The organism is Bacillus sp. AY18-3 (genome assembly GCF_008042305.1).
Lineage (GTDB): Bacteria > Bacillota > Bacilli > Bacillales > Bacillaceae_G > Bacillus_A > Bacillus_A wiedmannii.
In genome coordinates this window covers 288,113-345,783 of record NZ_QKQR01000030.1, presented here as the reverse complement: position 1 = coordinate 345,783, position 57,671 = coordinate 288,113, and the positions used below count along the sequence as shown (strand labels likewise).

The 57,671-nt window shown below is 34.9% G+C and carries 62 protein-coding genes, 5 pseudogenes and 1 riboswitch (1 of these 68 cut by a window edge); of the genes and pseudogenes, 50 read left to right on the top strand and 17 right to left on the bottom strand.

Annotated elements, in window-relative coordinates:
* Positions 1-22: 22 nt before the first annotated feature.
* Together DM800_RS30080 and ppsA are read left to right on the top strand one after the other, a co-directional pair.
* Positions 23-157: pseudogene (locus tag DM800_RS30080) on the top strand (YolD-like family protein); the annotation flags it as partial.
* 122 nt (positions 158-279) lie between these two features.
* Entirely contained in the window at positions 280-2,886 is a 2,607-nt protein-coding gene (gene ppsA / locus DM800_RS24435) for a phosphoenolpyruvate synthase (RefSeq protein WP_147787795.1), read from the top strand.
* 55 nt (positions 2,887-2,941) lie between these two features.
* On the opposite strand, the gene DM800_RS24430 is transcribed toward ppsA, so the two are convergent.
* Positions 2,942-3,559, bottom strand: a complete 618-nt coding sequence (locus DM800_RS24430) for a TetR/AcrR family transcriptional regulator (protein WP_147787794.1) — start codon at positions 3,557-3,559, stop codon at positions 2,942-2,944.
* A 131-nt stretch (positions 3,560-3,690) separates the two neighbouring features.
* On the opposite strand from DM800_RS24430, the gene DM800_RS24425 reads away from it, so the two are divergent.
* The 8 genes from DM800_RS24425 to DM800_RS24390 all read left to right on the top strand — a co-directional run bounded on the left by DM800_RS24425 (position 3,691) and on the right by DM800_RS24390 (position 11,855).
* Positions 3,691-4,911, top strand: a complete 1,221-nt coding sequence (locus tag DM800_RS24425) for a YhgE/Pip domain-containing protein (protein WP_147787803.1) — start codon at positions 3,691-3,693, stop codon at positions 4,909-4,911.
* A gap of 190 nt (positions 4,912-5,101) precedes the next feature.
* The gene (locus DM800_RS24420) at positions 5,102-5,536 is read left to right on the top strand and encodes a ferritin-like domain-containing protein (RefSeq protein WP_088063892.1); all 435 of its coding nucleotides are present in this window, start codon (positions 5,102-5,104) and stop codon (positions 5,534-5,536) included.
* A gap of 164 nt (positions 5,537-5,700) precedes the next feature.
* The gene (locus tag DM800_RS24415; protein WP_147787793.1) at positions 5,701-6,213 is read left to right on the top strand and encodes a GNAT family N-acetyltransferase; all 513 of its coding nucleotides are present in this window, start codon (positions 5,701-5,703) and stop codon (positions 6,211-6,213) included.
* Between the two features lie 4 nt (positions 6,214-6,217).
* Entirely contained in the window at positions 6,218-7,096 is an 879-nt protein-coding gene (locus tag DM800_RS24410) for an aminoglycoside phosphotransferase family protein (RefSeq protein ID WP_147787792.1), read from the top strand.
* Positions 7,097-7,209: 113 nt separating this feature from the next.
* The gene (locus DM800_RS24405; protein WP_147787791.1) at positions 7,210-8,538 is read left to right on the top strand and encodes a YjiH family protein; all 1,329 of its coding nucleotides are present in this window, start codon (positions 7,210-7,212) and stop codon (positions 8,536-8,538) included.
* Between the two features lie 465 nt (positions 8,539-9,003).
* On the top strand, positions 9,004-9,591 hold the full coding sequence (locus tag DM800_RS24400) for a GNAT family N-acetyltransferase (protein WP_147787790.1): 588 nt from the start codon (positions 9,004-9,006) through the stop codon (positions 9,589-9,591).
* Between the two features lie 329 nt (positions 9,592-9,920).
* A complete protein-coding gene (locus DM800_RS24395) occupies positions 9,921-10,553 on the top strand; it encodes a YdcF family protein (RefSeq protein ID WP_060487279.1) in 633 nt (210 codons plus the stop codon).
* A gap of 153 nt (positions 10,554-10,706) precedes the next feature.
* Complete coding sequence (locus tag DM800_RS24390) at positions 10,707-11,855, top strand: acyl-CoA dehydrogenase family protein (protein ID WP_147787789.1); 1,149 nt, start codon at positions 10,707-10,709, stop codon at positions 11,853-11,855.
* A gap of 136 nt (positions 11,856-11,991) precedes the next feature.
* On the opposite strand, the gene DM800_RS24385 is transcribed toward DM800_RS24390, so the two are convergent.
* Together DM800_RS24385 and DM800_RS24380 are read right to left on the bottom strand one after the other, a co-directional pair.
* Positions 11,992-12,351, bottom strand: coding sequence for a nuclear transport factor 2 family protein (locus DM800_RS24385; protein ID WP_000716630.1), 360 nt, complete (start codon positions 12,349-12,351; stop codon positions 11,992-11,994).
* 139 nt (positions 12,352-12,490) lie between these two features.
* A complete protein-coding gene (locus DM800_RS24380) occupies positions 12,491-12,961 on the bottom strand; it encodes a DinB family protein (RefSeq protein WP_147787788.1) in 471 nt (156 codons plus the stop codon).
* 69 nt (positions 12,962-13,030) lie between these two features.
* Here DM800_RS24380 and DM800_RS24375 point away from each other — a divergent pair, with 69 nt between their 5' ends.
* From DM800_RS24375 to DM800_RS24355, 5 genes are all read left to right on the top strand, one after another.
* The gene (locus DM800_RS24375; protein ID WP_088063884.1) at positions 13,031-13,759 is read left to right on the top strand and encodes an ArsR/SmtB family transcription factor; all 729 of its coding nucleotides are present in this window, start codon (positions 13,031-13,033) and stop codon (positions 13,757-13,759) included.
* Between the two features lie 219 nt (positions 13,760-13,978).
* Positions 13,979-15,124 (top strand): stage II sporulation protein P, encoded by a 1,146-nt coding sequence (locus DM800_RS24370; protein ID WP_088609233.1) that lies wholly within the window; start codon positions 13,979-13,981, stop codon positions 15,122-15,124.
* Between the two features lie 224 nt (positions 15,125-15,348).
* Positions 15,349-16,026: a copper homeostasis protein CutC gene (locus tag DM800_RS24365; RefSeq protein WP_147787787.1), complete on the top strand. Its 678-nt coding sequence runs from the start codon at positions 15,349-15,351 to the stop codon at positions 16,024-16,026.
* Positions 16,027-16,049: 23 nt separating this feature from the next.
* On the top strand, positions 16,050-16,601 hold the full coding sequence (gene lepB, locus DM800_RS24360; protein WP_088063882.1) for a signal peptidase I: 552 nt from the start codon (positions 16,050-16,052) through the stop codon (positions 16,599-16,601).
* 161 nt (positions 16,602-16,762) lie between these two features.
* Positions 16,763-17,488 (top strand): alpha/beta fold hydrolase, encoded by a 726-nt coding sequence (locus tag DM800_RS24355; protein ID WP_147787786.1) that lies wholly within the window; start codon positions 16,763-16,765, stop codon positions 17,486-17,488.
* A 222-nt stretch (positions 17,489-17,710) separates the two neighbouring features.
* Here DM800_RS24355 and DM800_RS24350 read toward each other — a convergent pair whose 3' ends face one another.
* Entirely contained in the window at positions 17,711-18,124 is a 414-nt protein-coding gene (locus DM800_RS24350) for a hypothetical protein (protein WP_147787785.1), read from the bottom strand.
* Between the two features lie 252 nt (positions 18,125-18,376).
* On the opposite strand from DM800_RS24350, the gene DM800_RS24345 reads away from it, so the two are divergent.
* The 8 genes from DM800_RS24345 to DM800_RS24310 all read left to right on the top strand — a co-directional run bounded on the left by DM800_RS24345 (position 18,377) and on the right by DM800_RS24310 (position 24,767).
* Complete coding sequence (locus DM800_RS24345) at positions 18,377-19,129, top strand: IclR family transcriptional regulator (protein ID WP_098133146.1); 753 nt, start codon at positions 18,377-18,379, stop codon at positions 19,127-19,129.
* A 14-nt stretch (positions 19,130-19,143) separates the two neighbouring features.
* Positions 19,144-19,857, top strand: a complete 714-nt coding sequence (gene pxpB / locus DM800_RS24340; protein WP_088063878.1) for a 5-oxoprolinase subunit PxpB — start codon at positions 19,144-19,146, stop codon at positions 19,855-19,857.
* Entirely contained in the window at positions 19,848-20,837 is a 990-nt protein-coding gene (locus tag DM800_RS24335; protein ID WP_147787784.1) for a 5-oxoprolinase subunit C family protein, read from the top strand. Before pxpB ends, DM800_RS24335 begins: the two co-directional genes overlap by 10 nt.
* A gap of 19 nt (positions 20,838-20,856) precedes the next feature.
* On the top strand, positions 20,857-21,618 hold the full coding sequence (pxpA, locus tag DM800_RS24330) for a 5-oxoprolinase subunit PxpA (RefSeq protein ID WP_088063876.1): 762 nt from the start codon (positions 20,857-20,859) through the stop codon (positions 21,616-21,618).
* Between the two features lie 22 nt (positions 21,619-21,640).
* Positions 21,641-22,336, top strand: a complete 696-nt coding sequence (locus DM800_RS24325) for a DUF969 domain-containing protein (protein ID WP_061671924.1) — start codon at positions 21,641-21,643, stop codon at positions 22,334-22,336.
* 1 nt (position 22,337) lies between these two features.
* On the top strand, positions 22,338-23,300 hold the full coding sequence (locus DM800_RS24320) for a DUF979 domain-containing protein (RefSeq protein ID WP_088063875.1): 963 nt from the start codon (positions 22,338-22,340) through the stop codon (positions 23,298-23,300).
* A gap of 15 nt (positions 23,301-23,315) precedes the next feature.
* Entirely contained in the window at positions 23,316-23,963 is a 648-nt protein-coding gene (gene pcp / locus DM800_RS24315; protein ID WP_098815326.1) for a pyroglutamyl-peptidase I, read from the top strand.
* A gap of 75 nt (positions 23,964-24,038) precedes the next feature.
* Positions 24,039-24,767, top strand: coding sequence for an NAD-dependent protein deacylase (locus DM800_RS24310; RefSeq protein ID WP_147787783.1), 729 nt, complete (start codon positions 24,039-24,041; stop codon positions 24,765-24,767).
* Positions 24,768-24,822: 55 nt separating this feature from the next.
* Here DM800_RS24310 and DM800_RS24305 read toward each other — a convergent pair.
* Positions 24,823-25,404 (bottom strand): annotated as a pseudogene (locus DM800_RS24305) (hypothetical protein).
* A 279-nt stretch (positions 25,405-25,683) separates the two neighbouring features.
* On the opposite strand from DM800_RS24305, the gene DM800_RS24300 reads away from it, so the two are divergent.
* Both DM800_RS24300 and lepB (DM800_RS24295) read left to right on the top strand, forming a co-directional pair.
* Positions 25,684-27,837, top strand: a complete 2,154-nt coding sequence (locus DM800_RS24300) for a peptidoglycan D,D-transpeptidase FtsI family protein (protein ID WP_147787782.1) — start codon at positions 25,684-25,686, stop codon at positions 27,835-27,837.
* An 82-nt stretch (positions 27,838-27,919) separates the two neighbouring features.
* A complete protein-coding gene (gene lepB / locus DM800_RS24295; protein ID WP_147787781.1) occupies positions 27,920-28,441 on the top strand; it encodes a signal peptidase I in 522 nt (173 codons plus the stop codon).
* 33 nt (positions 28,442-28,474) lie between these two features.
* Here the strand turns inward: lepB (DM800_RS24295) and DM800_RS24290 are convergent, their stop codons facing one another.
* A complete protein-coding gene (locus DM800_RS24290; protein ID WP_142293498.1) occupies positions 28,475-29,098 on the bottom strand; it encodes a cephalosporin hydroxylase family protein in 624 nt (207 codons plus the stop codon).
* A 225-nt stretch (positions 29,099-29,323) separates the two neighbouring features.
* On the opposite strand from DM800_RS24290, the gene DM800_RS24285 reads away from it, so the two are divergent.
* Both DM800_RS24285 and DM800_RS24280 read left to right on the top strand, forming a co-directional pair.
* Positions 29,324-29,509: an antitoxin VbhA family protein gene (locus DM800_RS24285; RefSeq protein WP_088609219.1), complete on the top strand. Its 186-nt coding sequence runs from the start codon at positions 29,324-29,326 to the stop codon at positions 29,507-29,509.
* A 208-nt stretch (positions 29,510-29,717) separates the two neighbouring features.
* Entirely contained in the window at positions 29,718-30,575 is an 858-nt protein-coding gene (locus tag DM800_RS24280) for a PhzF family phenazine biosynthesis protein (RefSeq protein WP_147787780.1), read from the top strand.
* Positions 30,576-30,624: 49 nt separating this feature from the next.
* Here DM800_RS24280 and DM800_RS24275 read toward each other — a convergent pair whose 3' ends face one another.
* The 4 genes from DM800_RS24275 to DM800_RS24260 all read right to left on the bottom strand — a co-directional run bounded on the left by DM800_RS24275 (position 30,625) and on the right by DM800_RS24260 (position 34,383).
* Positions 30,625-31,386: a class I SAM-dependent methyltransferase gene (locus DM800_RS24275; protein ID WP_147787779.1), complete on the bottom strand. Its 762-nt coding sequence runs from the start codon at positions 31,384-31,386 to the stop codon at positions 30,625-30,627.
* A 307-nt stretch (positions 31,387-31,693) separates the two neighbouring features.
* The gene (locus tag DM800_RS24270) at positions 31,694-32,464 is read right to left on the bottom strand and encodes a DNA alkylation repair protein (RefSeq protein WP_147787778.1); all 771 of its coding nucleotides are present in this window, start codon (positions 32,462-32,464) and stop codon (positions 31,694-31,696) included.
* Between the two features lie 33 nt (positions 32,465-32,497).
* Positions 32,498-32,803: an iron-sulfur cluster biosynthesis family protein gene (locus DM800_RS24265; protein WP_060487256.1), complete on the bottom strand. Its 306-nt coding sequence runs from the start codon at positions 32,801-32,803 to the stop codon at positions 32,498-32,500.
* Positions 32,804-32,916: 113 nt separating this feature from the next.
* Positions 32,917-34,383: an amino acid permease gene (locus DM800_RS24260; protein WP_001083377.1), complete on the bottom strand. Its 1,467-nt coding sequence runs from the start codon at positions 34,381-34,383 to the stop codon at positions 32,917-32,919.
* A 112-nt stretch (positions 34,384-34,495) separates the two neighbouring features.
* A riboswitch (Lysine riboswitch) is annotated at positions 34,496-34,688 on the bottom strand.
* A gap of 386 nt (positions 34,689-35,074) precedes the next feature.
* Between DM800_RS24260 and DM800_RS24255 the strand changes: the two genes are divergently transcribed.
* The gene (locus tag DM800_RS24255; RefSeq protein WP_147787777.1) at positions 35,075-35,524 is read left to right on the top strand and encodes a GNAT family N-acetyltransferase; all 450 of its coding nucleotides are present in this window, start codon (positions 35,075-35,077) and stop codon (positions 35,522-35,524) included.
* Between the two features lie 39 nt (positions 35,525-35,563).
* Here DM800_RS24255 and DM800_RS24250 read toward each other — a convergent pair whose 3' ends face one another.
* Complete coding sequence (locus DM800_RS24250; RefSeq protein WP_142293497.1) at positions 35,564-36,574, bottom strand: sulfite exporter TauE/SafE family protein; 1,011 nt, start codon at positions 36,572-36,574, stop codon at positions 35,564-35,566.
* A gap of 98 nt (positions 36,575-36,672) precedes the next feature.
* On the opposite strand from DM800_RS24250, the gene DM800_RS24245 reads away from it, so the two are divergent.
* The 9 genes from DM800_RS24245 (at position 36,673) to DM800_RS24205 (ending at position 44,033) form a co-directional block, all read left to right on the top strand.
* The gene (locus DM800_RS24245) at positions 36,673-37,470 is read left to right on the top strand and encodes a VOC family protein (protein ID WP_097907967.1); all 798 of its coding nucleotides are present in this window, start codon (positions 36,673-36,675) and stop codon (positions 37,468-37,470) included.
* Between the two features lie 16 nt (positions 37,471-37,486).
* On the top strand, positions 37,487-38,425 hold the full coding sequence (locus DM800_RS24240; RefSeq protein ID WP_088609212.1) for an aminoglycoside phosphotransferase family protein: 939 nt from the start codon (positions 37,487-37,489) through the stop codon (positions 38,423-38,425).
* Between the two features lie 13 nt (positions 38,426-38,438).
* Positions 38,439-39,182 carry a metallophosphoesterase family protein gene (locus tag DM800_RS24235; protein ID WP_088609211.1) on the top strand — a complete coding sequence of 248 codons (744 nt, stop codon included), beginning with the start codon at positions 38,439-38,441 and terminating at the stop codon, positions 39,180-39,182.
* A 59-nt stretch (positions 39,183-39,241) separates the two neighbouring features.
* Positions 39,242-39,913 carry a nucleoside/nucleotide kinase family protein gene (locus DM800_RS24230; RefSeq protein ID WP_147787776.1) on the top strand — a complete coding sequence of 224 codons (672 nt, stop codon included), beginning with the start codon at positions 39,242-39,244 and terminating at the stop codon, positions 39,911-39,913.
* 127 nt (positions 39,914-40,040) lie between these two features.
* Entirely contained in the window at positions 40,041-40,865 is an 825-nt protein-coding gene (locus DM800_RS24225; RefSeq protein WP_147787775.1) for a DUF2785 domain-containing protein, read from the top strand.
* Between the two features lie 105 nt (positions 40,866-40,970).
* Entirely contained in the window at positions 40,971-41,957 is a 987-nt protein-coding gene (locus tag DM800_RS24220) for an alpha/beta fold hydrolase (protein ID WP_147787774.1), read from the top strand.
* Positions 41,958-41,991: 34 nt separating this feature from the next.
* Positions 41,992-42,663 (top strand): response regulator transcription factor, encoded by a 672-nt coding sequence (locus DM800_RS24215; RefSeq protein WP_147787773.1) that lies wholly within the window; start codon positions 41,992-41,994, stop codon positions 42,661-42,663.
* Complete coding sequence (locus DM800_RS24210; protein ID WP_147787772.1) at positions 42,660-43,655, top strand: sensor histidine kinase; 996 nt, start codon at positions 42,660-42,662, stop codon at positions 43,653-43,655. The genes DM800_RS24215 and DM800_RS24210 overlap by 4 nt, the downstream gene beginning before the upstream one ends.
* A 63-nt stretch (positions 43,656-43,718) precedes the next feature.
* Positions 43,719-44,033: a DUF3892 domain-containing protein gene (locus DM800_RS24205; RefSeq protein WP_147787771.1), complete on the top strand. Its 315-nt coding sequence runs from the start codon at positions 43,719-43,721 to the stop codon at positions 44,031-44,033.
* Between the two features lie 86 nt (positions 44,034-44,119).
* Here the strand turns inward: DM800_RS24205 and DM800_RS24200 are convergent, their stop codons facing one another.
* Both DM800_RS24200 and pdxR read right to left on the bottom strand, forming a co-directional pair.
* Entirely contained in the window at positions 44,120-44,560 is a 441-nt protein-coding gene (locus tag DM800_RS24200; protein WP_088609204.1) for a YaiI/YqxD family protein, read from the bottom strand.
* Between the two features lie 81 nt (positions 44,561-44,641).
* Positions 44,642-46,084 carry a MocR-like pyridoxine biosynthesis transcription factor PdxR gene (gene pdxR, locus DM800_RS24195; protein WP_147787770.1) on the bottom strand — a complete coding sequence of 481 codons (1,443 nt, stop codon included), beginning with the start codon at positions 46,082-46,084 and terminating at the stop codon, positions 44,642-44,644.
* Positions 46,085-46,208: 124 nt separating this feature from the next.
* Here pdxR and DM800_RS24190 point away from each other — a divergent pair, with 124 nt between their 5' ends.
* The gene (locus DM800_RS24190; protein WP_088063852.1) at positions 46,209-47,120 is read left to right on the top strand and encodes a DMT family transporter; all 912 of its coding nucleotides are present in this window, start codon (positions 46,209-46,211) and stop codon (positions 47,118-47,120) included.
* 18 nt (positions 47,121-47,138) lie between these two features.
* On the opposite strand, the gene DM800_RS24185 is transcribed toward DM800_RS24190, so the two are convergent.
* Positions 47,139-47,606 carry an NUDIX hydrolase gene (locus tag DM800_RS24185; protein WP_088609202.1) on the bottom strand — a complete coding sequence of 156 codons (468 nt, stop codon included), beginning with the start codon at positions 47,604-47,606 and terminating at the stop codon, positions 47,139-47,141.
* Between the two features lie 96 nt (positions 47,607-47,702).
* On the opposite strand from DM800_RS24185, the gene DM800_RS24180 reads away from it, so the two are divergent.
* The 4 genes and pseudogenes from DM800_RS24180 (at position 47,703) to DM800_RS24165 (ending at position 50,497) form a co-directional block, all read left to right on the top strand.
* Positions 47,703-48,104 carry a DUF3980 domain-containing protein gene (locus DM800_RS24180; protein WP_147787769.1) on the top strand — a complete coding sequence of 134 codons (402 nt, stop codon included), beginning with the start codon at positions 47,703-47,705 and terminating at the stop codon, positions 48,102-48,104.
* A 17-nt stretch (positions 48,105-48,121) separates the two neighbouring features.
* The gene (locus DM800_RS24175; RefSeq protein WP_147787768.1) at positions 48,122-48,592 is read left to right on the top strand and encodes a GNAT family N-acetyltransferase; all 471 of its coding nucleotides are present in this window, start codon (positions 48,122-48,124) and stop codon (positions 48,590-48,592) included.
* 48 nt (positions 48,593-48,640) lie between these two features.
* Positions 48,641-49,531: an AraC family transcriptional regulator gene (locus DM800_RS24170; RefSeq protein WP_147787767.1), complete on the top strand. Its 891-nt coding sequence runs from the start codon at positions 48,641-48,643 to the stop codon at positions 49,529-49,531.
* A gap of 24 nt (positions 49,532-49,555) precedes the next feature.
* Positions 49,556-50,497, top strand: a pseudogene (locus DM800_RS24165) (serine hydrolase domain-containing protein).
* Between the two features lie 162 nt (positions 50,498-50,659).
* Here DM800_RS24165 and DM800_RS24160 read toward each other — a convergent pair.
* On the bottom strand, positions 50,660-51,418 hold the full coding sequence (locus DM800_RS24160) for a CPBP family intramembrane glutamic endopeptidase (RefSeq protein ID WP_147787766.1): 759 nt from the start codon (positions 51,416-51,418) through the stop codon (positions 50,660-50,662).
* 169 nt (positions 51,419-51,587) lie between these two features.
* Here DM800_RS24160 and DM800_RS24155 point away from each other — a divergent pair, with 169 nt between their 5' ends.
* Entirely contained in the window at positions 51,588-52,619 is a 1,032-nt protein-coding gene (locus tag DM800_RS24155) for an SDR family oxidoreductase (RefSeq protein WP_147787765.1), read from the top strand.
* Between the two features lie 55 nt (positions 52,620-52,674).
* A pseudogene (locus tag DM800_RS24150) lies at positions 52,675-53,108 on the top strand (SMI1/KNR4 family protein).
* 63 nt (positions 53,109-53,171) lie between these two features.
* Here the strand turns inward: DM800_RS24150 and DM800_RS24145 are convergent.
* A complete protein-coding gene (locus DM800_RS24145; RefSeq protein WP_147787764.1) occupies positions 53,172-53,369 on the bottom strand; it encodes a hypothetical protein in 198 nt (65 codons plus the stop codon).
* Between the two features lie 195 nt (positions 53,370-53,564).
* Between DM800_RS24145 and DM800_RS24140 the strand changes: the two genes are divergently transcribed.
* From DM800_RS24140 to DM800_RS24115, 6 genes and pseudogenes are all read left to right on the top strand, one after another.
* Positions 53,565-53,954 carry a GntR family transcriptional regulator gene (locus DM800_RS24140; protein WP_001167593.1) on the top strand — a complete coding sequence of 130 codons (390 nt, stop codon included), beginning with the start codon at positions 53,565-53,567 and terminating at the stop codon, positions 53,952-53,954.
* The gene (locus DM800_RS24135) at positions 53,942-54,814 is read left to right on the top strand and encodes an ABC transporter ATP-binding protein (protein ID WP_000432454.1); all 873 of its coding nucleotides are present in this window, start codon (positions 53,942-53,944) and stop codon (positions 54,812-54,814) included. The genes DM800_RS24140 and DM800_RS24135 overlap by 13 nt, the downstream gene beginning before the upstream one ends.
* Positions 54,802-55,419 carry an ABC-2 transporter permease gene (locus tag DM800_RS24130; protein ID WP_000933342.1) on the top strand — a complete coding sequence of 206 codons (618 nt, stop codon included), beginning with the start codon at positions 54,802-54,804 and terminating at the stop codon, positions 55,417-55,419. Before DM800_RS24135 ends, DM800_RS24130 begins: the two co-directional genes overlap by 13 nt.
* Positions 55,420-55,448: 29 nt before the next feature.
* Positions 55,449-55,742 (top strand): YfzA family protein, encoded by a 294-nt coding sequence (locus DM800_RS24125; protein ID WP_147787763.1) that lies wholly within the window; start codon positions 55,449-55,451, stop codon positions 55,740-55,742.
* Between the two features lie 283 nt (positions 55,743-56,025).
* Positions 56,026-56,493, top strand: a pseudogene (locus DM800_RS24120) (NUDIX hydrolase).
* Positions 56,494-56,514: 21 nt separating this feature from the next.
* Positions 56,515-57,159, top strand: a complete 645-nt coding sequence (locus tag DM800_RS24115) for an alpha/beta hydrolase (protein WP_137052692.1) — start codon at positions 56,515-56,517, stop codon at positions 57,157-57,159.
* Between the two features lie 47 nt (positions 57,160-57,206).
* Here DM800_RS24115 and DM800_RS24110 read toward each other — a convergent pair whose 3' ends face one another.
* Positions 57,207-57,671: the end of an elongation factor G gene (locus DM800_RS24110; protein ID WP_147787762.1), read on the bottom strand. It continues 1,479 nt past the right edge of the window; 465 of the gene's 1,944 nt are visible here — the last part of the coding sequence; the start codon falls outside the window, past its right edge — the gene reads right to left on this strand; it ends in the stop codon at positions 57,207-57,209.

Here is a 57,671-nt window from a genome sequence, read left to right as displayed (position 1 = left end):
GTTAATAAAATATTTATCTTAATATTTTAATGTGTATTTATATAAAAATTACATAACAGTAGCTGATATAAATCCATTAAATAAGACGATTACTTGTACCGATGCTTTTCGTAATCAAAGAATGTTTAAGTTTGGTGATGTAGTTGAAGTGAATTAGAGGGGGGGGAATATCTCTTCCTAACTTAATTATATCATGTAAATCAAGTTCGAAATAGACTGTTTATTCGTATTTACTACTGCTACAATCAAGAACACATGCATAGTAAGGAGAGATGGTAAATGAGTTCTTTCGTTCTCGATTTTCAGGAAATAGAAAACACGCAGCTTGCACTCGTTGGTGGAAAAGGATTGAATTTAGGGGAGTTATCAAGCGTTCAAGGGATACAAGTGCCAGAAGGATTTTGTGTTACAACGGTAGGATATGAAAAGGCCATCGAGCAAAATGAGGAGTTTCAAACTTTGTTGCAGCAACTAACAAAGTTGAAAAAGGAAGAGCGAGCCCAAATTGGTGAAATGAGTAAGAAGATTAGAGAAGTCATTATGGCAGTAAAAATCCCTTCTGAAGTAGTGGAAGCGGTAGCTCATTATCTCTCACGTTTTGGAAATGAACATGCGTATGCCGTGCGCTCTAGTGCGACGGCTGAAGATTTACCGTATGCCTCGTTTGCTGGTCAACAAGATACGTATTTAAATATTATCGGTAAAGAAGCGATTTTGCAGCATGTAAGAAAGTGCTGGGCTTCTTTATTTACAGAGCGAGCAGTAATGTACCGCATGCAAAATGATTTTGAACATAATCAAGTTTCTATATGTGTTGTCGTTCAAAAAATGGTTTTCCCAAAGGCTTCGGGAATTTTATTTACTGCTGATCCGGTTACTTCTAACCGAAAGGTAGTATCAATTGATGCCAGTTTTGGACTTGGTGAGGCGTTAGTATCAGGGCTGGTCTCTGCCGATAATTATAAAGTAAAAGAAGGCGAAATTACCGGCAAGATGATAGCAACTAAAAAATTAGCTATTTATGCTGTAAAAGAGGGCGGAACGGAGACGAAACAGATTGATCCGGCTCAGCAAAAAATTCAAGCATTGTCTGAAAAACAAATTTTACAACTAGCAAGTATCGGAAGACAGATTGAAGCTTATTTTGATCGTCCGCAAGATATTGAATGGTGTTTAGTTGATGATACATTTTATATTGTCCAAAGTCGCCCAATCACGACTTTATATCCAATACCAGAAGTAAATGATGGGGAAAATCATGTGTATGTATCGGTTGGTCACCAGCAAATGATGACCGATCCCTTGAAGCCATTAGGAATGTCTTTATTCCAGTTAACATCTTTTGGACAGAGGTTTCAAGCTGGGGGAAGGTTGTTTGTTGATGTTGCACAAAGATTGGCTTCGCCTACTAGTAGAGAATTTTTATTAAATATGATAGGGAATTCGGAACCGCTTATTAAAGATGCATTAACGACTGTAGTCGAGCGAGATGATTTTATTACATTGTTACCAGATGATGAAAAAGAAAAGAGTGTTGGTAAAAGTGGACCACCTGCAAGCTCGCAACCACAAGTCGAAAACAATTCAGCGATCGTTACGGATTTAATAAAGAGGAATCAAGCATCAATCGAAGAGTTAAAACGAAACATGCAAACGAAATCAGGGGTGGATGTACTTGATTTTATTTTGGAAGATATTCAGCAATTAAAGAAAATATTATTTCGTCCGCAAAGTATGGCTGTCATTATGGCAGGTATGAATGCTTCAACATGGATCAATGAAAAAATGGAGCAATGGCTAGGCGAAAAGAATGCAGCGGACACACTTTCTCAATCCGTACAAAACAATATTACGTCTGAAATGGGGCTAGCATTACTCGATGTTGCTGATGTGATTCGGCCATATCCAGAAGTTATTGCGTATTTACAACATGTAGAAAATGATAACTTTTTAGATGAATTAGTTCAATTTAAAGGCGGAGAAAAAGCTCGAGATGCCATTCTAACTTTTCTAAATAAATACGGAATGAGATGCAGCGGAGAAATCGACATTACGAAAACGCGCTGGAGTGAAAAGCCAACAATCATTATCCCAATGATTTTAAATAATATAAGAGACTTTGAAGCTGGCGCTAGTAAACGGAAGTTTGAAGAAGGACTGCAAGAAGCTTTAGAAAAAGAAGAAGAGTTATTAGAGCGATTACAGCACTTGCCGAACGGAAAACAAAAAATAGAAGAGACGAAGCATATGATTCGTAACATCCGTGATTGTATCGGTTATCGTGAATATCCAAAATACGGCATGATTAATCGTTATTTCATATATAAGCAGGCATTATTAAAAGAAGCCGAGCAACTTGTACAGAGCGGTGTCATTCATGAAATCGATGATGTATACTATCTAACCTTTGAAGAACTGCACGAAGTTGTTCGCACGAATAAACTAGATTACGCGCTTATTCATAAACAAAAAAATGAGTACAAATTATATGAAAAACTAACGCCTCCCCGCGTTATGACGTCTGATGGAGAAATCATTACAGGTAAATATAAACGAGAAAACCTCCCAGCTGACGCGATTGTAGGTTTGCCTGTTTCTTCAGGAGTGATTGAGGGAAGAGCTCGCGTTATTTTAAACATGGAAGATGCGAATTTAGAAGAGGGGGATATATTAGTTACTGCCTTTACTGATCCTGGCTGGACACCGTTATTTGTGTCTATAAAAGGGTTAGTCACCGAAGTTGGCGGGCTTATGACTCACGGGGCAGTGATTGCACGTGAATATGGATTACCAGCAGTCGTCGGGGTAGAGAATGCTACGAAACGAATAAAAGATGGGCAACGAATTCGGGTACATGGGACTGAAGGGTATATTGAAGTGTTGTAATGAAATAAAAGATCATCCGCTATTATAGTGGATGATCTTTTATTATATAGCTGACTTATTTTTTTAAGCCAGCCGCATAAAAAGGTCCATGAACTGCGATTGTTGATAAAATACGAGCAATTTCCTCAGGTGTTTCTTTTTGCCCGTTATTTAACCATTGCTGAATGACACCTATATGAGCAGATGCCATATATGAAGTTAAGTATTGGCTTGGGACAAGTAAATTCTCCTTATTAATGAGGGCACCATTCGTATCTTCAAATAGTGTTTTCCACATAAAGTCTTTCAGTTTTGTTTGGAAAGATAAATCTCCTTTTGGACTAAGTACAGCTTTCATAAAATCACTATTTTCATTTAGAAATTCAAGAATAGAAGTGATAAGTATAAACGGCATTGTTGGGGAAGGATTTGACCCAAGATCAGCAATAACTTCAGGCAATCTCTGTTTGGCAATGCTAGAAAACTCATACATAATTTCTTCTTGGCATTTCGTCATTAAATCAAATTTATCTTGATAGTGCGCATAGAAAGTGCCGCGATTAATGTTTGCTTTCGTTGTAATATCTTTCACTGTAATGGCGTCAAAGCTTTTTTCTTCAATTAGTTCCACCAATGCATTTCGTATGGCAGTTTTCGTACGAATAACTCGTAAATCTAAATTACTATCACGCAAAGTATGTCCCTCCTCCATTTTAGCCAACACATTTCAAAGATGTGTCTTATAACCGACACATTCACGATTTTTGATTATTGTATAAGGATCAACTCAAACATATAATTCAAATATAAATAAACAACACGTTGTTGGTTATTATAAATCAAATGATAGGAGGAGAAAAGAAAATGTTTAAAAATAAACTTTTATTGTTATCACCAGTTATTGCACTACTTGTTGTTTTTATTTTTTCATTAACGTTATTTCCAACTGTTCAACCTCAGCCGAAAAACTTGCCAATCGCAATTGTAAATGAGGATCAAGGAGTAGAAATTCCGAATCAACCGAAGATGAATATGGGGCAAACGATTGTTGATAATATGAAAAAGACATCAAAATCAGATGAAGAACCTGCGGTGAAGTGGGTAGAAGTGAAAAATAAAGAAGCAGTTCAAAAAGGTTTAAATAATCAAGAGTATTACGCAGCATTAGTTATTCCGAAAGACTTTAGCGCAAAACAAGCATCATTACGAACACCACAGCCATCTTCGCCAGAGGTAGAAATATTCATAAATCAAGGAATGAATACAGCAGCTTCAACTATGGCGGGGCAAATGTTAAATGTGATCGTTGATAATATGAGCAATACTGTTCGTACACAACTATTAGAAGGATTGAAAGCAAAAGGAGCTACATTAACAGCAGACCAAGTTTCAAATGTAATAACACCTATTGCAAAGAAAGTGATAAATGTGAATGAAATCGGCAAAAATAGTGCGAACGGTAACTCGCCAATGTCTTTATTCCAGCCGTTATGGATTGCAAGTTTAGCGAGCGCAGCAATTATTTTTATTGCGATAAGTAAAATGCGAGTAGGTACAAGAAAAGAAAACTTCGTATTAAAACTAAAACAAATAATAACAGGGGCTGTCGCGGCACTTGTTATTGGATTTGGCCTCACATGGATCGCGGATGGTATGGTAGGTTTAAATATTTCGAATTTCACGGATACGGCACTGTTTTTATCAATTACGTCCTTTAGCTTCTTTTTAATGATATCCGCAGTACTTTCACTAGTTGGACTAAAAGGAATTGGTGTATTCGCACTCTTACTTTTCTTTGGGGCACCGTTATTATCGTTAGCACCTGAAATGTTGTCGCCATTTTATCAAGACTGGGTGTACGCATGGTTGCCAATGCGATTTATGATTGAAGGACTTAGAGAAATATTCTTCTTTGGAAAAGGGTTAAGCTGGAGTACACCCCTTACTGTGCTCGTTTGGATTGGCGTAGTAAGTATGGTTATTATTTTAGCGACTGCTTTCAAATGTAGTGTAGTAAAGGGACAAAAAACGGAATTAAACGCATAAAAGCAAAAAACGTTTCACTAGGAGTGAAGCGTTTTTTGCTTTTTATTAACTTATCGGGAAATCAAGAAGGATAGGTTTTTCTATATTTTAAAGGGAATAGAAGAGTTCGGATTTGCAGTTCCTTTTTATATACATGCTCCTGCTATTTCAAATTGCATAAAATGTTATGTGAAATAATGGAGGGGATACGATGTATAATTCGAATGATTATGATTGGTATAGGCAAAATGATAAGTTGATTCGTGATATTGAGAAAGCAATTAATGGAGAGTTTAGTGCTATAAATTGCTATGCGAAATTAGCCAACATGGCTCCAAATGCGGCGGAACGAAATCAAATTCTTGAAATTCGTAACGATGAAATAAAGCATTTTCATCATTTTGTACAAATCTATACAAATTTAAGTGGTCAGCAGCCGAAACCACAAATTACAGAAGAATGTCCAAATACGTACTTACAAGGATTAGAATTCGCAATACAAGATGAACAGAAGACAGTAGATTTTTACTTGGAAATTTCAGATGAAGCATCGGATGCACATATGAAAGAGTTATTGCGCAGAATAGCTGCCGATGAACAAAATCATGCGGTGTGGTTTTTATATTATTTTGTGAAGACGAAGTGAATGCTTAATGAATTAAAACCGTTTCACTAGTAGTGAGACGGTTTTTTGATGGAATACAAGTTGTAAAATAGATACTTTGAAGGTGTAATAATTATTTTTGGTATATAATGTATAAAACGTAATTTAATAAAGAGAGAAGTAAGTTTTGAAAGGGGAACGGCAATATGGAGAGAAATACAGTTAAAGAATATACAATTCGAACTGCTACTGAAGAGGAAAGCGATAGCATTATTACTCTATTAAGAGAAGTAGCAGAGTGGCTACAACATAAAGAAGTAAATCAATGGCAGTATCTGTTAGGTGGAGAGGCTACGGCTGAAATACTAGAAGGGATAAGAGAGAAATATACATATGTGGTTATGAAAGAAGATGAAATAATCGGTACAGTTACAGTATCTCCTAAACAAAATGAATGGGACGAGCGTATTTTTGGTAAAGAGAATGTTTCCGATTCTTTATATATTCATAGATTTGCAGTGAAACGAAAGTATAAGGGGAATGGAATCGGAGAGTGGATTTTACAATGGATAGACGAGAATGTGCACTGTGACAAAGAGTTTTTGAAGCTAGATTGTGTGGGACATAATCGTACGTTGAATGATTTTTATAAGAGAAATGGTTTTGAATATGTTGGGAGTACAGAAGGACTTAGTAAGTTTCAAAAGAGGAGGGGATAAGTGGATGAATCAAATTCCTACTGATTTAGTTAAAAGGTTGATAGGAGAACAGTTTCCTAAATTGGCACATTTAGAAGTGAGACCTGTAAAGTTTAGTGGGCATGATAATAGAACGTTTCACTTAGGGGATGAGATGAGTGTAAGGTTGCCAAGTGATGCGGCATATGCACCACAAGTAGAGAAAGAAAATAAGTGGTTACCGATATTAAGTAAGGAGCTTTCTTTACCGATTTCTACACCAGTTGCGAAAGGTAATCCGTCTGAATCGTATCCATGGCCTTGGTCTATTAATAAATGGATAGAGGGCGAAACAGTTACGAAACAAAATATTCGTGACTTAAATGAATTTGCGGCGGACTTAGGTGCATTTTTAGTAGAATTGCAATCCATTGATGCGAGTAATGGACCGATCGCTGGAGCACATAATTTTTACCGAGGCGGGCTTATATCTGTATATGATGAAGAGGCGAGAGGTGCGATCGAAAATAACAAGGACGTTTTTGATGAAACTGTATTAAAGCACCTTTGGGATGTAGCACTCCAGTCAACGTGGGAGCGTAAGCCAGTTTGGGTTCATGGGGATGTTGCACCTGGAAACTTACTCGTTAAGGACGGAAAGCTTTGTGCCGTAATTGATTTTGGTATTTTAGGAGTAGGCGATCCGGCTTGTGATGCAGCGATGGCATGGACATTTTTTGATAAGAATAGCAGAAACGTATTTAAAGACGTATTGCGCATAGATGAAGAAACGTGGAATAGAGCGAGAGGATGGGCACTTTGGAAGGCGTTAATTACATATGATGCGAATAAGACTAGTAATAAAATAGTGGCAGAAGAATCGCATCGTGTTATTCAAGTAATTGTGGATGATTATGAGAGATAGTAAAAAAAGCCTATTTTAAAATAGGCTTTTTTTATATGATTAAATATTAGAAACTGAAAGAAGGAATGTAACGTTATTATACAGAATATTTAGATAATAGGAGGTGTCGAATTTTGAGTGAAATTGAATTAAAAAGGAATGTAATTAAGACTGGGAGTGAGAAGGGGGTTATTCTCCGGTTTATACTCGCTAGTCTAGTTGGGGTGTTTATGTTTTTCGTACCAGTTACGATAAACGGTGCTTCGTCCATTATGATTGATCATATCGTATCATGGATCAGGACTTCGGTTCCGAGCGTCGTACCTTATTATGCACTACTCGTTATGATAATAGGTTCGATTTATCCATTTTATACAAAAAAGTGGAATGCATCTTTCGTAGACATTTGTTTTTCGATTTTAAAAGTAGTTGGTGTTGTCTTTGGTGTATTATATTGCTTGAAAGTAGGGCCAGCTTGGTTCTTTGCACCAGATGTAGGGCCGTTTTTGTATGAAAAACTAGTCATATCGGTAAGTTTACTCGTACCAATTGGCTCGGCTTTTTTAGCGTTATTAGTCGGATACGGATTACTTGAATTTATCGGTACGTTTTGCCGTCCCATTATGAGACCGTTATGGAATACACCAGGACGATCAGCAATCGATGCGGTTGCGTCCTTTGTAGGGAGTTATTCGTTAGCTTTATTAATTACGAATCGCGTGTATAAAGAAGGAAAGTATACGACAAAAGAAGCAGCGATCATCGCTACAGGCTTTTCTACAGTATCCGCAACATTTATGATCATCATCGCAAAAACATTAGACATTATGCATTTATGGAATGTTTATTTTTGGACTACTCTTGTTGTAACATTCATCGTAACTGCTATCACCGTAAGAATCCCACCACTTAGTAGAAAACCAGATACATATGTAACGAAAGAAGGGTTCCCAGAGCCTGTTTATAAAGAGAAAATGTTAGAACGTGCTTGGGAAGACGCGCTAGAAGTATCGAAATCTGCACCGAGTATTATGAAAAATATCGCAGTGAATTTAAAAGATGGTTTTATTATGACGATGGGAATTTTGCCATCTATTATGTCAGTAGGATTAATTGGTATCGTCTTAGCGAAATTCACGCCAATATTTGATTGGATCAGCTATATTTTCTATCCATTTACATGGCTATTACAATTACCAGAAGCAGAACTAGCTGCTAAAGCGGCATCCGTTGGTATCGCAGAAATGTTTTTACCTTCTCTTTTAGTTGTAAGTGCACCACTTGTGACAAAGTTTGTTATTGCGGTTGTTTCCGTGTCATCTATATTGTTCTTCTCAGCTTCCATTCCTTGTATTTTATCGACAGACATTCCGTTAAAAGTATCGGAACTTATTATTCTCTACGTACAAAGAACGATATTAACATTACTTATTATTACGCCGATTGCTTATTTGTTACTTTAAAGTTTTAAAAAGATAAATCTCTAACAAAAGAAGTCTTCTGTACAAGGAAGGCTTCTTTTGTTTAAAATCGGGGTATTCCCACATCACTATCATGCTAAGAAAATCAAATATCCTAAAACGTGAAAAAATACTATTTTCTGTTTTTGTGATGTTTTTATTTATTTTTTGAATATGACGTCATGCTTCTTAAGAAGATTCCTAGTCCTGCAAAAAAGAAACCTAAGCATAATAAGCTGCCTGGTGTTCCCCAAGTAATTTGATCTAGCATTTTTATCCCCTCCCATTTATCATTATATAGCATTTATTGGGAATTATCAAAATTTTCCTTTTTAAAGGTCAGTGATGAGCTTTCCCGCCTTATACGAGAAGAATATATTTGAAAAGGAATTGTTTTAAATACATTCTATTATTCTTATAAAACGTTTTCTTTTCGTATGATATAGTAACAACAAAGGGGGCTTTCAAATGGAAATAATTCACGAAAGAGCAAAGTTACGGATAATAGATAGTGATGATGTCGAAACTTTGTTTTCGATTGTAGAAGGAAATCGGGATATTTGGGCGTATTTAATTTCTAAAATGGATAGTGCGCAAGATATGCAGCAATATGTGCAAAAAGCGATACAGGGTTATGGAAATGGTACTCAAATCCCTTTTGTTGTAGTGGATCAACAGACGAATACGATTGTAGGAAGTACACGTTTATATAATATTTCAGTAGAAGATAAAACAGTAGAGTTAGGGCAGACTTGGTATCATCCAAGTGTGCAACGTACGAGTATAAATACAGAGTGTAAGTATATGCTTCTTCACTATGCTATTGAAAAATTGCATATGCTGAGAGTACAAATTAAGACGGATGCAAGAAATGAAAAAGCACAACGAGCAATTGAACGTTTAGGAGCAGTTAAAGAAGGTGTGCTTAGAAATGAAAGAAAATTACCAAGTGGTCATGTGAGAGATGCAGTTGTGTATAGTATTATTGCAAGCGAATGGCCAATAGTGAAAGCTCGTTTATTGGAAAAATTAGAATTGTATAAAGAAAAGTTATAATTCGTGTTTTGAAAGGTATATTGTTCGTAATACATGAAAAATATACCTTTTTTCTTACAAAATGCTACTTTATTTTAATTACTTTTGTTTCATCGTTCCCTTCTGAGAAAAAATTCGTTACAATGTAGTTGTATGGTAATAAACTTATGAATTTAAAACATGTAATGAAAACCGCAAATAAAAATGAATTGATAATCCTCAATTTTAAATGAAAACCCTTTTATATATAAATAACAAGTAAAGTTCCTTCTTTTAAATAAACTCAAACAAAACGATTTGATATAAATGTTTTTTATAGAAGTATGGATGATGTACGGAGGCAATTACAAATGAAAGAAAATAAGAAAAGTAAGAAAAGACGAATCTTTCAAGTATTTTTACTAATGATTTGTTCTGCTATTTTATATGTAAGTTATGCAGCTTACGATATTTGGAGCTATCGTTTTAAAACAGATGATAGTATGAAAACGGATGCTGGTATCGTACTAGGAGCGGCTTCTTGGAATGGAAAACCATCCCCTGTATTTAAAGAAAGAATTAATCATGCGATTTCTTTATATAAGAACGGAAACATTAAAAAGATTATTTTTACGGGTGGTACAAAGTTCGAAGCAGAACTTGAGGAAGCGCGTACTGCAAGAGTATATGCAATGAAACAAGGTGTAAAAGAGGAAGATATTTTAATTGAAACAAAATCCCTTTTCACAGAAGAAAACTTAAAGAATGCGAAGGAAGTTGGAATAGAGAACGGAATACGCACATACACGATTGTAAGTGATCCACTTCATATGAAACGCGCAATGAGAATCGCAAAACATATTAATATTGAAGCGTATGCTTCACCAACGCCGACATCAGCATATAAAACGTTAGACACAGAAATACCATTCTTCTTTAAAGAATTATTCTCGTACATTGGATATGTAACCTCTTTGCCGTTAAAGGCATTGAAGGGAGACTAATATAAGAAAAGAACCTATTTTAAATGGGAACTTTTCTTATTGGTCAAAAACATTGTATTTTTATCGGAATAGTGAAACAATAGAGAGGTAGCTTCATATAATCATAATGAAAAAGTGAGCGGTTGATGAATCGAACATAAAGGAGATTATAGTATGGCACTCTCATTTGTTGAAACAGAAGAACAATCTTTCATTATTGAACAAATAAATAAATTGATTCCGAAGTTCATGGAAAGAGAGCATCAACTAAGTGAATTAGGATCATTTCCGTATGAAAATATAAGTGATTTGAAAGCTATCGGATATACGAAATTAACGTTACCGAAGGAATTTGGTGGTAGTGCGATTTCTTTATATGACTTTGTTTTATTTCAAGAGAAAATCGCGGAAGGCTGCGGAGCTACTGCGTTATCGATTGGCTGGCATAGTGGCATTGTGAAAGAGCTAGCGGAAAATCACTCTTGGAATGATGAGATGTTCAAATGGTTTTGCGAAGAAGTACGTAACGGTGCACTCTTTAATCGGGCAGCAACAGAACCAAAAACAGGGAGTCCGACGCGTGGTGGTAAGCCAGAAACAATAGCGGTTCAACAAGGTGAGAAGTGGATTATAAATGGAAGAAAAACTTTTACAACGATGGCGCCAATACTTGATTATTTTATTATTTCAGCGAGTATTGAAGGTCGAGAAGAAGTTGGAGAGTTTGTCATTCCGAGAAATACGCTCGGTATATCCATTGAAGAAACGTGGGATAGCGTTGCGATGCGAGGGACTGCTAGTCATGACCTTGTCTTACAAAATGTAGAGATAGAAAATCGCTTTTTTACAGATGTAAAGGGCGGGAAAGTGAAACAAAAGGGTATTGGCTGGTTGCTACATATACCAGCATGTTATTTAGGAATTGCACAATCAGCAAGAAATTATGCAGTTCAGTTTGCGGGATCATACAAGCCAAATAGTTTAAATCATTCTATTAGTTTATTGCCGAATGTTAGAAGATTAGTTGGAGAATTAGAACTTGAGCTTATGCAAGCTCGCGTCTTTTTATATCAAATTGCGAAAAAGTACGATGAGGCAGAGGATAAACTATCATTGCAAGCCGAACTAGCAGCAGTGAAATATGCTGTAACAAATGCGGCAATATCTATTGTAGATAAAGCAATGCGCATCGTAGGAGCAAAAAGTTTATCAGAAAAAAATCCGCTTCATCGTTACTATTTAAACGTCAGAGCAGGATTGCACAATCCGCCGATGGATGATGCAACACTATCTATGCTGGCGGATGCGGCGTTTCGGTCGTAGTTTTTTTAACTTACATTTTATTGTTTATGGACAATATAGTTGTTTTGAAAGCACGTGTTTGATTAGTAATCGAACACGTGCTTTTTATGTGTACGACGTACCAAATTGAGATGTAGATTTTTAGTATAAATGGTTATCATGATTTTGTAAGTGTTCCTTGATGGAAAAACATTTGCCATTTTCCATCTATCAGTTTCCAAATGGAACTTCGCAAAGTATTCTGCATTCTAGTTTCATCTCTTACAAGATATGTCGCCAACACAGTATCCTTCGATAAAGGGTATATTTCAAAATTAGAAAGAGTCATTTCTCTCACACTAAGTCCGTCTCCACCAACAGAATCCTTCTTATACCAAACGTTTCCCGAACTTCCAAACTCAAAAAAGTCGTCTGCAAGTAATTTGTCCAGTTCTGCTGGATTTGTACGAGTTTTAGGTTCTAATAGTTTTTCCTCCAGTTCACATAAATGCTTTTTTAATTCAGAGTGCTTTTTCACGTGATCATCCCCATATATTAATTATCGTACAACAACTAAATTGCTCTTTTTAACTAACGGGAAGAATTTTGACTAGTTAGATAATTGGTTGCGTATTATTATAATGCCAGTTTGAAAGCTTTGTAAACATTTGTTATATTTAATCCCAAATTAAAGGTCTTTCCAAGTTTATCATTCGTAAATATTGTAAAAATTGACCAGAATGGACCGCATCATGATAGGCAATTCGTAATAGCATGTCGCCTAAATATCTTTGATAGCCAACATCGCTTCGATCAATAAGGGTTGAATCTAGCTCAGCTATGCTTATGGATTGAACATACTCTATGAAGTCAGTAAAGTACGATTGTGCCAATTCAATTTCTTTTTTTACACAAGTAATTGGCTCGTCATCATACGGGAAATGTATATCATTTATTGAGCCGTTGTTTTTTAAAATCATATGATAATAAAAAGTTGAGCTCCATACATGACGAATCATCTCACCAAAGGACATAGCTTCATGATCAGGCTTCCAATTAAGAAAATTATCGGGAAGAGAATTCCATAATTTTTCTGAGCGTCTTCTCGTTTCTTTCAAATTTAATATACTAAGATCAATTGCATTCATAATACATTCTCCTTTACTATTAAACTTAAAATAATTGTATCAGTTTAATAGTTAGGGTATCATCGAAATATGAATGTATATCCGAATATCTCATATATAGCTAAACTAATTGCTGAACCTACAAGAGCAATTATCTTAGATTGTCTAATGAATAATCAGGCACTACCTGCTAGCGAATTGGCTTATATGGCAAAGGTGTCACATCCAACGATTAGTTCTCATCTTTCTAAATTAGTAGAGGGGAATCTACTTACAGTTGAACAACATGGTAGACATCGTTACTATCGACTTGCTAATCAAGAGGTAGCAGAAGTTCTTGAAAAGTTAGGAACAATTGCACCATCAGTCCAAGTTCGGTCTTTAAAACAATCGGATCAATTAAAACAAATTCGTTATGCTCGAACTTGCTATGATCATCTTGCAGGCAGACTCGGTGTAGAGATAACTGAAAAATTACTACATAGGGAATTTATAATTTTAAAGGAAGGAGAATACATTGTAACGGAACAAGGTAAGCAATGGTTTCTGAATTTTGGAATAAATATTGAAACGGCAGATATAAAGAGAAGGGTATTTGCAAAACCTTGTCTTGATTGGAGTGAACGACGCTACCATATTTCTGGGTGGTTAGGATCTGCGATAGCAAAATTATTTTTTGAACAGGAATGGATTACAAAAACGGATAAGAATAGAGCCGTCCATCTTACAAAAAAAGGTATGAAGTTATTGAAAGACCAATTAGGCATTGACATGGAAAATAAAAAAGTCCATCAAAATGCAGTGCCTCCTATCGAGTAAACAGTATTAAATAACCTGAGTTCTATATTTATATAGACTCAGGTTATTTAATTTGTTTTAAAATCTTTGATGATATTTGCATATGACAACTTTAACCTCATTTGCTTTATGGAAAGAGGTTAAATGAAAACATAGTAGTTTGAGGCAGTTCTATTAAATTATTAATCATATTCATTGAAAATTAAGCGTAAGAATATAGTAAATGAAGGGAGATATAAAATGAATAAAATTAAACTGAAAGTATTAAATGTAAGATATGTAGTGATATGTATTTTATTCACTATTATATGTATCCTCACTTCATTCTTCATTTCTAGTAATTCCAGCGTATTTAAATCATTTTATATGAATCAGTTGTTAGGAACAAATTCTACTAAAGGTCTTATGTATATGATAGGAAGTGAAAATCGTTATTTTGCAGAAGAATTTCATAAAGAAAAAGGACGAGCGTCTTTGGAATCTTTTTTACTGTCACTTTCTACAAACATTAATGTAAATGATCTCCGAAGTTTATTAACTAGAGAACTTCCTAATATGAATCAATTTTATTCGGAAATATTAATTGCTGGGGAAGGAACAGATTATACGAACATTCCTGAAGAATCCAGTATTCCTTTAGATAACATTAAAGATAAAGGTACTGCTATTAAACACCCAAAGAGTGGGAAAGAAAACAATTCTACTGGTGAAAATTCAAATACACAAAATAACGGTGAAAATAAAGTTTTTATTTATCATACACATAGTTGGGAAGCGTTTATTCCTCTCATTCCTGGTGCTACGATACCCGATGATGCTTCCAGTACAAATAATGAAGTGAATATTACGTTTGTTGGAAACTATTTAAAACAAAAGTTAGAAGAAAAAGGAATAGGTGTTTCACATGATACGACAAATATGAGGGATTTTCTGCGAAATAAAAATTTAAATTGGGCCCAATCTTACAAAGGATCCCGTCAAATATTACAAGATAAATTAGCACAAGATAAAAATATTATGTTTCCAATGGACCTTCATAGAGACGATGCACGAAAAAATATTACAACAAAAAATATTAACGGAAAGAATTATGCTCGGCTTTATTTTATTTTAGGACGAGAAAATCCTAACTATGAAAAAAACAAAAAAATAGTAACGGCAATAAATTCATATTTAGATGAGAAGTATTACGGTTTAAGCCGAGGGATTTTTATTAAAGATCGTAAAAGCGGTAACGGAGTATATAATCAAGACCTTTCTCCAAATGCATTACTTATTGAAATGGGAGGGGTAGATAATACACCAGAAGAATTGTATGCGTCAGTTGACGCATTAGTAGAGGCATTTAGCCACTATTATAATGAAGTAACTAAGAAAAATAACTAAATGTATAGGGGAAACCTAGTATTTTTGTAAAATAAAAAGGAGTGACACCTAGTCAGAAGTTCTAGGGGTTACTCCTTTTTTAGTAGAATATAATATTAACAACGAAGGCAATCAATAAAAAAATCTTTCTTTTTATTCTTCTTTTTACAGTTTTATAGGAGAATGCTATGTTTCTTATTTCAGCTACTGTATAATAAGAAAAAAGCACGAAAAGAGGTCATCTCATGCTAGAGGTTATTGCAACATGTTTAGAAGATGTGAAACGAATTGAACGAGCTGGCGGGAAGCGAATTGAATTAATTACATCTTATACAGAAGGCGGTTTAACGCCGAGTTATGCATTTATTAAAAAAGCGGTAGAAGCAGTACATATACCGATTCACGTTATGATTCGTCCGCATGCAAAGTCTTTTACATATACGGAAGAAGAAATTGAAATGATGAAGGAAGATATTATCATTGCGCAGAAGTTAGGTGCAGCTGGTGTTGTATTAGGTGTATTAAACGAACGAAATGAAGTGGATGAAGAGAAATTAGCGAATTTACTATCTGTTGTAGATGGAATAAATGTAACGTATCACCGAGCGATAGATGATATAGAGAATCCAGTAGAAGCGATGAAAACTTTAAAGAAGTTTCATAAAGTGACTCACGTTTTAACTTCAGGTGGACAAGGAAATATAGTAGAGAATATTCCGGTGCTTGCAGAAATGCAAAAGGTAAGCGGTGGTCAAATTCAGCTTGTAGTTGGAGCTGCTGTGACAAAAGAAAATATAAAGCAATTGCTAGATGAAACTGGAATTTCGCAAGCTCATGTCGGTACAGCGGTTAGAGAAGGGAAATCATGTTTTTCTGAAATTGATCCTAATTTAGTACAAGAATTAGTTCAAATCATACAATAAACAGTTAAGAAAGAGGAGAAACGATGAAGGAAAATACGAAGAAAGAATTATTCTCATGGGCTAAAACGATAGGATTTACTCTTGTATTAATTGCTATTATTCGCGGTGTTTTATTTACACCTTCATTAGTACAAGGTGAATCGATGATGCCTACTTTAGAAAATAACGAACGAGTTCTTGTGAATAAGATTGGTTATAGTATAAGTGGATTAGATCGCTTTGATATTATCGTCTTCCACGGAAAAGAAGGATACGATTTAGTAAAACGAGTGATTGGTTTACCAGGCGATACAGTGGAGTATAAAAACGATGTTTTATATGTAAACGGAACAGCGATGGAAGAACCATATTTAAAAGAGTTTAAAGAAAAAGCAGCAGGCCGTGTATTAACTCCAGACTTTACGTTAGAACAAATCACTGGAAAAACGAAAGTGCCAGAAGGCCAAGTGTTTGTTTTAGGAGATAATCGTGAAGTTTCGAAAGACGGTCGAATGTTCGGATTTATTTCAGAAGATGAAATTGTCGGAAAAGGCCAAGCTGTTTTCTGGCCGTTGAAACAAGTAAGAGCGCTATAAAGAAGTATGAAATATAATACCCTATAGAATAGACACCCGAAAAAAATCTATTTTATAGGGTGTTTTTTGTATAATAAATCAATTGAAAATAAAAGACTATTAAGAAGCAAGCAAGAAAAGGTTTGTCGCCTTGATCATATATATTACGAGTAGGTGATTTTGTGGAAAAAGAAAGGAAATATGCTATTATGGCAGATGGCAGTCAAATTTATTACGAGAAAAGCGGACGAGGTCTTCCACTGTTTTTATTACATGGGAATAGTGGCAGCGGGAAATATTTCTCTAAGCAGGTGCCTGAATTGGAAAAGTATTTTCAAATATTCTTAGTCGATAGCCGTGGGCATGGGCGTTCGACTAACGTCTCCAAAAATTTAAACTTCCCACTAATGGTCGATGATTTGAAAACAATAATGCTTTTAGAAAACATTCGGAAAGCAGACTTTCTCGGGTTTAGCGATGGAGCCAACTTAGCAATGATGTTTACTACTTCGTATCCCGAATACGTTCATCGACTCGTTTTAAATGCAGGAAACACAAAAACAAGTGGAGTTCGTTTTTTAGTGTTAGCAGCTATTTATGCATTGTATAGTTTTGTTTTCATTCCGTCCTTATTTAGTAAGAAAATACAGCAGAAACTATCCATTCTCAGTTTGTTACTCCATGATATTGGTGTCTCAGAATTAGATTTAAAACAAATAAGTTGCCCGACTTTAATATTGGTTGGGGAGCATGACATTATAAAACGCAAACATTCCATATACTTAGCAAAGACAATTCCAAATGCTTCATTTGTCTCAGTTTCTGGACAGGGACATACATTTGCACGAAAAAATCCCCAACAATTCAACCAAAAAAATTTAAAGTTTTTGAAAGAAAAGTCAAGTTAAAGACTGAAAAATTATTCAGGCATTAATTATACATGAGTTGAAAAGATGTATAAAGATGGTCAGTACAAGCCTAGATCTATTACGGAATATTTGTAAATAATCTTGTCATGGAAAAAGCGGAAAAGTATATTGACAAACTAAATGGAATTTAAAAAAGATGACTTCTGCTGGATACAGAAATCATCTTTTTTATGTTGCTTAACTTTTTTGTGTCCTACTTATTTAAATGTTAGGTTTTGCTATAACTTGAACTTTTGAAAGAGAACCATCATTATTTCTAAATTTTATTTTGTATTCACCTTCAGGAAGCCAATCACTCCAATTTATATTAAATTCATTGATTGCTTGTTCCCTAGGTTTTAAAGTTCCGTCAATCATCCAAGAACCTTTAGCGTTATATAAAGTGTAACTTAAAGGAGAATCGCCTATATTTTTTACAAAAAGGCTTAATTCATCACCGTGAGAGTAGTTAAAGCTAAAAATACTTGATTCGAAAAAATGAATTTCTTCGTTCGCTATTTTATGATATTGGGCAACTGTAGCGGTTGCATGAGTATCTTCATTCGTCGCAAATGTTACATTATAACCTATACAAAAAGATAACATAATAGCAGGAATTACTAGCAACTTTTTCAAAAGAAACACTCCTTATATTTTATTTTTCGTATATCATGATAAATGAAACGTATTGGGAATGTAATAACTTGATGTGAAAATTTACAAATGCATTTAATTATTTACGTTTTTTAAACTACTGACAAATATATCGGTTCATAGGCTTGAAAAAAATATTGATAGAATTGAAAGAATATTTTATAATTTTAAATTATATGTTTGTTTCGAAAAACGGAATTTAAGTTCCAAAATTCGGAACAAGAGGGAGATAGAATGAGTATAAATAAAACGGCAGTTAAGACAATGGATATTTTAGAGTTGTTTTATGAGCATGAAGAGCTAAGTTTAACAGAGATGGTTCAGCTTACGAGTATGCCGAAAACATCTGTTTATCGTTTAATTGGCTCCTTAGAAGAAATGGAGTTTTTACAAAAAAACGAGAAGGGGAAATATCGTCTCGGAGTCGTTTTTTTACGGTTCGGTCAACTTGTTTCACAAAGATTATCCGTAAGAAATATTGCGATTCCCTATATGAAAGAGCTTAGAAATAGTTTAGGGCAGGCAGTTAATTTAATTATTCAAGATGGTAATGACGCGATTTATGTGGAAAAGATGGAAGGTGCTCAGCCTGTACGCGTGTATACAGCTGTTGGAAGAAGAGCGCCACTTTATGCGGGTGCATGTCCGAGAATTTTACTATCGTATTTCTCTGAGGAAGAGCAACGGAAATACATAGAGGAAACGGATTTAAAACAGTTTGCAGATGGAACAATCGTGGATAAGAAACAAATGTTAGAAGTGTTACAAGTGGCGAAAAAGGAAGGACATACAATTAGCTATTCTGAGTTAGAAAATCATACAGCGGCTATAGCAGCGCCCATTTTCGCAAGCGATGGAACAGTTGTAGCAGGTATTAGTATTTCGGGATTAGCAATTGAGTATAACGAAAGTAACATTGCATATTTTATTGCGAAGGTGAAAGAAACAGCACATCGAATTTCGAAAGAACTCGGCTTTTTGGCATAGAAAGAGGGAGTAGGATGAAATTTTCTGCGTTAGGGGATCAAGCAATTATTGTTACATTTAGTGAAGAAATTGGGATGGAGACATACGAAAAAGTGCAGCGATTGTTTCAAGCGTTGAGGCGGCATCCGTTTACAGGAATGGTAGAATGCGTTCCGGCGTTTACTTCCTTAGCGGTTTATTACAATGTATACGAAGTGTGGAAGAAAAATGGGAGCAGTGAAGGGCCATATAATTACGTCTGCCAATATATAAAAGAGCTGTGTAATTCGTATAAAGAAGAAGTGAATCAAGATGCGAAACATATTTCTATACCAGTTTGCTACGGTGGAGAATATGGACCTGATTTAGAAGAGGTCGCACATTATAGAGGATTACGAGCGGAGGATGTCATTCGCATACATAGTGAAACAACATATTTTGTGTATATGTTAGGTTTTACACCAGGGTTCCCGTATTTAGGAGGACTATCAAAAGAACTAGAAACACCTAGAAAAGAAACACCACGGTTACAAATACCTGCTGGTTCAGTAGGGATTGGCGGAAATCAAACAGGTATATATCCGCTTGAAACACCGGGTGGATGGAATATTATTGGCCGAACACCAATCTCCTTATTTAATCCAGAAGAAGAAACACCAACATATATTCAAAGCGGTATGTATTTACGATTTATCCCAATAACGAAGGAAGAGTACGTATCACTTGAGGGGGCTAAAGAATGGATGTAGAAGTTTTACATGCAGGAATGTTTACAACAGTCCAAGATTTAGGGCGAGCTCATTATCAACAATACGGTGTACCAGTTGGCGGGGCCATGGATCAAAGTGCACTTCGGATGATCAATATGTTAGTCGGTAATGAAGAGAATGAAGCGGGACTCGAAATGACAATTATGGGGCCTAAATTGTTAATAAAGAAAACGACTTTACTTGCGATTGGCGGAGCAAATATGGAGCCGTTACTGAATGGGAAGCGTATTCCATTATGGCGTCCCATTTTAGCGGAAGAAGGTAGTATGCTTTGTTTTGGGAAAGTGAAAAGTGGTTGCAGAGCGTATGTGACTTTTGCAGGTGGTATACAGATTGATCGCATAATGGGAAGCAAAAGTACTTACATACGTGCTGTGATTGGTGGTATTGAAGGAAGAATGCTGAAAAAGGGAGATTATTTTCAAATTGGAACGCACACAGAAATGGCGAGACATTGCATTCAAAACTTACAAAACGATGAGCGAAACAAAACGAAATGGGCAATTAGCAAAAGCGTACTGCCAAAGTATAAGAAGTATCCTAAGCTGCGTGTCATAACTAACTTTGAATATGATCAATTCACAGAAGAAAGTATAAAGGCATTTTTTACGAAAGAGTATAAAGTATCTAATTACGCTGACCGTATGGGTTATAGAGTTGAAGGAGAAGTTTTAAATAGAGTGGAAGAAAAAGAGATTTTATCGAGCCCCGTTACATTCGGAACGATTCAAGTGCCAAACGGTGGACAGCCGATTATATTAATGGCAGATAGGCAAACGACAGGTGGCTATCCGAGAATGGGAAATATCATTTCAGTAGATTTACCTCTTCTTTCTCAGCTAAAACCGGGGGACTATGTTTCATTTGAGAAAATTACGCTTGAAGAAGCGGAACAATTGTACATAGAACAAGAAGTAAATATGAATCTATTAAAGAAATTCATCGCTTTACGAAGCTGACATTGGGAGGGAAAACATCGTGACGACAATCGATTTAAACTGTGATTTAGGAGAAAGTTTTGGAGCTTATAAAATGGGGAATGATGATGAAATTCTTCCGTTTGTTTCCTCTATAAACGTTGCTTGTGGTTTTCATGCGGGTGATCCGACTGTAATGAGGAAAACGGTCGAAAAGGCACTGCAGCATAACGTAGCAATTGGCGCGCATCCTGGTTTTCCTGATTTAATTGGATTTGGAAGAAGAAACATGAATGTTTCAGCAAGTGAAGTATACGATTACGTTTTATATCAAATCGGCGCATTAGATGCTTTTGTGAAAGCGGCAGGCGGGAAAATGCATCATGTAAAACCGCACGGTGCCCTATATAATATGGCGGCGACAAATCCGGAAATTGCAGATGCAATCACGAAGGCAATTTATCATAGTAATCCCAATCTATTACTTTACGGATTAGCAAATAGCGAGGCGTTTATACAGGCTGCGGAAAAATATAATGTAACTCTCGTACAAGAAGCTTTTGCTGATCGTACGTATAAGCAAGATGGAACGTTAACGAGCCGGACAGAAGAAAATGCGCTCATAAAAAATGAAGACGAAGCGATAAAGCAAGTGCTTCAAATGGTGAAAGAAGGGTATGTAAACGCGGTGAGCGGAGAGAAAGTAGCGGTTCAAGCGAAAACAATTTGTTTACATGGTGATGGAGAAAAAGCAGTGCAATTTGCGAAAAAAATATACAGAACATTCGAACTTAATGGTATTTCTATTTGTGCACCGAAATAAAAAATAGGGGGAAGTGCTAGAAATGATTAAATTAATCGGGATACTACTTGTTGCGGTGGGCTTTTTATTTAGATTGAATACACTTTTAGTAGTTATGGTTGCAGGTATTGTTACGGGTATGGTTTCGGGATTAAGCTTTTATGATGTGATCAGCTTGTTCGGTAAGTTTTTCATAGAAAATAGATATATGTCTATGCCAATTATATTAACTTTACCGGTAATCGGAATTTTAGAGCGTTACGGTTTAAAAGAAAGAGCAGAAGCACTTATAACGAAATCAAAAGGTGCAACAACTGGAAGAGTATTAATGTCATATTTTACGATAAGAGAATCCTCAGCAGCACTGGGGCTGAACATTGGTGGTCATGCACAAACGGTAAGACCGCTCGTTGCACCGATGGCAGAAGGGGCTGCGCAAGGGAAATATGGTAAGCTCCCTGAAAAGTTAAGAGAAAAAATTAAAGCGAATGCAGCAGCTGCGGAAAATACAGCATGGTTTTTCGGAGAGGATATATTTATCGCGACTGGTGCTATTTTATTAATGAAAGGATTCTTCGATTCAGTAGGTATGCATGTCGGTGTATGGGATATGGCGCTTTGGGGCATTCCAACTGCAATATCAGCACTTATCGTAAGCTGGATCAGATTTAGAAGATTTGATAAATATATAGCGAAAACGATGGCATCAAAAGAAAAAGAAGAGAAGGAGGCAATATAAAATGAACATCATCACAATGGATACAATTTATTACGTATTAGGAATAATCGTTGCTTTTATCGCCGTTCGTATTGCATTTGATCGTCAACATCCAAATCGATTTGGTTCTAGCTCATTTTGGGCGCTATTTGCAGTTACCTTTTTATTCGGAAATGTAATCCCTTCGTTTTATGTTGGCTGTATCGTGCTCACTATGGTCGTGTTAGCTTCATTAAATAAAGTAACAAAATCAGAGGAGAAAGAAGTTCCAGTACAAGAACGTGTGAAACATGCGGAGAAATTAAAAAATAAAATTTTTATGCCTGCACTATTAATTCCTATTTTTACAATTATCGGTACGTTAACGTTAGGGAAGATTAAATGGGGGAATGTATCCCTTGTTGATCCGGATAAAGTCACATTAGTTGCATTAGCACTTGGGGCACTACTTGCATTCATTGCGGCGATGCGTATTACGAAATCGAAAATAACAACGCCTGTTCAAGAAGGAAGCAGACTATTACAAGCTGTTGGCTGGGCTGTTATTTTACCGCAAATGTTAGCAGCACTTGGCGGTATTTTCGCAAAGTCTGGCGTTGGACAAGTCGTTTCTGATTTAGTCGGACAAGTATTACCGACAGAATATCCGTTCGTTGCTGTTATGGCATATTGTTTAGGAATGATGCTCTTTACAGTCGTAATGGGAAATGCATTTGCAGCGTTTGCCGTTATTACTGGCGGAATTGGCTTACCTTTAATTGTTCAAATGCACGGAGGAAACCCGGCAATTATGGCCGCGCTCGGTATGTTTGCTGGATATTGCGGAACGCTACTTACTCCAATGGCAGCAAACTTTAATATCGTTCCGGCAATGCTTTTAGAGCTAAAAGATAAAAATGCAGTTATTAAAGCGCAAGTACCAATTGCTCTTTCAATCTTTATTATAAATATGTTTATTATGTACGGTCTTGTATATCGTTTCTAATTAGGAGGGAAAACTATGAAAACAGTATTACTAACAGGGTTCGACCCGTTCGGCGGAGAAAGCATTAATCCAGCTTGGGAAGTCGCAAAAAGTTTGCATGAAAAAACAGTGGGAGAATATAAGATTATTAGTAAACAAGTACCAACTGTATTCCAAAAATCAATCAGCGTATTAAAAGAGTATATAGAAGAACTAAACCCTGAAATGATTATATGTATTGGACAAGCTGGAGGCAGACCAGATATTACGATAGAGCGTGTCGCAATTAACGTTGATGATGCAAGAATTGCTGACAATGAAGGGAATCAGCCGGTAGATGTACCGGTTGTAGAAGAAGGACCAGCTGCCTATTGGTCTACACTTCCGATGAAAGCAATTGTAAAAAGACTGCAAAAAGAAGGTATACCAGCTTCCGTTTCACAAACAGCAGGTACATTCGTTTGTAATCATTTATTCTACGGTCTCATGCATGAACTAGAGAAACAGGATAAGAAAATAAAAGGCGGATTTATTCATATTCCGTTCTTACCAGAACAAGCGAGTAACTATCCAGGCCAACCGAGTATGTCACTTTCTACGATTAGTAAAGGGATAGAATTGGCAGTTGAGGTAACCACGACAGTTGAGGTGGATATTGTTGAAATTGGGGGTACGACGCATTAAATAAATCGAATCGTACGACACCTCCTGTAAACAACTGGTATAATAAGTATAGGAAAATACATAGAGGTGATTTTTGTGCAACAATTTGAAGAAGTACGTTCAATTTTAGAAAAAGCGAAGAAAATTACAGTGTTAACAGGTGCAGGAGCAAGTACGGAAAGTGGTATTCCCGATTTCCGTTCAGCAAATGGATTGTATGCTGATGCGAATGTGGAGATGTATTTATCAAGAGGATATTATAATAGAAGCCCGAAAGAATTTTGGAAGCATTATAAAGAAATATTTCAAATTAATACGTTTCATCAATATAAACCAAATCGTGGCCATCGCTTTTTAGCTGAATTAGAAGAACAAGGGAAAGATATTACGATTTTAACGCAAAATATTGACGGTTTACATCAACTAGGCGGTAGTAAGCATGTCATTGATTTACATGGAACACTTCAAACAGCACATTGTCCGAAGTGTAAAGTGGGCTATGATTTGCAGTATATGATTGATCATGAAGTGCCTCGCTGCGAGAAGTGTAATTTCATTTTAAATCCAGACGTTGTTTTATACGGGGATACATTGCCGCAATATCAAAATGCGATAAAACGTTTATATGAAACAGATGTGCTTATCGTTATGGGAACTTCATTAAAAGTACAACCCGTCGCTTCATTCCCACAAATCGCAAAGAGGGAAATAGGGGCAACGACAATTTTAGTAAATGAAGAGTTAACAGGGCAAGAATATAACTTTGATTTTGTTTTTCAAAATAAGATTGGTGAGTTTGTTGAAGGGTTATCTTCAATGAAATAAGTTATCAAAAAAACTGAGGTATTCACCTCAGTTTTTTATTTGAATAATTACTGTTTTAAGCCACATGAAAACAGGTCGATAATGTAGTAACCACATCTCTATAATTTATAAAAAAGTGTTTCGTAGGTAAAACAGCAGAGTAAGAAGTAATATTATCTTAAGCGAATATACAATCGTCATAAAGTAAGCTAATGTGTAGCGGTTGTAAAGGTTCAATTTCGTTTTGTTTTAAGTATAAAACTAAGTCGTTATAAAGTTGCGTACTATACTCACTTACAGACCATTCTAATGAATGCTGACCTACTATGCTAGTCCACCATACTTTAAAACTATACAGCATTTCTTTAAAGGATTCCTCATTACAGAATTGAGTGTCAAAAAGCTTCTCGTAAAAGATATTATTTTCCTCATAAAAAAATTGTAAATCATATCGGTCGTTAGCAATTTGTTTACGAAGTATATGCCATAATTCTTTGAAATGATCTTCAAAGTCAGTAGAGAAATTTAATTGTCTTGCTATGTAAGGAAACCGCAAATTTTCTTTGTTCTCATGTTGGTTAAGATAAATGTTTTGAATATAAATCATAAAGTTTAAACAATATGACGTATTAGTATGAATTGTGAATGAACCTGTCATTTCATTTTCTCCTTAGTAATGCCTTTTATCGTTAGTATACAGAGAAATGTAAATGAATGGTATGAAAAGACGATAGTATACACTCATTCTTTCAGAAGAAAATTCATGTTATGCCGAATTAAGGGAATGGTAATAAATAGGATATAAAATTAAAATACTGAAAATTAAATCTTTTATTTCTTTTGTAATTAATATAAAATTCTATATATATCATATAAATAAATTTGATACATAATGGTTCTATGTAGAAATGTTAATAGAATGAAGCGAGGGAGCGAAATGAGACAGAAAAAGGAGCAGAAGAAACAATCGAAAAAGAATAAGACTCATATTCCATTTCGATTAAATGTACTATTTTTTATCGTCTTTCTTTTATTTTCAGCTATTATAATTCAATTAGGTAAAGTACAAATTATTGATGGAGAAACGTATAGAAATGAAGTGAACAAAAAGGAAGATGTTACGGTAAGCACTCCTGTTCCTAGAGGGAAAATGTTTGATCGGCAAGGTCAAGTCATTGTAAATAACAAACCGCTACGAACCGTTACTTATACGAAAATGAAAGGGGTAGATTCGAAAGAAGTTTTACAAGTCGCAAGACAATTAGCTCAGCTAATAGAAATGTCACCAGAAGATATAGATAAGTTGACAGAAACAGATAAAAAAGATTTTTGGATGCAGTTAAATGAAAAGCGCGCTGCAGCAAAAGTGACGAAAGAAGATGAGAATACATTTAGGAAGCAAGAGATAGAAGGGAAAGAATTAGATAAAAAAGTAGAAGAGTTACGTAGGGAAAGAATTACGCAAGAAGAATTAAGTGAACTTTCAAAAGAGGATTTAGAAGTACTAGCAATTAAAAGTAGGATGAATGCGGGATATAAAATGACGCCGCAAATCGTAAAAAAAGATGTAAGTCAAAATGAATATGCAGTTGTAAGTGAAAGATTGGCAAGTTTGCCAGGAGTGGATACGACAGTGGACTGGGAACGTGAATACCCAAATGATAAAATACTTCGTTCGATCCTTGGTAGCGTTTCTACTGAAAATGAGGGCTTGCCAAGAGAACAGTTAGATTATTATTTAGTGCGTGATTATAACCGAAATGATCGTATTGGTAAGAGCTACATCGAGAAACAGTACGAAGATGCATTACATGGAACGAAAGAGCAGTCTAAAAATATTACGGATAAAGCGGGCAATATTATTCGGACAGAAAAAGTGACTGAAGGAAAAAGTGGAAATAATTTAATGTTAACAGTGGATATGGAGTTACAGAAAAAAGTAGAGGAAAGTCTTGAAAAGAATTTACGAGCATTTCATTCTGCAGAGCCGATGATGGATCGTGCATTCGTCGTAATGATGAACCCGAAAAACGGGCAAATTTTATCAATGGCAGGAAAGAAAATTGTAAATAAAGATGGTGGCATGCAAATAGAAGACTTCGCTTTAGGAACGATGACAAGTTCTTATGAGTTAGGATCAACTGTGAAAGGGGCTACGTTATTAGCCGGATATCAAACTGAAGCAATTAAGCCGTATACGCACTTCTTTGATGCACCAATGTATTTTAAAGGAAGTTCTAAACCAAAGAAATCGTGGAAAGACTTTGGTGATATTGATGATTTAAGAGCTTTACAAGTTTCATCGAATGTTTACATGTTTAATACAGCATTAAAAATGGCAGGTATAAATTATGTACCAAACAATCCGTTAGACATTAAACTAGAGACATTTAATAAAATGCGCTACTATTTTAGACAGTTCGGATTAGGTGTACCGACTGGAATTGACTTGCCGAATGAATCGATTGGTCAAATGGGTAGAACGGATAACATACCTGGTTTTTTACTTGATTATGCGATTGGACAGTACGATACATATACACCGCTGCAACTTGCTCAATATATGTCAACAATTGCAAACGGCGGTTACCGAATGAAACCACAAATTGTACAAGAAGTGAGAGAGCAACCACATAGACCAGAGGATGTCGGAAAAGTTGTTCGTTCCATTGAACCAGTTATTTTAAATCGAGTGGATATGGACACTTCATACATTAATCATGTAAAAGAAGGATTTAGAAGAGTTTTTCAAGAAGCTGATGGAACAGGTACGGCAACGTTTAAAGGATTACCGTATAAACCAGCTGGAAAAACAGGAACAGCTGAAACTGTATACGGTGGAGAAAGTGATATTGGAAGAGATGAAAACAATAACCGAAAAAAATGTTATAATTTAACTCTTGCCGGTTATGCACCATATGATGCTGATCCGGAAGTTGCTTTTTCAGTTGTTGTACCTTGGGTGAATGATGACAAATCAGGAATTAATTCCGTGATTGGTAAAGAGATTTTGGATTCATATTTTGAATTGAAAGCGAAAAGAGCGGGTGGAAATCCAGTCCCAGTAGAACAGCCGAACAAGGCACAGTAAAAATAGTATCACTGCATGGAGATATATTGTGCAGTGATATATTTTTTGAGTGACTAAGCGTTTAAATAAGGTGGGAATGGATATGAAACAGGAGATTAAAAGAGGCTGGGGGAAATACATACTCTTCGTGTTTGTTTTGGTAGTAGCCTATCATTCTTTTACTTTATGTAAAGTGGAAGGGAAATCGATGCAACCGACTTTATATGAAGAAGACTACGTATTTGTAAATAAAGCAGCAGTACATTTTTCAAATTTAGAACACGGAGAAATTGTCATTATAAAGGAAGAGGATGAGTCGAAATATTATGTAAAACGAGTAATAGGACTTCCTGGTGACGTAATTAACATAACGAATGGATCAGTATATGTGAATGATAAAAAGCAAGAAGAACCGTATACAAATAAAGATTTATTTAATAATACGCAAGTGTTTTATAACTTTCAAAAGACAAAAATCCCGCCAAATAAGTTATTTGTAATGGGAGATAATCGTGAACTTAGTAGAGATAGTCGAAATGGCCTAGGATATATTGAAGAAGATAATATAGTAGGCAAAGTGGAATTTGTATATTATCCTTTTTCAAAAATGAAGATCCTAGAATAAGTGGGGTTATACAAAACCCCACTTATTAAAGTTTCACTTTAACTTCTTTAAATAACCTTTTGGATTAAATGAAATGAAAAACTTATGCTTGGATTCATCGATTATGAAATTGTTATTTTTAGTCAAAAACTCTTCTACAGCTTCCATTGGACCAGGGCCCCAATCAGGAGAGAGGGGATTGCCGTTAATACTTGTATCTTCTACAATCAAATAACTGCCTTTTGTTACAATAGATTTGTATAGTAAAAGTTCTTTTGAGACATGTTCTTTACTATGATCAGAATCTAAAATAACTAAAATCACATCATCAGGTTTGCGCATACTTAAAATTGTTTGGACGGCCTGTACAGAAACAGAAGAAGCTGTTAAATACGTAATCCGATTATGTGACGGCCGATTTGGTTGTGGGAATATATCGATAGTAAGTACATGACCTTTTCCAATTAGATCTAACATAGAAGCTAAATATAGTGCGCTACCACCATAGAAGGTTCCACATTCAATAATTAAATCGGGTTTTAATTCGTGAATGATCTCTTGGTACAAAAAAAGGTCAGAGGGAAGTTTACAGATCGGAACCCCGAGCCAGTGTGTATCATGTAACCAAACGTTGCTGTCGTAATAAAGTTTTAGAAATTCATTGCTTATAGTATCGATGTTAATTCTCCTTTCTAAAAAGGATTCTTTCGCTTTACGTAAAGTGCTTACGTATGAAAGTTGTACTATATATTATGTAGTAAGGAATTGTAAGGCGAGTGTTTTTACTTAAAAATAAGCTAAATAACTCATGTGTAAAGGAAAGGAAATGGATGTATGTATAAGTACACAATTTGCTTCATTAGAAAAGGAAATGAAAATGATGTGAAGGAGATAACTTAAATTATGGTATTCAAAAGTGAGGAAGAACTAAATGAAGCTATCGAAGAAGCTAAAGCAAGTCTAGCAATAGAGGGTATGATTATTACAAAAGAAATGGAAAGAATTATTAAAGCGAAGGTAACAGGAAAGATAACGCATGAGCAATTTATCGCATTAGCTGATGCGATTGCAAGGCGTGAACTTACTTAACAATCTAAAAGGCACCACGAACTTTTGTTAAATAAACGGGAAAAAAGAGATGGTAAATCCATCTCTCAGACTGTAGACAAACTATTTTCGGAGAGTTCAGATGCTAAAAATAGTTTGTCTCTAGCTTTATGACGAATTTATCCAACAATATATATACGTAGTACGTTCTATGCTACAATTTACTATAAGTGAGGAAGGAAGGTGTCTTATGAAAATATCTGTTTATGTTGCAAGTGCATTTAGCAAGGATAATAAAGGTGGAAATAAAGCAGGAGTGGTATTTGTGGAGGATACATTGACCACTACTCAAAAAATGGCAATAGCCAAACAACTGGGCTATGCGGAAACCGCATTTATATCAGAATCTGAAATTGCTGATTATAAAATTGAGTATTTTACACCAAAAGAGGAAGTTGATTTATGTGGTCATGCCACAATTGGCTCTTTCGCGATACTGATGCATGTAAATAAACTTTTCAAGAATCGCTATACGATTGAAACGAACAGCGGTGTTCTTACTATTACCATAAAAGATGACATCATATTCATGGAACAAAACGAACCGATATTCTATGATGTTATATCTCCAAATGAGTTTATCGACTGCTTTGACATTAAAGATATAGACAATACATACCCAATTCAAATTGTCTCCACGGGCTTAAAAGATATTTTAATTCCTATAAAAAGCGAAACACAATTACATACAATGCAACCTAATTTTGAAAAAATTAAAGAAATCAGCAAGTATTATAATGTTGTCGGGATGCATCTATATACTTTTAATGACAATCGAATTATATGCAGAAACTTTGCTCCGCTATACGACATCAATGAAGAAGCAGCGACTGGAACTTCAAACGGTGCATTAGCTTGCTACCTTTATGAACAGCGCTACTTACAAAAAGAAGTCTATGTATTTGAACAAGGTTATTCTTTACACTCGCCTTCCGAAATATTAGTTAAATTAGCAACCGATAGCGAGAATAAAATAGAAAAAGTTTATGTTGGTGGCAAAGGCTATTACTGTGAAACGAAGTGTTTAAATATAGAAAATATTGAGTGAAAATAAAAAAAGAGATGGTAGATCCATCTCTTTTTCATATGCTCCATGATTAACCGCGAATCGCTTTAATCATAAAACGATGTTGCTTCACATCAAAATAACCTTTTTGTAAGATGATTTCATGTATACGATATAATTCCTCATTGTAACCTTCGACAGTAAAATCAGGAATTTGCCACGGAATCGTTTTTAAATAATAGACGATAGCGCCAATGTCGTAAAAGCGTTGAAAAGGGAACTCTTCTTTTTCTTCTAAAATAGTAAATCCATTTTCCTTTAACTCACAACATGCCGCTTCAAGCGACCAACTTGCAAATTCGCTATTTAGCGGTGTGTTAAACTGCTCATTCAGTTCCGCGCAATCGAGACCACCAACTTGTTGGGTAAAAAATATTCCATTAGGAGAAAGTATTCTTTTTACTTCAGAAGCAGCATATGATTCATGTTGATTTATGATTAAATTAAACTGACCATCTTGAAATGGTAAAGCAGTGTCATCTGTTACCTCTATAACTGTAACCCCTAAAGGTTCTAATTTCTTCCGAGCAATCGGCACGTTTGGAGCATAGCCCTCAGTCGCAAAAATAGTTGATGGGAACGGTTGTAACATAGATAAAAACTCTCCGCCGCCAGTGCCCATATCTACCATTGATTCTGCATGCTGCATAAGTTGGAAAGCTGTACTGCCATATGACCACGATAAAGGCTCGCTCTTCATTCGACCCGTTTCTGAAATAAAAGAAAAATCCCAACCGCTAAAATTTGTATTAGCACTTTCTAATAAAGTTAAAAATAATAAATCACGTTTCATAATTGTATCCTCCTATTTTGTAAGTAAATGATATGATGAGAAAAGAAAAAAGGAGGACCTCTTATTAAAGGGGAACGGTTTTACGTTTCGTGTTCAAATAGATTCATATAAATTAGCTCCTTGTTAGAGTGGTTATTTGTATATTCGGGATAATTGAGTGGAAATCCTTTGAAGTTAGTAGGGAAGGTAGTTGTTTAAACGAAATAAGCCAAAAATGTTTCAAAATATTTTAAGACAAGGGTAATGTTTGAAAGAGAAAACCGCTTATACTTCAAAAATGAAGTATAAGCGGTTTTGTATAAAGTACTTAAAAAGAAAAATCTTTTGGCAAATTACCACTTTTTATCACCGTTCTTAACCCATGTTTTATAATCCAAGGATTAACCGGATGCTGTTTATCGCGTAACTGCTGCAACCATTGAAAAACGAGTTCTTTATCTTCTTTCGTAATATCGTTAATATGATTGGCTACTGATTTTTGGACATATTTAGAAGGATCATTCATTAATGGTTCAAGAAGCTGTAAATTGTTCTTAAAGTCACCTTTCAGAGCTCCTATTTTTTTAGCCCAAGGAAGTCTGGGCCTTGTACCTTCGGAAACTAATCTTCTAATGTGGCTGTTTTCGTCATGAATCCACTGTTGTAATATGTGTAGTGTCTCTTCATGGTATGTTTCGAGAAAAGGCCGAATGGCATATTCAGCAGTATTCCTTTTTGTTATTTCATACATGGCGTTACATGAGGTTTCAAAATCGTTAAGCCCATATTTTTCAACGTATTTTGCAAAAGGCATGTACATATATCCGTTTGTAAATGTGCCTACTTCTGTTGTGTTTTCTGGCCCCAATGTTTTCAGTAAAATATGTATTGCTGCATTAAAATCTTTTTGTAATGCATCGTGTAATTCATCTGCTATTACTTCTATACGCTCTTTTAACTCTAAATTTTCAACTTTACATGTTACGGAAGATACGAAGTTTCTTTTAGAGAAATTAGGATCGTGTTTACAAATAGAATCAGCCATTATTTCTACTAATTCTTCATTAAATAAAAATTTTAACGGAACATAATTACCCATTTTTTCACCTCATTGATCAGCTGAAAATAATTTTTATTTTTTAATCGACAACCCATAAACTAAAGTCTCACTCGGAGTCGTAATACTAAAACCTGTCGTTTTATAATCAAGTGTCACCGTATCACCAGTGTAGTCTTTCGTAAATGAATCCATTTGTACGATAAACTCAGCATCTTCATATACAACATCATCTGCATCATATGTATCCCAAATTAAATCAACATCAACGAAAATACTGCAAGAGTTTGTCATTGTTCCTCTAATGCGAATGATTTTTTTGTCTTCACGTTCTAATCTATGTATAGCTGCTTTTGCTTCATCAGTAATGCGAATGTTCATCGTATCCCAACCTTTATGTATATTTCCTTTATTATTGCAAAAACAGGAGGAATAGGGAAGGGAGAAGCATGGGAATAAAAAACGAACAAACATATTTGTTTGCTCGTTTCACTTTATTTCAATTCACATTTATCAAGTGGAATCACTTTCGTTTTCTTCGTAAATTTATATCCTAACCATAGTACTAAGAAGAGTGGTAAACCGATGTAAGAAACGAGTACACCGTTCCAATCGATTGCTTCGCCCATGAATGCGCCGTAGTTTTGTCCTAAAATTACGATGACACAAAGTGCAAATGCGAAGATTGGACCGAACGGGAACCATTTTGCTCTATATGGTAAGTCTTTTAAATCTTTACCTTGAGCGATATATGCTTTACGGAAACGGTAATGACTAATTGCGATTCCGACCCATGCGATAAAGCCAGACATTCCAGATGCGTTTAATAACCAAATGTATACAACACCGTCACCGAATAAGGAAGCAATGAAAGCGATACTACCAACAATTGACGTTACGATTAATGCGTTAACAGGTACACCGCGGCTATCTAATTTACCAAGAAACTTCGGTGCTTTACCTTGGCGAGCTAAGTCCCAAAGCATACGAGTTGATGCGTACATTCCAGAGTTACCAGCAGATAGTACTGCCGTTAAAATAACAGCGTTCATAACAGAAGCAGCAAAGGCAACGCCTGCTTTTTCAAAAATAAGTGTAAATGGACTTACTGTAACATCACTTGCGGCAAGGCTTTCAGTTGTATAAGGAATTAGTAAACCGATAACGAGAATCGCAAGGATATAGAATAAAAGAATACGCCAAAAGATCGAGCGAATTGCTTTTGGAATGTTACGCTCTGGATCAGCAGTTTCACCAGCAGCAACTCCTAATAATTCAGTTCCTTGGAAGGAGAACCCAGCAGCCATAAATACACCGATAATTGCCATAATGCCGCCATTAAATGGTGCATCTGCAACAGTGAAGTTTTTAAAGCCAACAGATTCGCCGCCCATAATTCCGAAAATCATCATGAAGCCGACAATTAAAAAGATAATAATAGTAACTACTTTAATAAGTGCGAACCAATATTCAGATTCACCAAACCCTTTAACAGATAAATAGTTTAAAAGGAAAATAATAGCTAAACATAATCCACTCCAAATAAGAGAAGGGGTATCTGGGAACCAAAATTTCATAATTAATGTTACAGCAGCGAGTTCAGCAGCAATTGTAATGGCCCAGTTATACCAATAGTTCCATCCAAGTGCAAAGCCAAGGGACGGATCAACAAATTTTGTTGCATAAGTACTAAAAGATCCAGTAACAGGCATGTAAGCTGCGAGTTCAGCTAAGCTTGTCATTAAAAAGTAAACCATAATCCCAATTGCGGCGTATGCAATTAATGCGCCACCAGGTCCAGCTGAATGGATGACACCACCGCTGGCAAGAAATAGTCCGGTACCGATTGTACCACCGAGAGAAATCATCGTAAGGTGACGAGATTTTAATCCGCGTTTTAATTCACCTTGTCCTTGTGTAGTTTGCGTTTTAGAGGTAGCTTGATTCGTTGCGCTATTCATGTTCAACACTCCTTTTCTTGTAAGATAGGAAGGAACGGGGGAGAAAAATACAAAAAACCGCCAAAGGAATTTGGCGGAACGTTTCACAAATAACCACCCCATCATACCCTTCCGTTAAGATAGCACCCCACGTTTACACGGTAATTTTGTAAACGTGACAGTTCTGTTCCTTTCGGAGACAGCCCCAGCTCATAATTCCAGAGAAGAAATATAAACTTCGGCAACTTTTCCTTTCAAACGGAGTCGGTGACATTCTCTGTGTCTCGTCCGTTTTACTCATAAAAGTCGCAACCTCTACCTCATCGGATTGATGAGGATTTGATATATTGCTAAGATTTTTAATATATGGCAATTGTAATGACTTTCTGAATATATTGCAAGATATTTTGTTAGGAAAAGTCAAAAAATATCGGTTATTGTATAGGAAACGTTTGCAAAACTCCACCCAAACCTACTGTTATGTAACAAAAAATAAAGAAAGAAATTGTTATACAAATGTTTCGCAAAAAATATTAAAAAACCCTTTAAAAATAAAAGAAAATTCTGAAAATATAATTCGACATAACTATCAAAAGAGGATTATTCCTTAAATTCGTTTCAAAGAATAAGTATAAATCCGGTGAATAGAATGAATATTCTTTTTATTTATGGTAAAATTGAAGTATTGTTTAATTGAAAAGGGGAAATCAACATGAAATTAGAAACAGAAAGGCTCTATATAGTACCGTGTACAGAAGAGAGTATGCAAGTTGCTAACGAGCAAGGATTTAATAGTGGTCCACATATTGTAGGGCATGTAGAAAATGTAAAACAAAATCAGGCTTTATTACCTTGGGGGGCGTGGTATGTCATTCGCAAAGAAGATGACATCGTTCTAGGTGATATAGGATTTAAAGGGAAACCAAATGAGGAACATATAGTAGAAATTGGTTACGGATTTATTGAGAAATATTGGAATAAAGGGTATGCGACAGAAGCCGTAAGAGAATTAATAAGTTGGGCTTTTCAAACACGAGAGGTAGAAACGATTATTGCGGAGACACTTCTTGAAAATGAAAGCTCGATTCGTGTATTAGAGAAATTACATATGAAGAGAACTGGCACTACAGAAACGATGATCAATTGGAAAATAGAACAATAAAAAATACCGCTCGACGTATATCGGGCGGTATTTTTATCGTTATGGTAGCATTTGTTTTTGATCATTCGGATATCCAGCTGTCGGCGCGTCAGAACGCTTGGAATGATTGCGAACAGCAATGAAAATAGAAATAATAACGACAAGGCCAACTGCCACGTAAGAAAGTGAAATAATAGTTGGATCAACTTTAAATGTAGTAAGCAATGTACGAATGTTTGTAAAGATAATAAGGCCACCAACTAATACGCCAAGTAAATGAGAAGGAACGATGCGTACTAACCATGCAGCGATTGGTGCCGCAACGATACCACCGAGCATGAGAGAAAATACCCAAACCCAACTTACTTGTTCCCAGCCAAGAGAAATGAAAAAGCCGATTGTTGCAGCGAGTGAAACAGGAAATTCGCTCGTATCTACAGATCCGATAACTTTTCTAGCTTCATTTCCTCTTGCCAAAAGCACAGGTGTCGTAATCGGACCCCAGCCACCACCACCAGTTGAATCAACGAATCCAGCAAATAAGCCAAGCGGAACAAGCTGTTTAGCAGACATACGCTTATTTGAAGTAACAATTTGTTTTTGAATGAGGAATCGTAATAAAATATAAACCCCCAAAGTAAATAAAAATACGGAAATGTACGGTTTAATTACATCGCCAGGTAAATTACTTAAAAAACATGCTCCAATAAATGCACCAATTGCTCCTGGCAATGTAAGCCTGGAAACGGTATATTTATCAACGTTTCCAAATTTGAGGTGAGATGCACCAGAAGCGGCGGTTGTAACCACCTCAGCTAAATGAACAGATGCGGAAGCTACAGCCGGTGCGATACCAAACATTAATAATAGTGAGGTAGATGTTACCCCGTACGCCATTCCAAGCGCCCCATCAATCAATTGAGCGAAAAATCCAATAATAGCAAAGACAATTAATTTCTGCATAAATAATCCCCCTGTAATAATAAATGAAAAAGGCACTTTTCCCGTATGAGAAAAGTGCCTTTGGTTTTTCCAATCAGCAATAATTAAATTTGTTTCATTATAATACATATTAATCGTATAAATCAACTGGGTTTTAAAGTTTTTTGAATTGAATGAAAGAAAAATAAAATATACAATAAAAGGATGGAGAGAAAGGGGAGAAAGACATGTTACGATTTGATCATCTCGTACACGCAGTACATGGTACACCGGAGGAATCGGCGAAACAAATGCAGGAGCGTGGATTTCATACTGCACTAGGCGGAGAGCATACGACCTGGGGTACTTGGAATAGTTTATGTTATTTTGATTTATCCTATATAGAATTTTTAGCAATTCAGCATGAAGAAAAAGCGAAGAAAGCAGACAATCCATTAGTACAAGAAACAGTAGTGAAATTACAAGACGGAGAAGGAATGCTACAAATCGCAATTCGAGCAGATGCCATTGAAGACCTAGCAGTTAAGTTTAGTAAGCAAGGTTTACATACGATAGGACCATTTGAAGGGAAACGTATGAGAAAAGATGGCCGCCTTTTAGAATGGAAAATGTTATTTGTAAAGCAAGAGGAAAACGGACCGAAATTACCATTCTTTATACAATGGAATGAAACGGATGAAGAAAGAAGAAACGATTTACGTAACATAGGGACGATCACTGAACATAAAAACAAAGTACAACAAATTGAAACGATTCATTACGCAGTGAAAAATGTTCGAGAAACAGTACGGAAATGGAAAGAAGTAATGGGGCTAACTGCAAGCCAGGTCGTTAAAAATGAAGAATGGAATGCAGAGTGTCAAAGCGTATCATTTGGTGATGTTCATGTGCAGTTTTGTGAACCAAAAGGAGAAGGGTTAGTACTAGAACGTTTGAATCATCATGGCGAATATCCATTTGCAGTGGAGTGTAATGGGGAAAATAAACGAGAGCATGAAGTGTTAGGTAGTTTGTACATATATTGATAGAGGTGTGAACATAGTGGAAGAAATACTTAGAGAGATAGAGAGAAAACTAGAATGGCCTCGTATTACAAAGTGTACAGCTATTTCAAAAGGTTTTTCACATGAAGAGAAATATAAAATAGAATTAGAAAATAGAGTGACATATTTTGTGAAAATATGTGATGCCGTTCATTTTGAACGTAAACAAGAAGAATATACGTATATGAAACAATTAGAGTTATTACATATTCCTACGCCTAAGTTCATTCATTTTATAAAGCTGGAGGATTTAAATAAATGTATTCAAGTATTTGAATGGATCCAAGGTGTAAATGGTGAAGAAGGTTTAGGGAAACTATCGGTGGAAGAACAGTATTATGCAGGAAGAAAAGCAGGAGAAGTATTAAAGAGAATCCACTCAATTGAAAGAGAAAGTGCAAGTAATAAATGGGAAACGGTTCGATGGAATAAATACGAAAGATACGTAGAAGCGTTAGCAAACTATGAAATAGACTTCCTTGATTTGAAGCCAGTATTAAGTTTTGTAGGGGAGCATAAACAATTATTGAAAAATCGCCCAATCACATTTTTACACGATGACTTCCATCCAGCAAATAGTATGATTCATAATAAAGAGTTTATCGTTATCGATTTTGGTGGATATGATTTTGGCGATCCAATACATGATTTTTATAACGTAGCGATCTTTACTACAAGAATAAGTAAACCATTTGCGGTTGGACAAGTTCACGGTTATTGTGGAGGCGAACCGTCACTTCACTTTTGGCAGCTGTACTCATTATATGCAGCAATGACATTCCCAGCTGATATCGTATGGACAAACCGAAGCACGCCACATTTAGTAGATGATATGAAGGAAAGATTGAACGGAATTTTAGAAGATCATAACAATTTTTCATCCTATATTCCAAAATGGTATCAATCACAACATGAGGATATAATAAACAATAAGTAATGGAGGGATTCATATGGATAAAATAGCGGTAATTTCAGATATTCACGGTAATATTCCAGCTTTAGAATCTGTGCTGCAAGATATTAAATTAAGAGGAATTGAGCGCATCATTTGTCTTGGAGATTTAGTCGGAAAAGGCCCTCATTCTAGCGAAGTGATTGAAATCATTCGTAAAGAATGTGATGGAGTTGTAATGGGAAATTGGGATGATTTCATTACAAAACCGACTGAATTTGAGGCATTAAAATGGCATCAAAAACAACTATCGGAAGAACAAAATGACTATTTAAGAAGCTTACCGTTTTCAATCGAATTTTTTATGAGCGGCAAACTGATTCGTATGTTCCACGCATCACCGAGAAGTTTATATGAAAGAATTCAACCACATGCCTCAAGAGAAGAGCGTATTAGTATGTTCGAAAATAGTGAGCTCACAGAGAATATAGAAGGGGAAAGAAAACCCGATGTCGTTTGCTACGGTGACGTTCACCAAGCATTCGTTCAAAATTTTAGAGGGAAAACATTATGTAATGCTGGTAGCATAGGAAATCCTCTTGAAATTACACAAGCTTCTTATTTAATATTCGAAGGAACTTACAATGAAAAAGAAGCAGCAAGCTTTTCCATTCAACTCGTACGTGTACCGTATGATATTGAATTAGCTATCAGACTAGCAGAAGAACTCGATATGCCAGAAATTGAAGAATACAAACAAGAATTACGGACTGCTTTATATCGAGGGTTTAAGGGAAAGTAAGTCAATTATAAAATACCACTCATAATAATGTTATGTAAACTGTTTGTGGGAGGAATATCATGAACCGAAAACAACGAATCAAAGAAATTGTAGATCACATATTGAAGCTAAACTTAACCCATCCAACAAGAGTTGGTGTAAGCGGTATAACAGCGTCAGGAAAAACAACATTTGCAAACGAACTAGCGGAAGAAATAAAAAAACGAGGATTACCAGTAACACGCGCCAGCATTGATGATTTTCATCATCAGAGAGCGATTCGCTATGCACAAGGTAAAGAATCAGCAAGAGGGTATTACGAAGATGCACACGATTATACGGCTTTTAAAGAAAGGTTATTAAATCCTTTAGGACCTAACGGGAATTTACAATATGAAACGATTTCTCATAATTTAATAACGGATATCCCTGTACATAATGAGCCGTTAAGGGCCCAGCCCAATATGGTACTCATAGTAGATGGAACATTTCTATTGAAAAAAGACGTTGCGCATTTATTTGATTATAAAATTTTCGTAGATACAGATTTTGAGATTGCAAGAAAACGTGGTGCAAAGCGCGAGACTGAGGCTTTTGGAAGTTATGAAAAAGCAGAGAAGATATTTTTGAATAGGTATCATGCGGCTTGTAAGATGTATATAGAAGAGCATAATCCGAAAGAGTGTGCGGATGCTGTATTTCGGAATAGTGATTTAGCAAATCCAGAAGTTATATTTCATGAGCGAAAGTAATACACAATCAAAAGTATATGTATAGACTTTTATTTAAAGTTATAATTCTCGTATAATTAAATTAATTTTAAGAAGTAAAAAACGGGGGATAGGGCAATTAAAAAACTGTAAAAAAGGGGATAAAAAAATGACAGAAGTACTAGAATTAAAAGAAGAACTACTACAAATTAAAAATAATAATTATGCTGTACCAGAAGACGTAGATGCATATCCATATGCGCAGTGGATGTTAGATTATATCGGTTCACCTGATGCTGAATTACGTGATGATTTAATTTATAGTACGCTTCACACATGGATTACAAATGATGTATTTAGACAAAAAGAGTTACGAGGATTAATGTTACAAGCAATTAGTCCTGATTATTTATTTTATAAAATTGGTGAAAAGGGCACAGACTCTGTATTTAAACGTGCATTCTCCGTACTAATTCCACCACTTATTTTATCTGTTCATGAAAGAGAACCATTGTTATCTGAAGAACAACTGTACAGTGTGGCAGAACAAGTACTGGAATATGTATATTTAGAAGAAGATGTAAGAGGTTACGTAGAAGGAAAAGGTTGGGCACACTCTACGGCGCATGCGGCTGATGCACTAGATGCGTTAGCACGTACAATACAAAATCGTGAGTTTTCATATGCAATACTAGCTGCTGTTCGTCAGAAGGTTCGCTTACATGATTACGTATATATACACTTTGAGGATGAGAGATTAGTAGCGCCAATTATGTCGTTACGTCACCAAAATATTTTAACTGAAGAAGAGTGGAGCAACTGGTTACATAGTATAGCAACTGTTGAAGACATCCGACATCCGCAGCATGCTATTTTAGTACAAAATATTAGAACTTTCCTAAGAAGTTTTTATTTCAGAGTTTTAGAGGCAGAAGGTAGTACAGCCTTTACAGATGATATATTGGAGACTTTGAAGGGTTTGCGTAGGTATTAAAAATGGTCCGTCCTTAGAAACAATGAATAGATATTAATTTTGAAAATTTATTAGAAATTTATTTTTATATTGTACCCTTTCAATATAGATTGAAAGGGGTGTCAAATGAAAAAATTATTAAAGTCAGTGAAAATAATATTTTTAATGTGTATTAGTATGATTTTCTTTGGAACAGGCGCTGTATTTATATATCATAACTATCAATTAAAAATGGAATCGAAATTAATGAACAATGAAGGCGAACTTGTTAATTTCGATAATAAAAAAGTGAATGTTTATAATGAGGGGAGCGGGGAGGATACGTTTGTATTTATGGCCGGATCTGGAATTGCCGCTCCTGTTTATGAATTGAAAGGCTTATATAGTAAATTTTCGAAAGAAAACAAGATTTCTGTAATTGAGAGAGCGGGTTATGGATACAGTGATGTTTTTCAAGATGATAGAGATATTGATACGATATTAGAACAAACGAGAGAAGCGCTTTTACGAAGTGGAAATAACCCACCTTACATTTTAGTACCACACTCTCTATCGGGTATAGAGGCTATTTATTGGGCACAAAAATATCCAAGTGAAGTAAAAGGGATTATTGCGTTAGATATTGGTTTACCTAAACAGTACGTAACTAATAAAATAGGTATGGTTGATTCATTAAAAATAAAAGGGATGAATATTTTAACGAAAATTGGTTTTCAGAGATTAGCTCCCTCTATTACTTATAATCCCGAAGTCATTCGTCAATCCTTTTTAAACGAACAGGAAAAAGATATTTATAAAGCGCTTACGTATAAGAGGGCTTTTAATGATGATATGAAGCAAGAACTTTTACAAAGCTACAATAACGGTAAAAAATCAAATTCTTTATCGATACCAAAAGAAACACCTATGTTATTTATAGATGCGATTGCTAGGCAATATAAAGATTCGAAGTATACAAAGCAAAAAAACGAAGATTATAAGGAGTTTGCTAGCAAGTTATTAATAGCTGATGTAAAAATAATTGAAGGTACACATAGTATTTATTTATATGCTTCTGATGAAATATACAAAGTTGCTATGGATTTTATTAAGAATAAAGTAGTGAAGAACTAAGCAATTGTTATTTTAGCGATGAAAGGTCTACATGATGAAAGTATATAACATATTAATTGTTGAAGACGATTTGATTATAGGAGACTTATTACAAAAAATTTTACAGCGTGAGGAGTATAATGTGTGCTGGGAGAGAGAGGGAAGGAAAGTTCTTGATATAATTCATGAAATAGATTTAGTCGTAATGGATGTTATGTTACCAGGCGAAGATGGTTATCAAATTACAAAGAAAATAAAAAATCTAGGATTAAATATTCCAATTATATTTCTATCAGCTAGGAATGATATGGATAGTAAACTAAAAGGTTTGACCATTGGAGAAGAATACATGATAAAACCTTTTGATCCTAGAGAGTTATTGTTAAGGATTCAGAAAATGTTAGATAATCAATATGGTACGTTCACGCAAATTAACCATTTATTTATAGATGCAAAATATAAAAGAGTTTTTATTAATAATTTGCGTAATGAAGTTGCTTTTACAGCAATTGAACGTAAAATATTCTTCTATTTGTATGAAAATAGAGATAGAATTTTATCTAAAGAACACTTCTATGATTACCTATGGCAACTCGAAGATAGAAATCAAAATATCATGAACGTACATATAAAGAAAATCAGAACCAAAATTGATGATAAAACAGGTGATATTATTCAGAACATATATGGAGAAGGGTATAGATTAAATACCTATATGAAGAAATGAACTTAAAGAAAAAATATCAGTTACTATTATTCTCCGCCATTATTAGCGTACCGCTGTTATTATTGTCAATTAGTATCTTTGTATCAGTTATTTATAATGTTGTCTTTAAAACTAAAAATCAGGACATTCCTTTTCACGAATCCTATGCATATCCTACGATGTTAATCATATTTTTATTATCACTATTAATATTAGCTTTTGTATTTTCAAAATCGATTAACACAGTATTAAATAAAATTAATGTATTAAATCAAACGATTCGAGATTTAGCTAGTGATAAAAAAATCCCTAATATAATAAATGTTAAAAGCGATGATGAAATGGGAGAGCTGATTAAATCAGTGAACTTGCTTATAGAAAGAACAACTTATCGAGAATTAGAACTACAACAACAGGAACAAATAAAAAAGGAACTATTAAATAAATTACGGCATGATATTAATACACCCTTAACAGCGGTCAGATTACAATTATATTATTTAGAAGGTGAGTACAAGGATCAAGCACCAGTACTTGAATCAATGTATGAGCAGATACAATATATAAGTGATTTAACTAACGAATTTAATATTCAATCTACAGAAACCTTAGAGAATACTTATATTGTGAATGATGAAGTTAATATACATAATTTAATAGAAAATATGATTAAAAAATGGAGCTATTTGTATAGCATTCATAAAATTGAATTCGTATATAATCCACAAGATAAAGAGTTGATATGGAATAGTAATGAGTTATGGATGCAAAGGTTATTTGATAATATTTTTCAAAATGTCCTTAAACATTCTAAAGCTAAAAAACTCAAAATTATTATAGATGAAGATATTGTTTCCTTTAGAGATAATGGGATTGGGTTTGATATAAACAGTAAAGGTACGGGACTTGGTTTGAAAAATATTGAAGATATATCAAAGATGTTCGATGTAAAATACACTTTACAATCAAATAGTGGGGGTACTATGTTTTCATTTGAAAATACTAAAGTTTAGAGCAAATTACATAAAACCACCATCTCCCAACCATACTAATAAAATGTGTTGGAGGTGAATGTTATGGACGAAAAAGACTTTGAAAAAGTTTATAATGATTACTTACATCAAGGAGAAGGGCAAGCTCAATTTGAAGTAGACCATGAAGTCAATTCAGGAGCAGAACAAATTGTTGCCGTCCGTAAAAATAATGATGGTGATTTAATAGCGTTTAAAACAAGTAGCGGAAGAGAGTTAGATTATATGGCTGCACTTAGTGAAGCGAAATCAGGGAAGTTAGCTCATGTGGACGTATTTCATAAGTATGGTAGAGATATTATACGTAGTGAACCTGATGGAATAAAGGAAAATAACTTAGATAATTTACCTTCATTTTAAAAGGGTAAACCTCAAGAAGAGAATGTTCATTTCGATATTCTCTTCTTTGTTTTGCGAAGTTTTCCTTGCAAATAGACGGTTCATTTTTAAAGTGCAATCATACTTTTAAAGAGCGCTCTAAATTTCTCTTTATCTTCTGCTGTAAATGGTTTTGGTCCCTTTGTACGCTTACCGCTTTTTCGAACCATTGCACTTAAATACCGTGTTTGTAACAATTGTTCAATGTTATCATTCGTATACTTATAGCCTTTATGGTGTAGCACGATACAGCCTTTTGCTAAAGCGAGCGAAGCAAGACCGTAATCTTGTGTTACTATTAAATCTTCTTTTTGAGCTAATTGCATAATTCGGTAATCTGCAGCATCTGCTCCGGAATCAACATAAATTGTTTCCACACCTTTAGGCTGCTGAGCATTAGAATAATGAGAAAAGCTAGTAACGAGGGTTACAGGGATTTCTGCATTCGTAGCTTCAAAAATAATTACATCTTTTACAGGACAAGCATCTGCATCAACGTAAATGTTCATTTTTATCACTCCTATAACTAGGTTCGTGTTGATAATAATGGTAGATTTTTCTTTTGTCAAACGATAAAGCTTTATGTAAAGTCATTTTCCACAAATTAAAATAGCTTCTCGCAAACGAGAAATACCTTCCTCAATTTGATCAATATCCACTTTTCCATAAGATAAACGAATATAACCATCTTTCGCGCCGAAAATACTACCAGGCATAAATGCAATTTCTTGTTTTAAACTTTGCATAATAAGTTGTTTTTCGTTTATCGGTTCTTTTAATTTTCCCCATATGTATATACCGCCGGTCGGGTTTGAAAAAGAGATTTTATCGTGAAGTTGCTCATTTAAGGCGCGAACGATAACGTCTCTTTTTTCTGCTAATTGTTTTCGTAACGGTACGATATGAGACTGAAATGGTACAGTTTCAAAAAATTGTTGCATAAGCCACTGCGGGAAAATGCTCATACCTAATTCCATTTGGTGCCTTGCATCTGATAACCTTTCTACTACAGACTGCGGAGCGACAAGCCAGCCAACTCGTAAGCCTGGTGCAATCATTTTAGATAAGGAATGTACATAAATGACAGTTCCATTTTCATCAATCGATTTCAAAGTAGGGCAAGGTTGTTTTTTTTCTAGCGCAAGTAAACTGGACGGATCATCTTCAACAATTGCAATTCGTAAGTCTGCGCAAAGTGATAACAGTTTTTTTCTACGGTTTGGATGCAGCATTGTTCCTGTAGGATTTTGGAAATTTGGATTTAAAAAGATCATTTTAATACGGTGTTTTCTATATAACTCTTGCACATCATCTGGATTAATACCGTGTTCATCGACAGGTAACGGGAAAATACGAATACCTGCTGATTGGAATAACGGTAAGGAATAACAGTGTGAAGGACTTTCGAAAGCAACTGCATCACCGGGATTTAATAAACATTGAACGATAAGGTGAAGTGCTTGCTGTGCGCCAGATGTAATCATAATGGATTGTTCAGTCGCTTCAACTTTTAAATATTCCTTCATATATTTTACGACCGCTTGTCTTAGCGGAAGATAGCCTTGCGGATGATCGTAACTTAATGAATGCGTTAACGGTTGTTCTCGTAAAATCGTTTGTAGTTGATCGTGAGGATAGAGGTTACAACCGAGCTCTCCATTTGCAAAATCTATAATGTTTTCATTTTGTTGTACTTCCGCCCGAATATGGCGAAGTAACGGCAAGTTTGGTAAAAAAGTGCCACCTTCTACGAAATTTCTCCAATTCGGCGTTAATGTTGGAGAAACGCCCCACATATGTGTACTTACACGTGTCCCTTTACCAGTCGTACTTTCCACAATCCCCATAGCACGTAGTTCATTATAAGCAGTCGTTACCGTACTTCGGTTTACATTTAACTGCATAGCTAATTTCCGTTCAGAAGGGAGGAAGCTACCTGGAGGAAGTTCTCCGTATGTAATACGCTTTTCAATAAAGTCAACAACTTGCTGATAAATAGGGATTTTACTGTCGTTATCTAGCTTCCATTCCATACAAACGCCTCCGTATCTCTTAACTACATCAAGTATAACAAATTGGCTGGGTAAAAAAACAGCCAATTGGACGGTGTTATATCCAGCCAATTTTACTATGCTAAATATGGAAGGGGAGATTCGGATGAAACGATGGCAAATGGAATGGCTCCTAGTATCAGTAGCATTAGTATGGGGAGCAAATTATACAATTGGAAAATATGGCGTGGCATATATGTCATCCATTCAATTTAATAGTTTACGATTTTTAGTAGCATCTCCGGTATTATTACTTATTACATTTATGATGGAACGTTCATTACGTATTGAAAGAAAAGATTGGTTACGATTAGTAGCAGTCGGTATTGTTGGTACGGCGATGTATCAAACGATGTTTATGCTATCTGTGAAATATACTTCAGCAACGAACGCCTCATTATTAATTGCGATGTCACCTATATTTACAGGGATATTAGCAGTATTACACAAACAAGAACGTTTTTCGATGAAAGTACAAATTGGTTCAATAATAGCGTTTATTGGTGCAGCATTCGTTTTATTAACAGGACATACAGGAGGAGCTACTTATGAATATGCGTGGCTCGGAAATGTAATTGGATTAGTCGCAGCAATTGCGTGGGGATGGTATCCAATATTAGCGCAACCTCTTATTACAAAATACTCCGCAATGAGAGTCACATCATGGTCTACTTTAATTGGGATAGTACCACTTGTTATATACTGTTTATTCAACGTAAATTCTTTAACGTGGCCAGTAGATACGCCAAGCTGGGGATCACTAGCATATTCAATCATCTTTGCAACCATCTTCGGACTAGCAATGTGGTATGTCGGTATTAGTCAAATAGGTTCAACAAAAGTAATGGTTTATATGTATCTCGTACCATTATTCGCAGTTATCTTTGCAGCAGTAACAATTGGGGAGCAAATTAATATGATGCAACTCGTTGGCGGACTTATTATCTTTGTGGGTCTATATGTTGTAAAAAAAGGCGGAATGAAAAAGCCAGCTCTCAATTTGAAAAAAGTAAGTTAACAGTAAAAAGGATCTCTTTCATATAGAAGGAGATCCTTTTTGTTTTCGTAATAAAAGGGTTTGTTTAACGGCCCATTTTTGATGATCGTGAAGGAGAAGTTCGACAGCAAGTAAAGGAGACATCCACCTTAGAACATGATCATCCTCACAGTTTTCAGTTTGTTTCTGCACCATGTTCGCAATATAAAAGAACCCGTCATTTAAATAATATATATCTTCCTTTTCTGCATAAAAATATCGAGCCGCATTACCAATATATTGATCAATTTCAATTGCCCATCCTAATTCCTCTAGTAGTTCACGGTGCAAACACTCTTCTTTTGTTTCATTACCTTCCATACCACCACCAGGTAAAAAGTAACGGTCTCCTTTTTGGATAACAGCAATCATTGAAGAAGATGAATGGAAAATAATCGCATAACAACTAGGTCTTAATACATAATGAGCTGTAGATTTTTTCAAGCCAAACGTAAGTTTTGAAATCATAAAATACGACCTTTCTCTATAAAATACATAAAAGGAATATTAAGGTAAGTGCAGAATGGTATAAGTATAATCTTAATAGATTGGAGTGGTAACAACATGATAAATCGAAAATGTTCAAGGTGTAAAGAGATAACAGGTACGCTGCACGGTGGTAAAAAAATTAAGGAAGAATTTTTATGTGAGGACTGTTTGCAAAAAGGAATTGCGAACGGGGAAATCGAATTATCACAAGTGGAGAAAGAACAAACTTCGTATCTTTCTATAAAAATATTAAAAATAATGAGTGTTATTTATTTAATAGTATCTATTATAACCGCTTTTTCTGCTGGATCATTTATACAGGATCCAGGGCTTGGTGGAATATCCTTTTCAATAATAGGTGCAGTTGGTGTTATGATAATTGGATCGATATTTCAGTCTGTTCTTGTATTTTGTGGAATATGGGTATTCATCCTTTTAGTAGAAACGGTCATTAAAATTTATGAAAAAATGAAGTGAGTGAGAGGGAGAAACATATGCAAGTAAGAAACATCCAAGGGGAAGATTATGTAAAGATTCATTCTGTTTTAAATGATTGGTGGGGCGGGAGAGATATGGCTGCTATGTTGCCAAAACTGTTCTTCGTTCATTTTCAAGAAACGAGTTTTATCATTGAAGAAGATGGCGAAAAGTTAGGTTTCTTATGCGGATTCTTTTCACAAACATATAAAGATGAAGCGTATGTTCATTTTATCGGTGTAAATCCGAAGTATAGAAGAAGAGGAATCGCATCGACATTGTATTCTTACTTCTTTGATGCCGCTCGTGCAAATAATCGTAAAGTTGTAAAAGCAATTACGTCACCAATTAATAAAAAGTCGATACAGTTTCATCAAGAAATCGGTTTTCGAATTGAGGCCGGGGATGATGAGGTAGAGGGTGTAGCGGTACATACAAATTATGATGGGAACGGCGGTAGTAGAGTTTTGTTTTTAAAAAAGGTATAAAAGTAGGCTAGCTTAACGTTAGCCTTTTTGTTGTGAGGAGATAATAATATGGAGAGTAAACAAAGTAGAAATGAATACATACGACGCATTTACAAAGTACAAGATTATATAGAATCACACATAGATGATTCACTTTCAATTGAAGAGCTGGCGGATGTAGCAGGATTTTCAAAGTTTCATTTTCATCGTATTTTTAAGGGGATAGTAGAGGAGCCATTATCACGGTATGTAAACCGATTAAAATTAGAAAGAGCAACAAATTTACTTACATACCGTTTGGATATGACAATTACACATATTGCGTATCACTTCGGATTCACAGATTCCGCAGTTTTCTCCCGTACATTTAAAAATTATTACGGAGTAAGTCCGTCGCAATATCGAAACGATAATAGCAAGAATTGCAAAGACGTAAGGAGAGCTTCTCAATACAATGAGTGTAAGAAGGTTCGAGGAAATGTTGAAATTGTAACAGTGGACGATATAAACGTCGCATACGTAAGACATATTGGTACATATGAAGAGTTAACGATAGCTTTTCCAAAAATGATAGAGAAATTATTTCATTACGCAGCGGAGGAAAACTATTATGTATTTGAGAACACGAAAGTATTAACCATTTACCACGACCATCATGAATTTACTGAGGACAACCATTTAAGAACTAGTTTATGTATAACAATTCCGGATGAATCCGCAGTAGAAACGAGCGACATTGGAATAATGGTAATACCTTCTGGAAAGTATGCGGTAGGTCATTTTGAAATATTCCAAGATGAATATAAAGGAGCATGGGAATTCTTATATGGTGAGTGGCTTCCAAATAGCGGATATAAACCGAGAGATTCGTATCCTTTTGAAATGTATAAAAATGACCCAAGGCAACACCCGGAAAATAAACATATAGTTGATATATATGTACCTATCGAACCTTTTTAATCATGGGTTAAAGGGGAATGAATAATGAAAACTGCTGAAAAGTTAGATCAGATTATAAAAGAAGAATATGAAAATACTAATGGTATGTTAGTAGTACAGAAAGGTAATGTTATTTTTGAAAACTATTATAACGGTCACGGTCCAAATGATGCATTTCATATAGCGTCAGTTACAAAAACGATAATCTCTGCGTTAATTGGGATATGTATAGATAAGGGCTATATAAAAAACGTTGATCAAAAAATAATAGAATTTTTCCCAGACTATAATTGTAATTCATCTGAAATAACAGTGCGGCATCTACTTACTATGACAGCTCCATACCCTTATGCAGATTGGCAGGAACCGCTAGAAGAATTATGTACGAAAGAGGATTGGGTACAGTATACACTTAATAGAATGGGGAATGGCGGAGAAATCGGATCTTTTAAATACTCATCTGCAGGAGCTTATGTACTATCAGCAATTATTACGAGCGCAACAGGAAAAGGTGCCCGTGAATTTGCGAATGAATACTTATTTCAGCCACTCGGCATGAGAGAAATTCCAAACTACAATATGAAAGCATTTGGATTTGATGACTTATTCGGAAAAGATGTAAAGGGATGGGTTCATGATCCAAATGGTATTTCGATAGGCGGCTGGGGACTAACGTTAACAGTTAAAGATATGGCTAAGTTTGGACAGCTGTATTTGAATGAAGGTATTCATAATGGAAAACAAATACTATCAAAATCATGGATAAAAGAATCAATAGCGGTGAATCCAAATCAATAAGGTTACTTATGGTGGTTACGAGAAGAGGATGGAATCTTTTCATACTGTGCAATGGGTGATGGTGGGAATGTGATTTGCTGCGTACCAGAGAAGGAGCTCGTGGTGGCGATCGCTTCTGAAGTCATACCGAATGCAGGGGATAGATGGAAGTTAATTAAAGAGTCCATATTTCCTTATTTCAAAGATTAATATGGTTATTTTTATAAAAACAAGAATGAAAGGTTTAGTTAAACTTGTTTTGTTCTTCATGATAGAAAAAAGTATTGTATTAACTAAGTTGAGCAACTAAGATTAGAAAACTTCAACACCTATACGATTATTGAATAGGTGTTGAAGTACTTTATAATTTGTTTAGGTACTTTTAATTTTTCGATGTATTAGGTATATCATGCCAAATACAATTACCAGCAAGATAAATTTAATTAATTCCATTAGGCTAATATCCCATTTTGTTTCTACTCCATCTGTTAAATAAAATACATTGAACATGCCATGTAAAATTGCAGGTGTTATCACAGAATGGCTATACTCTCTTGTATACGTCAAAATTATAGATAATATAAATAATAACGAGAGATAGCTTAATATTCCTACAAACCATAATTCATAGTTTTTATAAAAGATTGATACTGGCAAATGCCATAAAGACCAAAGCGATGCAGTAATGATTGCTGTTTGTTTTAATGAATATTTTTTTCGTAAATGGTAATGGAAATTTCCACGCCATATGATTTCTTCTAAAAATGCAGATAAAGCAGCAATTGTAAGGCCAATGAGTAGGAGAAGTCCCAATTCATTATAATAATTAAATAAGAATTTTATATTATAAATATAAAAATAGAAATGTAGACATAGCCCTAGAATTATTGGGATTAAAATGGAGAAAATCAAAGTTCTTATTTTTGGACGTGAAATTCCAAATGTATGAACTATTTTTTGTTTCTTATATAATTTCTGATATAAAATAGCAGCTAAAAGCGGAATGACCATCGTAAATCCTAAATAATTACGACCATTTTCTATGTTCAGTAAGATAATATATACAAGAGATGTGAGGCAATAAATACATAATGTTGAATGGTAAACTATGTTTCTATTAATATTGTTCACCTACTTACATGTATAAGTGATTAATCAAATATCCGATATTTTAATTATATATGAAATGGAAATTACATATGTTGAACTTGTAGAAAAAGTTAGACCAACCCCGTAACTTTTCACAACAAAAAATCGTTTAACAAAAGAAAGGATTTTCAATCACGAATGGGGGAGAACAATGAAGATTCTAATTCTAGGTGGTACACGATTTTTAGGAAGAGCTTTTGTAGAAGAGGCTTTAAAAAGAGGGCATGAAGTTACATTGTTTAATCGCGGAACGAATAAAGAAATTTTTCCTGAAGTAGAGAAGTTAATTGGTGACAGAAATGATGATGTTTCAAGTTTAGAAAATCGGAAATGGGATGCGGTAGTCGACACGTGCGGATTTTCTCCGCATCACATTAGAAATGTTGGAGAAGTCTTACGGGATAATATAAAGCATTATATATTCATTTCAAGTCTTTCCGTTTATAAAGATTGGATTCCGCCTCATATAAAAGAAGATTATATATTACAACTCGAACCAACGGGCGATCAAATAAAGGCTGTGGAGAATGGTGAAGTTTCTCCTTATGAGTATTACGGTGCGCTGAAAGTATTGTGTGAAAAAGAAGCAGAGAAGTATTGGCCGGGGCGTGTTTTACACGTAAGAGCAGGACTTCTTTCAGGGATATTTGATTATACAGATCGGCTTCCATACTGGATTGGGCGTGTAGCAAAGGGAGGAAAAGTGTTAGTTCCAGGAAGAAAAGACCGTCCAGTGCAGATAGTTGATATAAAAGACGTCGCAAACTGGGGACTAAACATGGCAGAAAAAAATAAAGCAGGTACATTCAATGTTACAGGTCCGAACTATGAATTGACGATGGAAGAGCTATTAAATACGTGTAAAAAGGTTACGAATAGTGATGCTGCATTCGTTTGGGTAGATGAATCATTTATGAATGAACATAAAGTACAGCCTTGGACAGAGATGCCACTATGGCTTCCAGAAACTTTTTCATTAGAAGGTGAGACGAAGCCGTGGAAGGGTGGTTTTTCTATGAGTATTGAGAGAGCTGTTAAAGCAGGACTTACTTTTAGAAGGTTAGAACATACAGTTACAGACGTGTATGAGTGGATGAAGAGTGTGGATGAATGGGAATTAAAAGCAGGTATTTCAGGAGAGAGGGAGAAAGAGTTGTTAGAAAAGTGGTATCAATCAATTTAGGGAATCCTCTTTGTATGTAATTGATTGAACATAAGCGATGGAAGGATAAAAAGCTATGTGGAAAAACACAATTCACAGTATCTCACAAAACTTAAGTTTCAATAATCCAGCTAAAAAGGATGAACTCGCTGAAGTTCACAAAAATTTGCAGGTGGAGTTACCAAATGATTTAAATCAATTATTACAGGAAACAAACGGTGTAGAAGGTGAATACGGGGATTTTATATGGTCTACTTCAAAAATTAAAACTGAAAATATGAATATGAGAAATATAGTTGATTTCAAGGATTTATATATATGCCTTTTGACTGTTTATTATTTATTGCTGATGGCGGAAATGGTGATTTGTTTGGTTATTCCATTTTGAATGGAATCGTGCAAAGAGATGATATATATGTATGGAATCATGAAAATGATAGTAGAACTTGGGTTGCTCCTTCGTTAGAAACGTTTATGAAGTGGTGGGAAAGTGGGAAGATAAAAATTTAAACATAGTATCATGAAAAACGCCTTGTTACGAAAGAAACAAGGCGTTTTTGACAATCAACTAATCTACCAGTCTATCGGTTCTTCCCCGTACATGTCCCATAACTTAGGAAACATCTTTTTTAATCCTTCTTCGTCATCTTCATTCCAGTCTAACTTGATATCAACTTCCTCAGATTGTTCTTCTGTTTCAAACTCTTTTGCTTTCACACTACCAGCTGTGCCAATTTCTCCGTAAAACACAACGTAGTCTTTATACCGCATTAGATAGCAGTAAGACCTCCACCTCAAAATCGAGCAAATACGAGGAAGACCCGTATAAATAAGTTGTATGAATTACATTTATTATTAGATTGTGTTCGTGACTATATTTTGGAAATTTTCTGTTGATTTACAATGTGCGATAGTATATATTGTATATAAAGTATATATACAATATTTTTAAAAAGAGGTATTTGCATGCAAATCGTTATTACGAACACTTCAAAGGAACCTATTTATGAACAAATTGGTGTCCAAATAAAAAAACTTATTTTACTAGGTGATTTAAAGCAAGGAGATGCTCTTCCTTCAATGCGTCAGTTAGCAAAAGATTTAAGAGTAAGTATTATTACAACGAAAAGAGCATATGAAGAACTGGAAAAAGACGGTTTTATTTATTCAATTGTCGGAAGGGGGTCCTTTGTAGCAGAACAAAACATTGAAACTATGAAAGAAAAAAAATTAAAGACAGTTGAAGAAAAGTTGTGTGAAGCGATTCAAAATGCTAAACAAATGGATGTTTCTTTAAATGATCTAAAAGAAATGCTTACAATTTTATACGAGGAGGAAAACTCTTGGAAAACGTAATAGAACTTCAAAATGTCAGTAAATCTTTTAAAGGATTTCAAATTAAAAATTTTTCGATGGAAGTAAAAAAAGGATTTGTTACGGGTTTTATTGGGGGAAATGGATCAGGTAAATCTACAACGATTAAAATGATTATGAATCTAATGAACCCGGATAGTGGAAATGTCTCTTTATTTGGCATGAACTATTCGACTGATGCGAAGCGAATTAAAGAAAGAATTGGTTTCGTTTATGACGATAATGTGTTTTATGATGAACTCACATTAAAGGAAATTACTAAAATTATTGCACCTGCTTATAAAAAATGGGATTTTAACCAATTTACATATTATAAAGATCTGTTCGAATTACCATTAAATAAAAAAATGAAAACATTCTCCAAAGGAATGAAAATGAAAGCCTCTCTTGCAATTGCCCTTTCACATCATGCTGAACTAATTATTATGGATGAGCCTACTTCTGGACTCGATCCGGTATTTAGAAGAGAATTATTGGATGTTTTACAAAATATTATGCAGGATGGTGAGAAAACTATCTTTTTCTCATCTCATATTACAACGGATTTAGACCGCATTGCCGATTATATTACATTTATTCAAAATGGGAAGCATATTTTTACAAAAGATATTTATGCCATTGCAGAAGATTATATTTTGGTCAAAGGACCACTAGATATGTTAGATTTTGATACTGAGCGTGAATTTATATCTGTATGTAAGGCAAATACAGGTTTCGAGGGATTGATTGAAAATGTAAATTCTATCGAAACTTTATTTAATAAAGAAGTGGTGATTGAAAAACCAAGTTTAGAGGATATTATGTATTTCATGAAAAAGGGGGAGTCAAGATGCTTAATTTAATTAAAAAGGATTTGATTTTACAAAAAACCTTTTTACCTGCTTATCTCTTATTTCTAGTTACCTATTTGTGGGCCGGCATGGATGTAGCATATGTCATAATCATTTGTAGTGCCGTTTTTGTAATTAACACATATCAATCTGATGATAAAGATAATGCTAATATTTTAGTAAACTCATTACCGTATACTAGGAAGGAAATTATAAGTTCAAAATACGTTGGAACCTTATTTTTTACAATAGTAATCATCCCCTTTTGTTTAGTTGGAAAATATTTCATTTTAGACAGCATGGAATTTCAACTTTCCTTAGAAAGTTACATCCTAGGCTTCTTGGCAGTCATGCTGATTACTGCATTTTACATCCCATTTTTTGTTGCATTTAAAGTGAAAACACTTGTACCAGTTTTTATATTTTTATCTATTGGAGTTATATATTTAATGCGAAATACTCCATATTTATTAAATAAATATGCTAATGGCGTACTGACCTTTTTAAAAGAGATTTCAGATTTGAAATTATTTCTTATATTTGCTGTCATAGCAGTGGGGTGCTATGGGGTTTCATGGATATTATCTATTCGTATCTATCAGAACAAGGCTCTTTAATAGCAAGTTCTAAAAGGAGGGTCATTTAAATGACATCAAAAAAAGGGCGTCCTATTCGAATACGAAATTGGCTGAAAACTCTTAGAGCATTTTTCGTTATGCAACTAATTTTTATCATCCTTGATATGAATTCGTGGATATCGAACTTCAAGGAAGGAGGAGTTGGGGAGCGTCTCGTTAATTCAGAGTTCTTTACGGAATGGTTCGCTCCTTATAAAACAAAGCAATTTTACGTATTAACGGTAGTTATGGCTATTTTATTATTCCTAAATGTATTAACAAGTGCAATAAAAGACGCTTTTTCTAGAAAAAGAATTAATTAGCACATAAGTTGACCTTGCGTCTTTTTTAATAATGTCTTAGAAATTGTTTGATTTTTCAGTTTTGTATATTGACAATGTTTCCATTCGTCCCCCATAATGCTTCTCTAGTGTGTGCAGTGATTGTGACATATGTATTTATACTTGTGATGACAAATGATGCGTATTATTTTTGAAAAGTTAAAAAATTATTGAATGGAATAGAAACATTTAGTAATCTTATTTGTACAGCACATACATAATAGTTTTATAGCGATTTTTGAATAAAGCATAGGGGTGAATCGGTGTGGATCTAACATTTAAAGTTGAAGAGACATGTTTTAATTATCGCGTCGGAGCAATTTGTAAACACGATAATAAAATACTTATTCTGCAAGGTGACGGTGAAGATTTTTGGTACGTACCAGGCGGAAGAGTGAAAATGCTAGAAAATAGTGAAGATGCGCTAAAACGAGAGCTTACTGAAGAGTTAGCGGTTCCTATCGAGATAAAGAGATTAATATGGTCAGTAGAAAATTTCTTTACACTTTTTGAACGAAAGTTTCATGAAATTAGTTTTTACTATGAAGTAGAGCTGAAACAATTACCTGCAAATGGGGCGGATCAATATATTCTGAATGAAGAGGGTAGAACATATATGTTTAAGTGGGTACCGATAGAAGAATTAGATACATATAACTTATAGCCAGCGTTTATAAAAGATAAAGTAAAGGATGTATCAGTTCATACAGAACATATCGTTTTACAAAAGTAAACGTGTTTGGAGGGGGAAACGGTGAAGGGAACTAAAAAGGAAATACATATAGACGACAAAGTCATTCGTTACACACATATCGAAAAAGGTTCTAATACAATCTGTTTTATGTTTTCAGGTTCCGGTTACAATTATGATAAACCATTATTCTATTATGCAACGATGCTTATGCTTGAAAATAAAATAGATGTAGTACATATTCATTATTCTTATGACGAACAAGTAATGAATAAACTGATGGAAGAAGTAACAAAAATAATGATGGATGATATTAATCCTGTAATGAAGGAAGTATTAAAAGGTGAGCAATACAATCATACGATGTTTTTAGGGAAATCACTCGGAACCATTCCGATTGCAAATGATTTAATGAAGAGAGAAGATTTTTTACAGTCAAAAATGATACTACTTACACCTTTACTAACTTTTGATTCCATTTTTGAGTCGATTTTACATAGTCGTCACGAAGGGCTATTAGTAATTGGAGATAAAGATCACCAATATAATGCAGATCAAATCGATCGGTTACATAAAACGAATTTACAAATTGAAGTTGTCAAAAATGCAAATCATTCTGTAAATGTTGGAGAATATGAAACCGAGAATTCAATCGAAGCAATAGCAAAAATAATAGAAAAGCTTAAAGAAGTTGTTAGGACAAACTAACTTATCAATACATGCAAAAAGAGGTGCAATTTGCACCTCTTTTTTACTTAATAAGCCTTAAGCACATGAAGCAAATAATCCTTACGATTCAGCGGATTATAATCAACACGTTTTCGAGTAGGGAAGGGAGCCTTCAGTTCTTTGTAACCAGATGGCTTCGTTGTAAAAATGCCTTCTCCTTCAGTGAATGAATGAAGCATTCGCTTAAAATTCTCTATTTTCGCAACAGGTAATGAACCTGTTAACTCGTAAGAATCATTATTGAATATAGGATCTGCAAAAGCTGCTGGAATGGCAGCTAATTTATACATTGCGGTACTAATTGCACGTTCTGGTACAGTTAATTCAAATGCGTTTACTGGTTCAAATACACATGTTTCAGCTTGCTTTAAAGCATCCATTAAAACGAGTGGTGTTAAATTTCTAAAGTCACTCGCTGTTGTAACAGGGCTTGCATAACCAGTATATGTTAACGTGACGATAATGTCCGTAACTTCCCATCCGTACAAACC

Excerpts from the sequence above, each read along its gene's own strand:
- DM800_RS24210 (WP_147787772.1), top strand. The coding sequence starts at position 42,660 with ATGAACTTAAAGAAAAAATATCAGTTACTATTATTCTCCGCCATTATT.
- DM800_RS24130 (WP_000933342.1), top strand. The coding sequence starts at position 54,802 with ATGCTTAATTTAATTAAAAAGGATTTGATTTTACAAAAAACCTTTTTA.
- DM800_RS24380 (WP_147787788.1), bottom strand. The coding sequence starts at position 12,961 with ATGAATGCAATTGATCTTAGTATATTAAATTTGAAAGAAACGAGAAGA.
- DM800_RS24395 (WP_060487279.1), top strand. The coding sequence starts at position 9,921 with ATGAAAGAAAATAAGAAAAGTAAGAAAAGACGAATCTTTCAAGTATTT.
- DM800_RS24390 (WP_147787789.1), top strand. The coding sequence starts at position 10,707 with ATGGCACTCTCATTTGTTGAAACAGAAGAACAATCTTTCATTATTGAA.
- DM800_RS24420 (WP_088063892.1), top strand. The coding sequence starts at position 5,102 with ATGTATAATTCGAATGATTATGATTGGTATAGGCAAAATGATAAGTTG.
- DM800_RS24335 (WP_147787784.1), top strand. The coding sequence starts at position 19,848 with ATGGATGTAGAAGTTTTACATGCAGGAATGTTTACAACAGTCCAAGAT.
- DM800_RS24190 (WP_088063852.1), top strand. The coding sequence starts at position 46,209 with ATGAAACGATGGCAAATGGAATGGCTCCTAGTATCAGTAGCATTAGTA.
- DM800_RS24280 (WP_147787780.1), top strand. The coding sequence starts at position 29,718 with ATGAAAATATCTGTTTATGTTGCAAGTGCATTTAGCAAGGATAATAAA.
- pxpB (WP_088063878.1), top strand. The coding sequence starts at position 19,144 with ATGAAATTTTCTGCGTTAGGGGATCAAGCAATTATTGTTACATTTAGT.
- DM800_RS24145 (WP_147787764.1), bottom strand. The coding sequence starts at position 53,369 with ATGCGGTATAAAGACTACGTTGTGTTTTACGGAGAAATTGGCACAGCT.
- DM800_RS24170 (WP_147787767.1), top strand. The coding sequence starts at position 48,641 with ATGGAGAGTAAACAAAGTAGAAATGAATACATACGACGCATTTACAAA.
- DM800_RS24185 (WP_088609202.1), bottom strand. The coding sequence starts at position 47,606 with ATGATTTCAAAACTTACGTTTGGCTTGAAAAAATCTACAGCTCATTAT.
- DM800_RS24245 (WP_097907967.1), top strand. The coding sequence starts at position 36,673 with ATGTTACGATTTGATCATCTCGTACACGCAGTACATGGTACACCGGAG.
- lepB (WP_147787781.1), top strand. The coding sequence starts at position 27,920 with ATGAAACAGGAGATTAAAAGAGGCTGGGGGAAATACATACTCTTCGTG.
- DM800_RS24320 (WP_088063875.1), top strand. The coding sequence starts at position 22,338 with ATGAACATCATCACAATGGATACAATTTATTACGTATTAGGAATAATC.
- DM800_RS24345 (WP_098133146.1), top strand. The coding sequence starts at position 18,377 with ATGAGTATAAATAAAACGGCAGTTAAGACAATGGATATTTTAGAGTTG.
- DM800_RS24260 (WP_001083377.1), bottom strand. The coding sequence starts at position 34,383 with ATGAATAGCGCAACGAATCAAGCTACCTCTAAAACGCAAACTACACAA.
- DM800_RS24225 (WP_147787775.1), top strand. The coding sequence starts at position 40,041 with ATGACAGAAGTACTAGAATTAAAAGAAGAACTACTACAAATTAAAAAT.
- DM800_RS24370 (WP_088609233.1), top strand. The coding sequence starts at position 13,979 with ATGAATAAAATTAAACTGAAAGTATTAAATGTAAGATATGTAGTGATA.
- DM800_RS24365 (WP_147787787.1), top strand. The coding sequence starts at position 15,349 with ATGCTAGAGGTTATTGCAACATGTTTAGAAGATGTGAAACGAATTGAA.
- DM800_RS24375 (WP_088063884.1), top strand. The coding sequence starts at position 13,031 with ATGAATGTATATCCGAATATCTCATATATAGCTAAACTAATTGCTGAA.
- lepB (WP_088063882.1), top strand. The coding sequence starts at position 16,050 with ATGAAGGAAAATACGAAGAAAGAATTATTCTCATGGGCTAAAACGATA.
- DM800_RS24400 (WP_147787790.1), top strand. The coding sequence starts at position 9,004 with ATGGAAATAATTCACGAAAGAGCAAAGTTACGGATAATAGATAGTGAT.
- DM800_RS24300 (WP_147787782.1), top strand. The coding sequence starts at position 25,684 with ATGAGACAGAAAAAGGAGCAGAAGAAACAATCGAAAAAGAATAAGACT.
- DM800_RS24220 (WP_147787774.1), top strand. The coding sequence starts at position 40,971 with ATGAAAAAATTATTAAAGTCAGTGAAAATAATATTTTTAATGTGTATT.
- DM800_RS24180 (WP_147787769.1), top strand. The coding sequence starts at position 47,703 with ATGATAAATCGAAAATGTTCAAGGTGTAAAGAGATAACAGGTACGCTG.
- DM800_RS24230 (WP_147787776.1), top strand. The coding sequence starts at position 39,242 with ATGAACCGAAAACAACGAATCAAAGAAATTGTAGATCACATATTGAAG.
- pdxR (WP_147787770.1), bottom strand. The coding sequence starts at position 46,084 with ATGGAATGGAAGCTAGATAACGACAGTAAAATCCCTATTTATCAGCAA.
- DM800_RS24175 (WP_147787768.1), top strand. The coding sequence starts at position 48,122 with ATGCAAGTAAGAAACATCCAAGGGGAAGATTATGTAAAGATTCATTCT.
- DM800_RS24200 (WP_088609204.1), bottom strand. The coding sequence starts at position 44,560 with ATGAACATTTACGTTGATGCAGATGCTTGTCCTGTAAAAGATGTAATT.
- DM800_RS24205 (WP_147787771.1), top strand. The coding sequence starts at position 43,719 with ATGGACGAAAAAGACTTTGAAAAAGTTTATAATGATTACTTACATCAA.
- DM800_RS24155 (WP_147787765.1), top strand. The coding sequence starts at position 51,588 with ATGAAGATTCTAATTCTAGGTGGTACACGATTTTTAGGAAGAGCTTTT.
- DM800_RS24410 (WP_147787792.1), top strand. The coding sequence starts at position 6,218 with ATGAATCAAATTCCTACTGATTTAGTTAAAAGGTTGATAGGAGAACAG.
- DM800_RS24215 (WP_147787773.1), top strand. The coding sequence starts at position 41,992 with ATGAAAGTATATAACATATTAATTGTTGAAGACGATTTGATTATAGGA.
- DM800_RS24275 (WP_147787779.1), bottom strand. The coding sequence starts at position 31,386 with ATGAAACGTGATTTATTATTTTTAACTTTATTAGAAAGTGCTAATACA.
- pcp (WP_098815326.1), top strand. The coding sequence starts at position 23,316 with ATGAAAACAGTATTACTAACAGGGTTCGACCCGTTCGGCGGAGAAAGC.
- DM800_RS24235 (WP_088609211.1), top strand. The coding sequence starts at position 38,439 with ATGGATAAAATAGCGGTAATTTCAGATATTCACGGTAATATTCCAGCT.
- DM800_RS24140 (WP_001167593.1), top strand. The coding sequence starts at position 53,565 with ATGCAAATCGTTATTACGAACACTTCAAAGGAACCTATTTATGAACAA.
- DM800_RS24285 (WP_088609219.1), top strand. The coding sequence starts at position 29,324 with ATGGTATTCAAAAGTGAGGAAGAACTAAATGAAGCTATCGAAGAAGCT.
- DM800_RS24265 (WP_060487256.1), bottom strand. The coding sequence starts at position 32,803 with ATGAACATTCGCATTACTGATGAAGCAAAAGCAGCTATACATAGATTA.
- DM800_RS24270 (WP_147787778.1), bottom strand. The coding sequence starts at position 32,464 with ATGGGTAATTATGTTCCGTTAAAATTTTTATTTAATGAAGAATTAGTA.
- DM800_RS24325 (WP_061671924.1), top strand. The coding sequence starts at position 21,641 with ATGATTAAATTAATCGGGATACTACTTGTTGCGGTGGGCTTTTTATTT.
- DM800_RS24125 (WP_147787763.1), top strand. The coding sequence starts at position 55,449 with ATGACATCAAAAAAAGGGCGTCCTATTCGAATACGAAATTGGCTGAAA.
- ppsA (WP_147787795.1), top strand. The coding sequence starts at position 280 with ATGAGTTCTTTCGTTCTCGATTTTCAGGAAATAGAAAACACGCAGCTT.
- DM800_RS24415 (WP_147787793.1), top strand. The coding sequence starts at position 5,701 with ATGGAGAGAAATACAGTTAAAGAATATACAATTCGAACTGCTACTGAA.
- DM800_RS24255 (WP_147787777.1), top strand. The coding sequence starts at position 35,075 with ATGAAATTAGAAACAGAAAGGCTCTATATAGTACCGTGTACAGAAGAG.
- DM800_RS24250 (WP_142293497.1), bottom strand. The coding sequence starts at position 36,574 with ATGTATTATAATGAAACAAATTTAATTATTGCTGATTGGAAAAACCAA.